The sequence below is a fragment of the Streptomyces sp. NPDC030798 genome, assembly GCF_055572275.1.
Genome location: NZ_JBVIDR010000004.1, coordinates 93320 through 150990, shown reverse-complemented (window position 1 = coordinate 150990; position 57671 = coordinate 93320). Strand labels below are relative to the sequence as shown.

The following is a 57671-nucleotide window of genomic DNA, read 5'->3' as shown; positions in this document are numbered from 1 at the left end:
CCAGTCGAAAGCACCGAAAACCGCCTCCGCAGGGGGATGCGGGTGTTCGGGGAGCAGGTCGCCGCCCCACAGCTCCGCGGCGTTCCGGGCGCGGATCTCCCCGTCGCGCCAGGCGCCCTCGGGCAGCTGATGGCCGGCGATCTTCATGTCGTCCCCCCCTCGCCGCTCAGTAGGCCGGCATCGTGCGCGGGCCGAGGTCGTCGCGGGCCGGCGGGGGCGCGAGCCGTACCGTGGCGCCGAGGACGCTCACGCCCTTGGGGGCGACGACGACCGGCTCCAGGGTGACGGCGACGACCTCGGGATGGTCGTCCACCAGCCGGGACACCCGCAGCAGCAACTCCTCCAGCGCCGGGGTGTCCACGGGCGTGGACCCGCGCCAGCCGAACAGCAGCGGCGCCGTCCGGATGGACCGCACCAGCGAGGCCGCCTCCCGGTCGGTGACCGGGACCAGCCGGTGCGCCGTGTCCTCCAGCAGTTGCGAGGCGGCCCCGGCGAGGCCGAAGGACAGCACGGCCCCGGCCGCCGGGTCGATCACCGCCCGTACGACCGTGTCGACCCCGCGCGGCGCCATGCCCTGCACCACCGGCCGCAGTTCCTCCGGCGGCCCGAACAGCTCGCTCAACTCGGCGTACGCCCGGCGCAGTTGCTCCTCGTCGGCGAGGTCCAGCCGTACGCCGCCCAGGTCGGCTCGGTGCCTGAGGTGCGGGGCGGTGGCCTTGAGGGCGACCGGGTAGCCGAGGGTGTGGGCGGCCTCGGCGGCGGCGTCGGGGGTGGGCGCGGGGAGGGCCCGCCGCGCCTGGATGCCGTACTTGCCGAGCAGCTCGCAGGTCTCCGCGTCCGAGATCGTGAGCCCTTCCCCGCGCGCGAGCAGCTCCCCGATCAGCCGCGCGGCCCCCTTCTCGTCGATGTCGTCGTACTCCGGCACCTTCCCGGGATCGACGGCCTCCCGGCGCCACTGCGCGTACTTCACGGCTTCGGCGAGGGCCCGGACGGCGCGCTCGGCGGCGGGGTAGGCGGGGATGAGGTAGGTGCCTTCGGGTGGGGCCACGACCGCGGTGGGCGGCTGTTCCACAGGGTGGGCAGCACCTTGTCCGCCAGGTGCCCTGTCGGCCGCCTGCGGTGCTGTGCTCGCCGCCGCCGACAGCGCCCGGGCCAGTCCCCCGAGCTCCACATGCACCACCAGCACCGGCTTGCCCGGCACGGCGGCCGCCGCCGAGCGCAGCGCCTCCGCCAGTTCCGCGTCCCCCGGCGACCCTTCCCCGATCGCCGGGATCGCCGTAACGACGACCGCGTCGTTCGTCTCCTCCGCCAGCGCCGCGCGCAGCGCCCGGTGGAAGTCCTCCGCCGTCGCCCCCGTCGTCAGGTCCAGCGGACGGGACGGCCGCAGCCCCTCCGCGAGGCAGCGGTCGTACGTCAGCATCCCCAGCGACTCGGAGTTGCCGAGGATCGCCACCCGAGGCCCCGCCGGCAGCGGCTGCCGGGCGAGCAGGAGGCCCGCGTCGACGAGTTCGGTGATGGTGTCGACCCGGATCACCCCGGCCTGCCGGAGCAGCGCGGACACGGTCGCGTGGGGCAGCCGCGTCGCCCGTACGGTGTGCCCCTGGGGTGCCGATCCGGCGCCCTGCACCACCACCAGCGGCTTGGCGGCGGCCGTGCGGCGCGCCAGCCGGGTGAACTTGCGCGGGTTGCCGATGGACTCGAGGTACATGAGGACGACGTCGGTCTCCGGGTCGTCGTACCAGTACTGGATGACGTCGTTGCCGGAGACGTCGGCCCGGTTCCCGGAGGAGACGAAGGTGGACACGCCCGTGACGCCGGTGACCCCTCCCCCGCGCCGGTGCAGCCGGGACAGCAGGGCGATGCCGATGGCCCCGGACTGGGCGAAGATCCCGATGCGGCCGGGGCGGGGCATCTCCGGGGCCAGGGAGGCGTTGAGCCGGACGCCGGGCGCGGTGTTGATGACGCCGAAGGCGTTCGGGCCGATGATCCGCATGCCGTACGCGCGTGCCTGCCGCACGAGGGCCCGCTGCCGCTCGCGCCCCTCGGGCCCGCTCTCGGCGTACCCGGCGGACAGCACGACGAGCCCCTGGACCCCGTGCTCGCCGCACTCCGCGACCACCGCGGGCACGTGCTCGGCCGGTACGGCGACGACGGCGAGGTCCACCGGGCCGTCGATGTCGCGCACCGAGCGGTGCGCCGGCACCCCGTCGACCTCCGTCAGACCCTCGGGGAAGGCCCTGTTCACGGCGTGCAGCCCGCCGGGGTAGCCGGCGTCCCGGATGTTGCCGAGGACGCTGCGGCCGACTCCGCCGCTCGCGCGGCCGACACCGACGACCGCGACCGAGCCGGGGACCAGCAGTCGCCGTACCGAACGGGCCTCGGCGCGCTGCTCCCGCGCGCGCTGGACGGCGAGCGAGCGGTCGGTGGGCTCGAGGTCGAACTCCAGGCGGACGACTCCGTCCTCGAAGCTGCGCTTCTGGGTGTACCCGGCGTCCGTGAACACCTTGATCATCTTGGTGTTGGCGGGCAGCACCTCGGCGGCGAAACGGCGGATGCCCCGCTCGCGCGCGACGGCCGCGATGTGTTCCAGGAGGGCGGAGGCGACTCCGCGGCCCTGGTGGGCGTCCTGGACGAGGAAGGCGACCTCCGCCTCGTCGGCCGGAGCGGAGGCGGGCATGCCGTCGGCGCCGATGCGGTCGTAGCGTACGGTGGCGATGAACTCGCCGCCGATCGTGGCCGCGAGCCCCACCCGGTCCACAAAGTCGTGGTGCGTGAAGCGGTGGACGTCCTTGGCGGACAGGCGCGGGTACGGCGCGAAGAAGCGGTAGTACTTCGACTCGTCCGAGACCTGCTCGTAGAAGCTGACCAGGCGGTCGGCGTCATCAACGGTGATGGGCCGGATGCGCGCGGTGCCCCCGTCGCGCAGCACCACGTCCGCCTCCCAGTGGGCGGGGTACTCGTGCCGGTCCTGCCGGTCCGCCGGGCTCTGCATGGGGCCCAGAGTACGGCTAGCGTCCGACAACGGCGCAGGGCAGTCTGTGGAGGACGGCGTCGGGCCGAGGCCGCGGTCCGACGACACACCGGGGCGGGACGAGAGGACCGCTCCGGGCACGCTTCACGGTATGGGAAACTGGTCTAGACAACCCTGAACACCGAAGGGCAGCAACACATGGCTGAGCGCCGCGTCAACGTCGGCTGGGCCGAGGGCCTCCACGCCCGCCCCGCCTCCATCTTCGTCCGAGCCGCCACGGCCGCAGGCGTCCCGGTGACGATCGCCAAGGCCGGGGGCAACCCCGTCAACGCGGCCTCCATGCTGGCTGTCCTGGGCCTGGGTGCCCAGGGTGGCGAGGAGATCGTCCTCGCCTCCGACGCCGAGGGCGCGGACGCCGCCCTGGACCGGCTGGCCAAGCTGGTCTCCGAGGGCCTCGAGGAACTGCCCGAGACGGTCTGAGAGCCGGTTCGAAGCAGCGCGAAGGACAGGAGCCGCGTCGCCCTTTCGGGGGCGGCGCGGCTCCGCCGTTCTCTCGGTAATTCCGGGTGCCCGGAAATCCGGGCAGCAGAAATACCCCTCCCCGAATTACTCTTCTTTGTATACGGCGCCCGTGTTAATGGCGCCGGCCCAAGATGTTTACAGCATGTTGCGAAGTTCTCACACGGTCCGCCCGGTCCCGGCCGCCGGAAAAGCGCAACCGGTGCGCGGCCGTCGCGCGCTCGCCGTGCAGCGCCGTGAGCGCCCGCGCACGCTCCCCGTCGCCGCGCGCCACCGCGTCCACGATCGCCCCGTGCTCCGCCCAGGACTCCACCGGACTCGGCGGCGCCTCCACCGCGTACATCCAGGCGATCTTGTGCCGCAACTGGGTGAGCATCGAGGTCAGCGAGGGACTGCCGCAGGCCTGGGCGAGCGTCTCGTGGAACCAGCCGCCCAGCGAGCGCAGATCCTCGCTGCCGCCCCGGCGGGCCCGCTCCTGGCCCAGCCTGACCAGGCCGCGCAGCACCTTCAGATGGGCCTCGGTGCGCCGCTGTGCGGCCCGGGAGGCGCCGAGCGGCTCCAGCAGCATGCGCATCTCCAGCAGGTCGGCGGCCTCCTGCTCGGTCGGCTCGGCCACGCACGCGCCCGCGTGCCGCCGGGTCACCACGAAGCCCTCCGCCTCCAGGGTGCGCAGGGCCTCGCGGACGGGGACGCGCGAGACGCCGTAGCGGCGGGCGAGGACTTCCTCGGTGAGGCGGCTGCCGCGCTCGTGGACACCGGCCACGATGTCGTCCCGGATCGCCGTGCACACCGAGTGCGCCGGAATACGCATGACCGACCTCCGCCTTAATCCCCGTGAAACGTCGACGATGGACGCGTGTTCCGTGACTCTATTGCAATGAGCCGGAATTTCCGACGGCGGGCCGGAATCCATGGATATTTTTTGGACAGCGGATGCGGCAGGCGGCGCGAAAAACGGCGAAAGCCCCGGCTCGGTGAGCCGGGGCTTTCGATGTCGCGGGGCGCGGCGTCAGACGTCCACGCCGTGCTTGCGGAGGTAGGCGACGGGGTCGACGTCCGAGCCGTAGTCCGGGGACGTACGGGCCTCGAAGTGCAGATGCGGGCCGGTGACGTTGCCGGTCGCGCCGGACAGGCCGATCTGCTGGCCCGGGGTGACCTTCTGGCCCACGGTGACGCCGATCGACGACAGGTGGCCGTACTGCGTGTACATGCCGTCGGCCATCCGGATCACGATCTGGTTGCCGTACGCGCCGCCCCAGCCGGTGGAGACGACCGTCCCGGAGCCGACCGCGTGGACCGGGGTCCCGCTGGCGGCGTGGAAGTCGATGCCGGTGTGCGAGCCGGAGGACCACAGGGAACTGCTGGCCATGTAGCCCGTGGAGACGTACGAGTGCGCGATCGGGGCGACGAAGGCGTTCAGGCGCTTGCGCTCGGCCTCCCGGGCGGCGCGCGCCTTGGCCTGGCGCGCCTGCTCGGCCCGCTCGGCGGCCGCCTTGGCCGCGGCCTCCTCGGCCGCCTTCTGCTCGGCGGCTTCCCGCTGGACGGCGGCCTGCGCGTCGATCTGGGCCGCGACGTCGTCGCTCACGGTGATGACCGGGGTGAGGCCGGTCTGCTCGACGGGGCTCTCCGCGGCGAGCGCCGGGGTGGCCGCGAGGGTGCCGAGGACACCGGTGGTGGTGAGGGCCGCGACACCGGCCGCCTGAGCGGTGGTGCGCTTGACCCGGCCGGGCCTGCGGTGCTTCCCGGTGGCGCACATGAACGCCATGTAGTGGCTCGTCCTTTCCTTCCCTCTCGCCTACCGGGTTAGCTGACGGGTTCGGAGCAGGAAGGTCTCCTACGGACCCCCTCGCTCGCGCGCGGGCGTCCGATTCACCCCAGGGACTGCGTTGGGTCCCCGGCTCCCCTGGCTCGCGCCGTACGGGGACTCGGCGATGGCTGTCCGGTGCCGCGGGTGCGGCGCACTGCCTGACGAACAGCCCGGAAGACGCTAAGCGGCCCGGCTTTCGATCCTCAAACGGAACCGGGGTTTTGTAGCGCATCCCACAGGCCAGACAGGCAGCCTCCGCCCCAATCCGGACATCTTGGAGGTGCCGTTCACCGGCCGCCTCCACCCGCTGCCGGGCAACGCAAGGGGCCCTGACGGTCCGTCGGACGTCAGGGCCCCACGCGCGTGCGGCTCTCCTCGGGTGCTACTCGGCGGCCACCACGGTGACTTCGCCGATGCCGAGCGCCTCGACGGGTGCCTTGATCTGGGCCGCGTCGCCGACGAGGACGGTCACCAGGCGGTCCACCGGGAAGGCGTTGATGACCGCCGCGGTGGCCTCCACCGTGCCCGTGGCGGCGAGCTGCTGATACAGCGTCGCCTGGAAGTCGTCGGGCAGGTGCTGCTCGACCTGTTCGGCCAGGGTGCTCGCGACGGCCGCCGCGGTCTCGTACTTCAGCGGCGCCACCCCGACGAGGTTCTGCACGGCGACGTCCCGCTCGGCGTCCGTCAGGCCGTCCGCCGCCAGCGTGCGCAGCACCGTCCACAGGTCCTCGAGCGCGGGGCCGGTGTTCGGGGTGTCCACGGAGCCGCTGATGGCGAGCATCGCGGCGCCGGTGCCCTCCGGGGAGGAGCGCAGGACCTGCCCGAAGGAGCGCACGCCGTAGGTGTAGCCCTTCTCCTCGCGCAGGACGCGGTCCAGGCGGGAGGTGAGGGTGCCGCCGAGGCAGTAGGTGCCGAGCACCTGCGCGGGCCACACACGGTCGTGCCGGTCGGGACCGATGCGACCGATGAGCAGCTGCGTCTGCACCGCGCCGGGCCGGTCGACGATGACCACGCGCCCGGTGTCGTCGGCGGTCACCGGCGGCACCGGCCGCGGCCGGCCCGGGGTGCCGGTCCAGGCGCCCAGGGTGTCGCCGAGCAGCGCGTCCAGGTCGGTGCCGGTGAGGTCGCCGACGACGACCACGGTGGCGGTGGCGGGCCGCACATGGCGGTCGTAGAAGGCCCGTACGGCGGCCGCGTCGATCTTCTCGACCGTCTCCTCGGTGCCCTGGCGCGGGCGCGACATGCGCGCGGTCGCCGGGAACAGCTCCTTGGAGAGTTCCTTGGCGGCCCGGCGGGAGGGGTTGGCCAGCTCGTGCGGGATCTCGTCCAGGCGGTTGCGGACCAGCCGCTCGACCTCGCTCTCGGCGAAGGCGGGCGCGCGCAGCGCGTCGGCGAGCAGGCCGAGGCCCTTGGCCAGGCGCGAGGCGGGCACCTCCAGGCTGAGGCGGACGCCGGGGTGGTCGGCGTGCGCGTCGAGCGTGGCGCCGGCCCGCTCCAGCTCGGCGGCGAACTCCTCGGCGGAGTGCTTGTCGGTGCCCTCGGAGAAGGCCCGCGCCATGATCGTGGCGACGCCGTCCAGGCCGGCCGGCTCGGCGTCCAGGGGGGCGTCCAGCAGCACCTCGACGGCGACGACCTGCTGGCCGGGGCGGTGGCAGCGCAGCACGGTCAGACCGTTGTCCAGCGTGCCGCGCTCGGGGGCCGGGAACGCCCACGGCCTGGCCTCGCCGGGCTGCGGCTGGGGGTGGAAGTCCATGGTGGCGAGCTCGGTCACTTGGCCGTCTCCTCGTTCTCGTTACCGGCCTCTACGGTCGCTTCCTGCTCGGGGTCCTCGGGCACGTCGGCGTCCTGCGCGGTCTCCGGGGACTTCGGCTCGTAGACGAGGACCGCGCGGTTGTCGGGGCGCAGGCGGGCCTGGGCGACCGCCTGGACCTCCTCCGGGGTCACCTCCAGGACGCGCTGGACGGCGGTGAGGGCGAGCTGGGGGTCGCCGAACAGCACGGCGTACCGGCACAGTTCGTCGGCGCGGCCGGCGACCGTGCCGAGCCGGTCCAGCCATTCGCGCTCCAACTGGGCCTGGGCGCGCTCCATCTCCTCGGGCGTGGGGCCCTCCTCGGCGAACCGGGCCAGCTCCTCGTCGATCGCGGTCTCGATGACCGGCACCTCGACGTCCCCGGAGGTCTTCACGTCCAGCCAGCCGAGCGAGGGCGCGCCGGCCAGCCGCAGCAGGCCGAAGCCGGCCGTGACGGCCGTACGGTCGCGGCGCACCAGCCGGTTGTACAGCCGGGAGGACTCGCCGCCGCCGAGGACCGTCAGGGCCAGGTCGGCCGCGTCGCACGCGCGCGTGCCGTCGTGCGGCAGCCGGTAGGCGGCCATCAGGGCGCGCGCCGGGACCTCCTCGACGACGACCTCGCGCAGCTGCTCGCCGATGGTCTCCGGCAGCGAGCCGTCGCGGGGCGTGGGCTTGCCGTCGTGGGACGGGATCGAACCGAAGTACTTCTCGACCCAGGCGAGGGTCTGGGCCGGGTCGATGTCGCCGACCACGGAGAGCACCGCGTTGTTGGGCGCGTAGTAGGTGCGGAAGAACTGGCGGGCGTCCTCCAGGGTGGCCGCGTCCAGGTCCGTCATCGAGCCGATCGGCGTGTGGTGGTAGGGGTGGCCCTCCGGGTAGGCGAGGGCGGTCAGCTTCTCGAAGGCGGTGCCGTAGGGCACGTTGTCGTAGCGCTGGCGGCGCTCGTTCTTCACCACGTCCCGCTGGTTCTCCATGGACTCGTCGTCCAGGGCGGCCAGCAGCGAGCCCATCCGGTCGGCCTCCAGCCAGAGGGCGAGCTCCAGCTGGTGGGCGGGCATGGTCTCGAAGTAGTTGGTGCGTTCGAAGCTGGTCGTGCCGTTGAGCGAGCCGCCGGCGCCCTGCACCAGCTCGAAGTGGCCGTTGCCCTTCACCTGGCCCGAGCCCTGGAACATCAAGTGCTCGAAAAGGTGAGCCAGACCGGTACGCCCCTTGACTTCGTGGCGGGAGCCGACGTCGTACCAGAGGCAGACCGCCGCCACCGGGGTCAGGTGGTCCTCGGAGAGCACCACGCGCAGACCGTTGGCCAGGCGGTGCTCGGTCGCTGTCAGGCCCCCGGAGCCTGCCTCGGCTGTGGTCGTGTGACCCATGGGCATGTACGTCCCTTCGCGAGCGCACGCGGTCGAGAGAAACCGCGGTCTTCCTGCCGTTCCTGCCACTGTATGCACAGCGTGCGGGGGCTCGGCGAAGTTCCCGCCGGACGTACGCCCACAGCGGATCGCGTAGCCTGCGTCAGGCGTACCCCGAGGACGTCCTCCGGCGACCGGGGCGGCCCGCGGACACCGGGTCGCGGCCAGGTTGTCAGTGCCGCGGTCCACAATGGTCCGCGACAGATCCGTCAACCGCTTCAGCGAGAGCGAGCCCGAGGGTGCGCGCCCCCTCGGCGAGCGACCAGATCAGAAGGAGCCGGCAGCGATGGCCCGCCGCAGCACGAAGACCCCGCCGCCCGACGATCCGTACGAGGAGAGGATCCTCGACATCGACGTCGTGGACGAGATGCGTGGCTCCTACCTCGAGTACGCGTACTCGGTCATCTACTCGCGCGCCCTGCCGGACGCCCGCGACGGCCTCAAGCCGGTGCACCGCCGGATCGTCTACCAGATGAACGAGATGGGCCTGCGTCCCGACCGCAGCTATGTGAAGTGCGCCCGGGTCGTCGGCGAGGTCATGGGCAAGCTGCACCCGCACGGCGACGCGTCGATCTACGACGCGCTGGTGCGCATGGCCCAGCCCTTCTCCATGCGCGTGCCGCTCGTCGACGGCCACGGCAACTTCGGCTCGCTGGGCAACGACGACCCGCCGGCCGCCATGCGGTACACCGAGTGCCGGATGGCCGAGGCGACGAGCCTGATGACCGAGTCCATCGAAGAGGACACGGTCGACTTCGCGCCCAACTACGACGGCCAGGAGCAGGAGCCGGTGGCGCTGCCCGCCGCGTTCCCGAACCTGCTGGTGAACGGCTCCTCGGGCATCGCGGTCGGTATGGCGACGAACATGCCGCCGCACAATTTGCGCGAGGTCGTCGCCGCCGCCCGCCATCTGATCCGGTACCCGAACGCGGACCTGGACGCGCTGATGAAGCACGTCCCGGGTCCGGACCTGCCCACCGGCGGCCGGATCGTCGGCCTCGACGGCATCCGCGACGCGTACGCGACGGGTCGCGGCACGTTCAAGATGCGCGCCACGGTCGCGATCGAGACGGTGACCGCCCGCCGCAAGGGCCTCATCGTCACCGAACTGCCGTTCACGGTCGGTCCGGAGAAGGTGATCGCCAAGATCAAGGACCTGGTCAACGCGAAGAAGATCCAGGGCATCGCCGACGTCAAGGACCTCACCGACCGCGAGCACGGCCTGCGCCTGGTCGTCGAGATCAAGAACGGCTTCGTGCCGGAGGCGATCCTGGAGCAGCTCTACAAGCTGACGCCCATGGAGGAGTCCTTCGGCATCAACAACGTGGCCCTGGTCGACGGCCAGCCGCTCACGCTGGGCCTGAAGGAGCTGCTGGAGGTCTACCTCGACCACCGCTTCGACGTGGTCCGGCGCCGCAGCGAGTTCCGCCGCGGCAAGAGGCGGGACCGGCTGCACCTGGTGGAGGGCCTGCTCACCGCGCTGGTCGACATCGACGAGGTCATCCGGCTGATCCGGTCCAGCGAGAACTCCGCGCAGGCCAAGGAGCACCTGATGCGGCGGTTCTCGCTGAGCGAGATCCAGACGCAGTACATCCTCGACACGCCGCTGCGCCGGCTCACCAAGTACGACCGCATCGAGCTGGAGGCGGAGAAGGACAGGCTCACCGCGGAGATCGCGGAGCTGACCCGGATCCTGGAGTCCGACGCGGAGCTGCGCAAGCTGGTCTCGGCGGAACTGGCGGCGGTCGCGAAGAAGTTCGGCACCGACCGGCGCACCGTCCTGCTGGAGTCCGGGGGCGCCCCGGTGGCCGCCGTGCCGCTGCAGGTGGCGGACGACCCGTGCCGGGTGCTGCTGTCCTCGACGGGGCTGCTGGCCCGTACGGCGACCGACGAGCCGCTGCCGCAGGAGGCGGGCGGCAAGCGCGTCAAGCACGACGTGATCGTCTCGGCGGTCCCGGCGACCGCGCGGGGCGTGATCGGCGCGGTGACCTCGGCCGGCCGGCTGCTCAGGATCAACGTGGTCGATCTGCCGCAGCTGCCGGAGACGGCCGCCGCTCCCAACCTCTCCGGAGGGGCGCCGCTGGCGGAGTTCGTCTCCCTGGAGGACGACGAGACGGTGGTCTGCCTGACCACGCTGGACGAATCGTCCCCCGGCCTGGCGCTCGGCACCGAGCAGGGCGTCGTCAAGCGCGTGGTGCCCGACTACCCGTCCAACAAGGAGGAGTTGGAGGTCATCACCCTCAAGGAGGGCGACCGGATCGTCGGCGCGGTGGAGCTGCGCACCGGCGAGGAGGACCTGGTGTTCATCACGGACGACGCGCAGCTGCTGCGCTTCCAGGCCTCGATCGTCCGCCCGCAGGGCCGTCCGGCGGGCGGCATGGCGGGCATCAAGCTCGCCGAGGGCGCGAAGGTCATCTCCTTCACGGCGGTCGACCCTGCCGTCGACGCGGTCGTCTTCACGGTGGCCGGCTCGCGCGGCACGCTGGACGACTCCGTGCAGACGACGGCCAAGGTGACACCGTTCGACCAGTACCCGCGCAAGGGCCGCGCCACCGGCGGCGTGCGCTGCCAGCGGTTCCTGAAGGGCGAGGACTGCCTGTCGCTGGCCTGGGCGGGTCCCGTCCCGGCCCGGGCGGCGCAGAAGAACGGCACCCCGGTGGAGCTCCCGGAGCCCGACCCGCGCCGCGACGGCTCGGGCACGTCACTGCCGAAGACGGTGGCGGTGGTCGCGGGACCGGTGCTCTAGGGCTGGTACGAACCCGGGGCGCCGGGGCAGCACCGGTCCCTCAGGGCCGGTACGCCCCGGCGCTCCAGGCCTCGTCCGCCTCGGGTTCCTCCTCCGTGCCCTGGACGTAGCGCAGGACGCCCCACATGCCGTGCTCGTCGGCGTGCGGGGCGTCGTTCCCGCACGCCCGGAGCTCCTCGGCGAGGCCGTCCGCGTCAATGCCGGAGCCGATCAGCACGAGCTGGGTGCGGCGGGGGCCGGCGGGCGGCCAGGGCTCGGGGTAGAAGCGCAGGAACCGGCCGACGGCATGGACGGCGTACCGGTTGCGGGTGTCGTACGGCCCGAAGTCGACGTACCCCTTGATCCGGTACAGCCCCTCGGGCCGGCTGTCCAGGAACCGCATCAGCCGGCGGGGGTCCAGGGGCAGCTCGGCGGTGAAGGAGAGGCTGTCGTAGCCGGTGTGCAGGTGCCCGGCGTGCTCCCTCTCGTCGCCGTGCTCGTGCAGGTCGTCGAAGGACAGCTGTCCGAGGCGCTCCTCGCTCGGCCGGCAGTCGAAGAGGAATCCGGGGTCGATGCGGCCGTAGGTGGCGGGGACGACGGCCGCGCGGTCGGTGAGCGAGCGGACGAGCGCGAGGACGCGCCCGGCGTCGGCCGCCCGGTCGAGCTTGTTGACCACGACCAGGTCGGCGAGCGCCAGATGGCGGTCGATCTCGGGGTGCCGGGCGCGGGTGTCGTCGATCTCGGCGGCGTCGACGACCTCGACGAGGCCGCCGTAGACGATCCCCGGATGCTCGCTGGCCAGCACCATCCGCACCAGCTCCTGCGGCTCGGCGAGCCCGCTGGCCTCGATGACGATGACGTCGATGCCGGCCTCGGGCGCGGCGAGCCGGTCCAGGTACAGGTCCAGTTCGCTCGTGTCCACGGCGCAGCACAGACAGCCGTTGCCGAGGGAGACCGTCGAGTCGCCGAGAGCTCCGGCGACGGCCATCGCGTCGATCTCGATGGCCCCGAAGTCGTTGACGACGGCTCCGATGCGGCTGCCTCTGCTGTGGTGCAGGAGGTGGTTGAGGAGCGTGGTCTTCCCGGAGCCGAGGAATCCGGCCAGGACGACGACCGGGATCTGGTGCGGGGTACGGGTGTTGCCCAAGGGGCGGCCCTCTCGTGCGCGGCTGACTGCGGGCACCAGGATAGGAACCCGGTGATCCTCCGGCCGACCGCCCTGCGCACTACGCCGGTACCGGCGCCGGCGCCTCGGGTCCGACGTACCGGGCCGCCGGGCGGATGATCTTCGAGTCCTGCGCCTGCTCCAGGATGTTGGCGCTCCAGCCCACCACGCGCGCCGCCGCGAAGGTGGGGGTGAACATCTCGCGGGGCAGGCCGCAGAGTTCCATGACCACGCCCGCGTAGTACTCGACGTTGGTGTGCAGTTCACGGCCGGGCTTGAGCTCCGCGAGGATCGCCTCGACCTGGCGTTCCACCTGCACGGCGAGGTCGACGCGCGGGCCGCCGAAGCTCTGCGCGATCTCGCGCAGCATGCGTGAACGGGGGTCCTCGGTGCGGTAGACGGCGTGCCCGAAGCCCATGATGCGGTCGCCGGCGAGCACCCGCTCACGGATCCAGGCGTCGGTCCGGTCGGGGGTTCCGATCGCGTCCAGGGTGTCGAGGGCGCGGCTGGGCGCCCCGCCGTGCAGCGGTCCGGACAGGGCGCCGACGGCCCCGGTCAGGCAGGCGGCGACGTCGGCGCCGGTGGACGCCACGACCCGTGCGGTGAAGGTTGACGCATTGAATCCGTGGTCAATGGTTGAGATCAGGTACTGCTCGACCGCACGGGCCCGCCGCGGATCGGGTTCCTCCCCGGTCAGCATGTACAGGTAGTTGGCCGCGTAGGAGAGGTCCTCGCGCGGCTCCACCGGGTCGAGTCCCCGCCCGAGCCGGTGCAGGGCGGTGAGCAGGGTCGGTACGGCGGCGCAGGCGGCGACCGTGTCCGCGCGGCGCCGGCCGGCGTCGATGTCGTACACCGGCCGGAAGCCCTTCGCCGCGCCCAGCAGCGAGAGCGCGGTGCGCAGCCCGGCCAGCGGGCCGGAGTCGCGGCTCGCCGCGGCGACGGCGGGCAGGACCGCGCGGACCTCCTCGGGCAGCCGGCGCAGCGCCGCCGTCTCGGCGGCGAAGGCGGCGCTGCGGTCCGGGCCGGGGAGCGTGCCGTGGACGAGGAGGTGCCAGACGTCCTCGAAGCCGCGGGTCCGCGCGAGTTCGACGGCCGAGTACTGGCGGTAGTGGTAGAAGCCCTCGAGCCCGCGGACGTCTCCTATCTCGGTGTCGGTGACGACGACTCCCGCGAGGCCACGCGGTACGTCGACGAGGGGTGCGGTCCTGTTGCTGACCATGACGAGCTCCTCGCTGGACTTGATCCAACCTGTTGTAACTTGATCCGACTGTCGATGATGGACTCAAGTCATGTCAATATTGATTGATCAATGTAGGCTCATCAACATGTCCGGAGGCCGCTACGGTGACCCCATGCGCGCCCACGAACCCGCTTCCGACACGCCCGGACACCGGCTGACCACCAAGGAGACCGCCGAGATTCTCGGCGTGAAGCCGGAGACGGTGTACGCCTACGTGAGCCGCGGCCTGCTGACCAGCCGACGGGACCCCGGCGGCCGCGCCAGCACCTTCGACGCGACGGAGGTCGCCGCCCTCGCCCGGCGCAACCGGCGGGAGGCCGCCGGGACTCCTGGCTCCGGCGGGGACCTGTCCGTGCGGACCCGGCTCACGCTGATCGACGACGACCGGTACTACTTCCGGGGCGTCGACGCCACCGAGCTGGCCACCCGCCACTCCTACGAGGAGGTCGCGGAGTGGCTGTGGACCGGCCGCCTCGCCCCGGGCGTGACCTTCACCGCGCCGGAGGCCGCCGTCGCGGTCGCCCGGCGGGCCGTGGACGCCCTGCCCGAGCACACCACCCCCACCGACCGGCTGCGGGTGGCCGCGATCGCCGCGGCGGCCGAGGACCCGCTGCGCTTCGACCTGTCCGAGGAGGCCGTGCTCGGCACGGGGCGCACCCTCGTCCCCACGCTCGTCGCCGCGCTCCCTCCGGCCCGGCCCACCCGCGAGGACGGCGGCCCGCTGGCCCACCGCCTGTGGGCCCGGCTGACCGGGCGCCCCGCCGACGAGGCCTCGCTGCGGGTCCTGGACACCGCCCTCGCCCTGCTCGTCGACCACGACCTGGCCGCCTCCACGCTCGCCGTCCGGGTCGCCGCCTCCGCCCGCGCGCACGCCTACGCGGCCGTCTCGGCCGGGCTCGGCGTCCTGGAGGGCCCGCTGCACGGCGCCGCGAGCGGCCTCGCCCACCGGATGCTGCTCGAGGTGCTCGACCAGGGCACCGCGGTCCCGGTGATCGCGGACGAGTTGCGCGCGGGACGCCGCATCCCCGGCCTCGGCCACCGGCTCTACACCGGCGAGGACCCCCGCGCGCGCGTGCTGTTCGGCCTCCTGGAGCAGGTGCCACGCGCGGAGCCCGCACTGCTCGCGGCCCGCGACATCGTGGCCACCACGGCCCGGCACGCCCCCTTGCACGCCAACGTCGACCTGGCCCTGGCCGTGTTCACCGCCTCCAGCGGCATGCCCGCCACTGCCGGCGAGACGATCTTCGCCGTCGCCCGGACGGCTGGCTGGATCGCCCACGCCCTGGAGGAGTACGGCGAGCGCCCGCTGCGCATGCGCCCCAGCGGTCACTACGTCGGTCCACGTCCGCCCCGGCCCCTCCCCGAGTAGGACACGGGCACGGCCGGAAGTCGCCCCCGGGAGAGTCAGGTTAGGCTCACCTCTGTGAGTAGGTGCGCGACCGTCTCCCGGAGCCTCGACGAGCCCGTTTCCGGTACGGCTGCCACGGCGACGACGTGGCTGCTGCTGGAACAGCCCGGCCCCTGGGGTGCCAGGGCGCTCACTTCCAGTCATCTCGACCCCGCCCTCGGTCGGGCTCTGGAGGCCGCCGCCGAGGGCACCGGCGTCCGCGTCGCGCTCATCCGGCGCCCCGGGCGCCACGCCGACCCCGGACGGCCCGAGCTCCGGCAGGTGTACGCGGCCCACACGGTTCCCGGCGCCGTGTGGCTGCACAGCGCCGCCGTCCGCGATCCGCGCCGGCTGCTCGGCCTCGACTTCGCCGCTCTCGGCGCGGGCGACCACCGGTCCTTCGGCGCGGCGCTCGACGGCCGGCCGCACACGGGCGACCCGCTCGCGCTCGTGTGCACCAACGGCAAGCGCGACCGCTGCTGCGCCCTCCTGGGCCGGCCCCTCGCCACCGAGCTGGCCGCGTCCGGGGTGCGCGGCGTCTGGGAGGTCACCCATCTGGGCGGCCATCGCTTCTCGCCGACGGTCCTTGTCCTGCCGTACGGCTACGCGTACGGCCGCGCCGAGGCACACACCGTCAAGGAGGCCCTGCACGGAGTCCAGGAGGGACGTGTGGTGGTCGAGGGCTGCCGCGGGTGCTCGGCCTGGGAACGACCCGGCCAGGCGGCCGAGCTGGCTGTGCGCGAGGCGGCCGGCGAGTACCGGGCGGGCGTGCTGAGCGTCGTACGGACCGAGGGCCGCGCGTCCCGCTGGGAGGTGACCGTCGCGCATGCCGACGGGCGCCGCTGGCGCGTCACGGTGGCGCAGGGCGCCTCGCTGCCACCACGCCCGGAGAGCTGCGGCGCGACGGTGCTCGGGGCTCCGGCGCGGATGGACGTGGTCGCCCTCCGCGCACTCGGGACGCCCGCGCTGGCGAGCTGAGCGGAACCGCGCTCACCCCGGTTTCTTCAAGAACCGGTCAAGAGATCCACGCCACACCCCTACGGCGACGACCGACGGCCCACGTACCGTCGTGGGTATGAGCCCCACTCCCCCCGCACGCCGTCTGCACCTGGGTATGCCGCGGCGGATGTTCTCGCAGGTGCTGCTCATGCAGGTGGCGATCGCCGCGGGGGTGGCGGTGCTCGCGACCGGGCTGTTCCTGGCGCCGCTGAGCAAACAGCTGGACCAGGAGGCGGAGCGCCGCGCGCTGGCGATCGCGCAGACGACGGCACAGGACCCGCAGATCGCCGAGGGGGTCCTGACCACCCCGCCGACTCGGAACGGCCCGGTGCAGAAGGAGGCCGAGCGGATCCGGCACGCCACGAACGCCGAGTACATCGTGGTGCTGAACCGGCAGGGCATCCGCTGGTCGCACCCCACCCTCGGCGAGATCGGCCACGTCGTCTCCACCAGCCCCCGTGACGCCCTGCGGGGCAAGGAGGTCATGGAGATAGACAAGGGCACCCTGGGCCGCTCCGCACGCGGCAAGGTGCCGCTCTACGACGCCCGTCACCGGATCGTCGGCGCGGTGTCGGTCGGTATCGCCTACGACAGTGTGCGCGCCCGGCTGATCAGCGCGATCCCGGGGCTGTTCGCCTACGCGGGCGGTGCGCTCGCGGTGGGCGCGCTGGCCGCCTGGCTGATCTCCCGCCGGGTGCAGCGGCAGACGCGGGACCTGGCGTTCTCCGACATCTCGGCGCTGCTCGCCGAGCGCGAGGCGATGCTGCACGGCATCCGTGAGGGCGTGGTGGCCCTCGACCGCGCAGGCCGCATCCGGCTGCTGAACGACGAGGCGCGGCGGCTGCTGGGCATCGGCGACGAGGCGGTCGGCCGGCCGCCGGACGAGGCGCTCGGCGAGGGCCGTACGACGGACGTCCTGGCCGGCCGGGTGACCGGTACCGACCTGCTGACCGTGCGCGGCCACCGCGTGCTGGTCGCCAACCGCATGCCCACGGACGACGGCGGCGCCGTGGCCACCCTGCGCGACCGCACGGAGCTGGAGCAACTGGGCCGCGAACTCGACTCCACCCGGGGCCTGATCGACGCCCTGCGCGCCCAGGACCACGAACACGCCAACCGCATGCACACCCTGCTCGGCCTGCTGGAGCTGGAGATGTACGACGACGCCGTGGAGTTCGTCGGCGAGGTCGTCGGGGACCACCGGGTCACCGCCGAGCAGGTCACCGAGAAGATCCAGGACCCGTTGCTGGCCGCCCTGCTGGTCGGCAAGGCGACCGTGGCGGCGGAACGCGGAGTCGCCCTGTGGGTGTCGGAGCGCACGCGGCTGCCGGACCGGCTGGTCGACCCCCGGGGTCTGGTCACGGTCGTGGGCAACCTGGTGGACAACGCGCTGGACGCGGTCGGCGGCACCCCGCACGCGCGCGTGGAGGTCGAGTTGCGCACCGAGGGCCGTACGGTCGTACTGCGAGTCCGCGACACCGGGCCCGGAATCCCCGAGGACCAACGGGAGTTGATCTTCACGGACGGCTGGTCCACCAAGGAGCCTCCCGCGCACGGCAAACGGGGCCTGGGGCTGTCCCTGGTGCGGCGGCTGGCCGAACGGCAGGGCGGCAGCGCGTCGGTCGGCGCGGCGGACGGCGGGGGCGCAGAGTTCACCGTCGTCCTGCCCGAGGCGCTGGCGGAGGCGGAGCCGGAGCCGGTGGTGCCCGAGGCGTCCGTGGACACCGCCGCCGTCGCCGAGGAGGAGGCACGATGATCGAGGTGCTGGTCGTGGACGACGACGCCCGGGTCGCCCGGGTCAACGCCGCCTACGTGGCGAAGGTGCCCGGCTTCCATGTGGCCGGCGAGGCGCACAACGCGGCCGAGGCGCTGCGCCGGATGGAGACGCTGCCACGGCTCGACCTGGTGCTCATGGACCACTACCTGCCCGACGACACCGGGCTCGCGGTCGTGCGGGAAATGCGCCGGCGCGGCCACCGGACCGACGTGATCATGGTGACGGCGGCGCGGGACGTGTCGACCGTGCAGGAGGCCATGCGGCACGGCGCCCTGCAGTACCTGGTGAAGCCGTTCGCCTTCGCCGGGCTGCGGGCGAAACTGGAGGCGTACGCCGAGCTGCGCCGTACGCTCGACGGCGGCGGCGAGGCCGAACAGGCCGAGGTGGACCGCATCTTCGGCGCCCTGTCGGCGGCGTCGGAACCGGGGCTGCCCAAGGGGCACTCCCCCACCACCGCCGAACTGGTGCGCCAGGCCCTGATGAGCGCCGAGGGACCGCTGTCCGCTCAGGAGATCGCCGAGCGGACGGGCGTGAGCCGGCAGACCGCCCAGCGCTACCTGAAGCTGCTGGAACGCACCGGGCGGGCGCGGCTGACCCTCAAGTACGGCGACGCGGGCCGCCCGGAACACCGTTACGTGTGGGCGACCCGCGTCTGACCGGGGCTGTGCTTCTGCTTGGCGGCCTCCTACTTGGCGGCCTTCACGAACTCGGTCGTGTACGTCTTGCTCAGGTCGACCTTGGCGTTCTTGATGTTCGGGTTGAACGCCTTGAGGACCTTCTCGACGGTCTCCGGGCCGCTCGCGGGCATCACGCCGTCCTTGGTGAACATCGGCAGCGTGCTCTTGATCGCCTGGGCGTAGAGCGTCTTGCTGCCCTGGGAGTAGTCGGCGGGCATCTTGGCGGCGATCTCGGAGGCGCTGTGGGTGGACATCCACTTGAGCGTCTTGACGAATGCATTGGCCAACTTCTGGACGGTGTCCTTGTGTCCGTTCACCCAGTCCGTCTGCATGTACAGACTGGACGACGGGTAAGGGCCACCGAACGCCTCCTGCGAGCCCTCGGGCGTCCGCATGTCGAGGAGGACCTTCCCGGCCTTCTTGTCCAGGATCGTGGCGACGGTCGGATCCGTCGTCATACCGGCGTCGATCGAGCCCTGCTGCAGCGCGGAGATGAAGGTCGGGCCGGCGCCGACGGCGACGGGGGTGACATCGCTGACCTTCAGACCGTTCTTGACCGCGAGGTACTTGGTGAGGAAGTCGGTCGAGGAACCGAGGCCGGTGATACCGAGCTTCTTGCCCTTGAAGTCCTTCGGCGAGGTGATGTCCTTCGCCTGCTTGGCGGAGACGACCTCCACCTCGCCGGGCGCCTGCGAGAACTGCACGACGGACTCCACCGACTTGCCCTTGGTCTGCAGGTCGAGGGTGTGGTCGTAGAAGCCGACGGCGCCCTGGACCTGGCCGGAGACGAGCGCTGTCTCGGCCTGGACACCGGCGGGCTCACTGAGCAGTTCCACGTCGAGGCCCTCGGCGTCGAAGTAGCCGAGCCGCTGGGTCAGCATCGCCGGCAGATAGATGACCTTGTCCAGGCCACCGACCATGATCTTGACCTTCGTGCCCTTGCCGTCGCCCTTGCTGCCGGCGGCGGCCGAAGTGCTGCTCGCCGCGTCATTGGCGCAGGCGGTGAGCGAGGAGAGGGCGAGCAGGCCGGCGGCGGCCACGGAGGCGTATCTGGCGGTCTTGCGCATGGCGGTTCACGTCCTTGTGAGAGGGCGGTACGGGGAAGGTGGGGGTCGTGGAGCGCCGGGCCTCACGGCGGCGCTCGGTGGGCCGGGCTCAGCCGGAGTTGGCCGGCTTCCACCGGAAGATGCGGCGCTCGGCGAAGGTCAGCAGGCCCTCGGCGCCGAGCGCGACGACCGCGAGGATGACCATCGCGGCGTAGACACCGGCGGCGTTGAAGGTGCCCTGGGACGCGGCGACGAGCAGGCCGATGCCCTTGGTGGCGCCGATGTACTCGCCGACGATGGCGCCGATGAGGGCGAAGCCGAAGCTGACGTGGAGGCTGGTGAAGATCCAGGAGGTCGCCGACGGGATGACCACCTGAAGCGTCACCCGGCGATTGCTCGCGCCGAGGATCCGGGCGTTGGCGACCAGGTTGCGATCGACCTCGCGGGCGCCCTGGAAGGCGTTGAAGAACACCGGGAAGAAGACCAGCACCACGGCCGACGCCACCTTGGAGGCGGGGCCCAGGCCGAACCAGATCAGGAAGATCGGGGCCAGCACGATCCTGGGGATGGAGTTGAGCACCTTGACGTAGGGACCGAGGACGTCGGCGAGGAAGGCGATCCGCCCCAGGGCGATGCCGAAGAGCACACCGGCGACGACACCGAGGATCCAGCCGAGCAGCGCTTCCTGCAGCGTGGCCCAGATCTGCTCGCCCAACGAGCCCTGTGCCGTTCCGTGCATCACCCAGGTCCAGATCTGGTCCCAGATCTGCGAGGGCATCGAGAAGTTGAACGGGTCGATGATCTTGGCCCGGGACAGCCCTTCCCACAGGCCGAGCACGGCTATCAGAAGCAGCACCCGCGCCGCGGAGACGACCAGCTTGCGTCTGCGGGCGGCCTGGGCGCGGGTCTGCGCGCGGTTCGTCTTGGTGACGGGCTCCGTCATGGTCGGTGCGATCCGGGCCTCGGGCATGACGTCAGGCGACATGAGCGGCACCCCTCTCACGGGTGATGCGGACCTCTTCGCCGAGGGACTCCCAGATCTCGCGGTAGATCTCGATGAACCGCGGCTCCAGGCGCACCGACTCGACCTTGCGCGGCCGGGGCAGGTCGATGTCGAAGACCTGCTTCACGGTGGCGGGGCCGGCGGTCATCACGACGACCTTGTCGGCCAGCGCGATGGACTCCTCCAGGTCGTGGGTGACGAAGACGACGGAGGCGCCGGTGCCCTCCCACAGCTCCAGCAGCTCGTCCGACATCAGCGCCCGGGTCTGCACGTCGAGCGCCGAGAACGGCTCGTCCATGAGGAGGATCTCGGGGTCGTTGACGAACGTGGCGGCGAGGGCGACGCGCTTGCGCTGGCCACCGGAGAGCTGGTGCGGGTAGCGGTCCTCGAAGGCGGCGAGACCGACGCGGGCCAGCCACTCGCGGGCCTTCTCCTTGGCCTCGGCCTTGGGCATGCCCCGGAAGCGCGGGCCGGCCATGACGTTGGACAGGACCGTCCGCCAGGGAAAGGTGGCGTCCTGCTGGAAGACGAAACCGACCTTGTCACCGACGCCGGCGACCGGCTCCCCGGCCACCAGCACCTCGCCCTCGGTGGGCTCCTCCAGGCCGCTGACCAGCGTCAGCGTGGTGGACTTCCCGCAGCCGGTCGGCCCGACGACGGCGACGAACTCGCCGCGTCCCACGGTGAGGTCCAGATCACGTACGGCCGTGTGCAGACCCCCCGACGGGGTCCTGAAGGTCTTGCTCGCGCCCCGTAGCTCGATGGCGGGGCTGGTGTCTGCGCTCATGGGCCGGGACGGTAGGTGTGGCCCCGGCCACGGCAGGAGTCTTGTGAGCACATGCCGTTCTTTTGCTCGCAAGCACCTGTTGTGCTCATTTAGCTCGCGTTAGAACTGCGGAGCCGAAACACGGGCTCAACGCTCGTCGGCCTTGAAGGAGAGGCCTGATGATTGACGTCCTGGTCGTGGACGACGACTTCCGCGTCGCAGAGATAAACGCCAAGTACGTGGGAAAGGTTCCCGGCTTCCGGGTGGCTGCCCGCGCGCACAGCGCCGCGCAGGCCCTGGCCGCCGTGGAACGCGGCGCCATCGACCTGGTGCTGCTCGACCACTACCTGCCGGACCAGACCGGCCTTGACCTCGTGCACCGCATGCGGGAGCAGGGCCACGGCACCGACGTCATCATGATCACAGCGGCCGGTGATGTGGCGACCGTCCAGAAGGCCATGCGCCTGGGCGCCCTGCACTACCTGGTCAAGCCCTTCACCTTCACGGCCCTGCGTACCCGCCTGGACTCCTACGCCGCGCTGCGCCGCACCGTCGACCGGGTGGGCGGCCGGGGGCTGACCGGCCAGGAGCAGGTCGACCGGATCTTCGGCGCGCTGCGCACCACCCCGGCACCGTCCTCGCCGGGCCTGCCCAGCGGCCACTCCGAGCCCACCACCGACCTGATCTGCGGCGTCCTGCACCGCGCCGACCACCCGCTGTCGGCCCACGAGGTGGCGGCACGGACCGGCCTGAGCCGCTCCACCGCCCAGCGCTACCTCCGCCACCTGGAACAGGCGGGCCGCCTCCGCCTGTCCCTGAAGTACGGCGACACCGGCCGCCCGGAGCACCGCTACGCCTGGGTGGCGCCCTAGGCGCGGCACGCACGCCGCCCCGCGGGCGCCGCCGCCCGGCTAGACGGCTCCGGCCCCGGTCAGGGACCGCACCTCGGTCTCGGCGTACTTGGCCTCGTCGGCGACCTCCTCCGAGGTGACCGTGCCCAGCCAGCCGGCGAGGAAGCCCAGTGGAATGGAGACGAGGCCCGGGTTCTGCAGCGGGAAGTACTGGAAGTCGACGCCCGGGAAGAGCGAACCCGGGCTGCCGGACACCACCGGGGAGAGCAGCACCAGGCCGAGCGCCGGGACGAGCCCGCCGTAGACGGCCCAGACCGCACCGCGCGTGGTGAAGGCGCGCCAGAACAGCGAGTACAGCAGCACCGGCAGGTTCGCCGACGCGGCCACGGCGAAGGCGAGGCCCACCAGGAAGGCCACGTTCAGATCGCGGGCCAGCAGCCCCAGCGCGATCGCGGCCGCGCCGATGCCGGCCGCTGCGACGCGCGCCACCGCCACCTCGCTGCGCCCCCTGCCGCGCGAGCGCCGCAGCGAGGCGTACAGGTCGTGGGCGACGGACGCCGAGGAGGCGAGCGTAATGCCGGCGACGACCGCGAGGATCGTGGCGAAGGCGACGGCGGCGACCACCGCGAAGAGAACCGTTCCCCCTGTGGAACCGGCGCCGCCGCCCAGGTCCAGCGCCAGCAGCGGCACGGCCGTGTTCCCGGCAGCGTTGGACCGGCGCAGCGCCTCGGGGCCCACCACGGCGGCAGCCCCGAACCCGAGGACGATCGTCATCAGGTAGAAACCGCCGATGAGCCCGATCGACCAGACCGCCGACCGGCGTGCGGCCCGGGCGGTCGGCACCGTGTAGAAGCGGGACAGGATGTGCGGCAGCCCCGCCGTGCCCAGCACCAGCGCCAGACCCAGGCTCATGAAGTCGAGGCGGGCGGTCCAGCTCCCGCCGTACTTCAGTCCCGGCGCGAGAAACGCCTCCCCGTGGCCGCTGCGCTCGGCGGCCGTGATCAGCAGCCGGTCGACGTCCCCGTGGAACCGCACCATGACCAGCACCGTCAGCGCGACCGTCCCGCCGAGCAGCAGGACCGCCTTGACGATCTGGATCCAGGTGGTGGCCCGCATCCCGCCCAGCGTCACATAGATCACCATCAGGGCGCCCACCCCGATGACCGTCCAGGCCTGCGCAGCACCGCTCGTCCGCCCCAGCAGCAGCGCCACCAGGCTGCCCGCGCCCACCATCTGCGCCACCAGGTACAGCAACGACACGGTGACCGAGGACGTCCCCGCGGCGATGCGCACCGGCCGCTCGCTCATCCGCGCGGCCACCACGTCCGCCAGGGTGAACCGCCCGCAGTTGCGCACCAGTTCGGCCACCAGGAACAGCACGACCAGCCAGGCCACGAGAAAGCCCACCACGTACAGCAGCCCGTCGTAGCCGTAGAGCGCGATGAGCCCGGTGACGCCGAGGAAGGAGGCGGCCGACACGTAGTCACCCGCGACGGCAAAACCATTCTCCATCGGGGAGAACAGCCGCCCTCCGGCGTAGAACTCCTCCGCCGAGCCCCGCCGCCTGCGGCTCACCCACGTCGTGATGCCCAGGGTGACGGCCACGAATCCACTGAACAGCAGCAAGGCCAGCGTCTGGTGAGCACCGGTCACGCAGCGCCTCCCCGGGCTTCGCGCGTCAGTTCCTGGGTGTCCCAGCGCAGTTCCAGTGCGGCCCGGTCCCGGCGCAGCCGCGCATGCCGGGCGTAGGCCCAGGTGAGAAGGAAGGTGGTGAGGAACTGCCCGAGCCCCGCCAGCATCGCCACGTTCACCGCGCCCACCACGGGCCGGGCCATGAGCGTCGGCGCGGCCGTGGCGGCGACCACGTACGCCACGTACCAGGCGAGGAAGGCGGCGACGCCCGGCACCACGAACCTCCGGTACCGGTTGCGCACCTCCTGGAAGGCCGCGCTGCGCTGCACCTCGAGGTACACGTCACGCGCGCGCACGCCCGCCGCGTCCCGCTCCTCGCGCGCGGCCGGTACGCCCCCTGCCGGCAGGCCCGCGCCGGCCGGGCCGCCCCATCCGGAGGCCAACGCGTCGTACCAGGGATCCTCATACCTCACGTCGCGGGAGGCCGCGCCGTGCTCTTCCTGGTGGCCGGCCGGACTCTCGGGACCGTCCCCGGGCTCCCGGGAACGACCATCGCTTGACTGCATGCCCAAGGATGGACAGACCGGGAAGATCCCTGACTCTTCTTCCCCGCGCTCTTCACCCCATCAGGTGACTCACTCCGCGGGTGGCAGGGCCAGGCCCTTCCCGTAGGCGTACCGCACCGCCTGCGCCCGGTCCTTGAGTCCCGTCTTGGCGAAGAGGTTGTTGATGTGGGTCTTCACGGTCGCCGTGGAGACATGCAGCCTGCGGGCGATCTCCTGGTTGGTCAGTCCCTCGGCGATCAGCACCAGGACCTCGGTCTCCCGTGCGGTCAGCCCGTCCGGCGGCTCGGCGGGAGCCGGTCTGGGCTCGGGCTCCGACAGCCTCTCCAGCAGCCGGCGCTGGACGCTCGGCGACAGCCCCGCATCGCCCGAGAGAACGCTCTCCACGGCACGCACGATCTCCTCGCCGCCCGCGTCCTTGGTGAGGTAGCCGCGGGCTCCCGCGTGCAGCGCGGGGAACAGCGACTCGTCGTCCGCGTACGTGGTGAGCACCACCACCTGGGTCCCCGGGTACGCGGCCCGGATCCGCCGGGTGGCCTCCACCCCGTCGCAGCGCGGCATCCGCAGATCCATCAGAACCACGTCCGGCGCGAGTTCCCCGACCAGCCGCACCGCCTCCTCGCCGTCCCCGGCGGAGCCCACGACCTCCACACCGGGCAGCAGCCCGAGCAGCATCACGATCCCTTCCCGCACCACGGTCTGGTCGTCGGCGACCACCACCCGCGCGGGCTTCCTCTCCCCCTCCGCCTCGGTCATACCGGCACCTTCAGCGTCACCACGAACCCCTCCTCGTCCGGCCGGGCGTCCAGCGAGCCGCCCAGCAGTTCGGCGCGCTCGCGCATCCCGAGCAGACCGTACCCGCCGCCGGATCCCGTGAGTTCGCCCGGCCGACCGCCCGAGTCCCGCACACCCAGCGTCACTTCGCGCTCTCCGTAGTCGAGGCGGATCCGGACCTTGGCACCCTGGGCGTGCTTGCGGACGTTGGTCAGGGCCTCCTGCGCCACCCGACGTACGGCCTGCGACGCCTCGGCCGGCAGGGGCCTGCGCTCACCCGTGACGGTGACCTCTGCACCGTCGGCCGCGCTGACGAGTTCGGTCAGGAACTCCTCCAGCGGCGTCAGCTCACCGCGCAGCGCGGACAGCGCCTGCCGGGTCTCCGCGAGGCCGTCGCGGGCCATGCCCCGGGCGGCCACCACTCGCTCCAGGATCTGGTCCCGCTCGGCGCCGCGCTCGATCAGCAGCCGGGCCGCCTCCAGGTGCACCAGCTGTGCCGAGAGGCTGTGCGCCAGCACGTCGTGGATCTCCCGGGCGATTCTCGCCCGCTCGGCCAGCGCCGCCGACTCCGCCTCGGCGGCCCGCGCGGCCCGCTCCTGGGCGAGCAGCCGCTGGGCACTGCCCCGGGCCTCCGCGTCCAGCCGCAGGACGTAGCCGGCGAGGGCCATGCCCGCCACCGTCGCGGCCGTGGTCAGCCACACGTCCTTGTTGAAGGCCGAGTACGAGGACAGGGCCACCGAGGTCACGGGCAGGGCGGCTCCGAGGGGCAGCCGCTCGAGGGCGGAGATCCCGCAGCCGCACCAGAGGACCAGCGCCGGCACTCTGAACCCGGTGGCCTGGGCGAGGACCGCTAGGCCCAGCAGTGCGCCGATGAGCGCCAGGGAGGGCACCAGCCGATGCTCGTAGGTCGTGCGGAAGAAGGCCCAGGCGGCCGCGCCGGCCAGCAGGACTCCCCCCGCGGCCGCGAGTGTGCCCCAGACTCCGGCGTGCCTCTCGGCGAGGGTGCTCCACAGAAGCATGGCGAGCACCAGCACCCTGACGGCCCAGGCGAGCAGACGCCGCGGCCGGGAGATCCCCGCACGGCCGAGCGCCTCGCGCGACGGCCAGCGCGTCCAGGCGTTGTCCTTCACACGCGCTCCTTCCACGCCGACCGCACCCCGTCACGGTACGCCGGGGCGGGGCTGCTCACGGAGCCCAGGGACTGCGCCCGCCAGGCCAGGACACCGGCACGGACCAGCAGGGTGGCGGCGAGGCCCAGGAGCAGGGCCGAGCTGTGCTGATGCACCCCGCACACGGCGCCGAGAGCGAAGACGCCGATCCGCAGGACGATGCCGACGAGCCATACGGCGGCGCTCGCCTTCGTGCTCTTGGCCCACACGACACCGTCCGGTGCCGTCCAGACGCGGCTGGTCCAGGCCCAGCCGGCGCCCAGCCCCAGCCCGAGGAGTATCTCCGTGGCGACCAGCAGGGCGGATCCGGTGGGGTGGTGGGGGTCGAGTATGCGGGACTGGCCGATCGCCACCACGGCGAGGACGGCGGGCACCAGCCACCAGCGCCGGCCGGTGTCGATGGCGCGGGCCCGGAACTGGCGCACGATCACGATGACGACCAGCGCCATGATCAGCAGCGTATGGACGAGCCCGGACATCGCAGCCTCCGTGAGCGAGAAGGTGGTGTCGGAGCGAGCGCTGCCGACGCCTTCGAAGTTACGGAAACTCGCTGGTCAGGAGATCGGAGCTGGGGTGGATCACGGGTGGAATCCGGTGGCCTGCCGGTCTCCACCCCCGGGTGGAGACCCCTGCCGGACGAGGCCGGAGGCGGCGTCCGCGGCGGTGGTGGAGCCGGCGGTGACCTGCGGCCGCGGTCGCTGCGGTGACCACGGCGGGCGGAACGGCCCCGCGGTGTCGGCCGCACCGCCGGCCCGGCGGCGGCCCTCCTCGCCCGGCCGGCGCCGGAACACGCCCTCACGTCGGCCGACCGGCCCGCTCACAGCGCGAGCAGTACGGTCGGCCGAGCCGGCCGCGGCGGCTACGCGTCGATGCGCGACCGGTCGAGGGTCGCCGCCGAGCTGGAGATGAACTCCTTGCGCGGCGCCACGTCGTTGCCCATGAGCAGGTCGAAGACCTGCTCGGCGGCCTCCAGGTCGGACAGGTTGATCCGGCGCAGGGTGCGGTGGCGCGGATCCATGGTGGTCTCGGCCAGCTGGTCGGCGTCCATCTCGCCCAGACCCTTGTACCGCTGGATCGAGTCCTTGTAGCGGATGCCCTTGCTCTGGAACTCCATGAGCTTGTCGCGCAGCTCCCGGTCCGAGTACGTGTAGACGTACTTGTCCTGGCCCTTCTTCGGCTGGATCAGCTCGATGCGGTGCAGCGGCGGCACCGCGGCGAAGACGCGCCCGGCTTCGACCATGGGCCGCATGTAGCGCTGGAACAGCGTCAGCAGCAGGCAGCGGATGTGGGAGCCGTCCACATCGGCGTCGGTCATCATGATGATCTTGCCGTAGCGGGCCTGGTCGATGTCGAAGGTGCGGCCCGAGCCCGCTCCTATGACCTGGATGATCGCGCCGCACTCGGCGTTCTTGAGCATGTCGGTCACGGACGAGCGCTGCACGTTGAGGATCTTGCCCCGGATCGGCAGCAGCGCCTGGAACTCGGAGTTGCGCGCCAGCTTCGCCGTGCCCAGCGCGGAGTCGCCCTCGACGATGAACAGCTCGCTGCGGTCGACGTCGTCGCTGCGGCAGTCGGCCAGCTTGGCCGGCAGGGAGGAGGACTCCAGGGCCGTCTTGCGCCGCTGGGCGTCCTTGTGCTGGCGGGCCGCGACGCGCGTACGGGCGGCGGCGACCACCTTCTCCATGACGACGCGCGCCTGCGCCGCGGCGTCGCGCTTGGTGCTGGTCAGAAACGCCTTGAGTTCCTTGCTGACCACGTTGAACACGATGCGGCGGGCCGCCGAGGTGCCGAGCACCTCCTTCGTCTGGCCTTCGAACTGCGGCTCGGCCAGGCGCACGGTGACGACTGCGGTCAGGCCCTCGAGGGCGTCGTCCTTCGCGATGTCGTCCTCGGCCACGCGGAGCAGCTTCTTGGCGCGCACGGCCTCGAGCAGGGTCTTGGTGACCGCCTGTTCGAAGCCGGCGACGTGGGAGCCGCCCTTGGGCGTGGCGATGATGTTGACGAAGGAGCGCAGGGTGGTGTCGTAGCCGGTGCCCCAGCGCAGGGCGACGTCCACCCCCAGCTCACGCGTGACCTCGGTGGGGGTCATCTGACCGTGCTCGTCGAGGACCGGGACGGTCTCCTTGAAGGTGCCCTGTCCCGAGAAGCGGAGGATGTCGCAGACCGGCTTGTCGTTCGCCAGGTACTCGCAGAACTCGCTGATGCCGCCGTCGAAGCGGAAGGACTCCTCCCCCTTGCTGCCGCCCTCGCCGAGTCCGAATTCGTCACGGACGACGATGGTCAGGCCGGGCACCAGGAAGGCGGTCTGCCGGGCGCGCTGGTGCAGCGTCTCCAGGTTGAGCTTGGCGTCCTTCAGGAAGATCTGCCGGTCGGCCCAGTACCGCACGCGCGTGCCGGTGCGGGTCTTGGGGATCTTCCTGGCCTTGGCCAGCCCGCTCTTCGCCTCGAACTTCGCCTCCGGGCCCTCGCCCCGGAAGGCGCCCGGCACACCGCGCCGGAAGCTGATGGCGTGGGTGTGGCCGCCGCGGTCCACCTCGACGTCGAGACGGGCGGAGAGCGCGTTGACCACGGAGGCGCCCACGCCGTGCAGGCCGCCGGAGGCGGCGTAGGAGCCGCCGCCGAACTTGCCGCCGGCGTGCAGCTTGGTCATGACGACCTCGACGCCGGACAGGCCGGTCTTGGGCTCCACGTCCACGGGGATGCCGCGGCCGTTGTCCCGCACCTCGACGGAGCCGTCGTCGTGGAGGATCACGTCGATGTGGTCGCAGTAGCCGCCGAGGGCCTCGTCCACGGAGTTGTCGATGATCTCCCAGAGGCAGTGCATCAGACCGCGGCTGTCGGTCGAGCCGATGTACATGCCCGGGCGCTTGCGCACGGCTTCGAGGCCCTCGAGGACGAGCAGGTGCCGCGCGGTGTAGTTGGAACCGTCCCGGTCTGCTCCTGCCAGCAGCGCTGTGGACGGCACGGACGTATCGGCGGTCACGCGGTTCGCTCCTCGCTGAATTTCAGGTGACCCCCTCGCGGACGAGGGGGCGGCTTCGGTCGCCGCTCAGAGGGTACCGAGGCCTGGTAGAGCCGGTGTAACGCCACCCTCGGCGGGCAACTCAGACTAGTCCACGCTCGCATAGATGTTCGATCCCTCGTTGGAGTGAAGTACATATCACGTTCCCTTGGAGGCATGAACCATTTAGGCTCCGGGCACGTCCTCCTGAACAAACCGGCAACCCAGCCGGGAGGACCGAGACACAAGACAGCGCGAAACCGTAAGTACACAAAAGACGCACTACGGCACATTCGCCGCCAACCGGCAGCAGGCAGCCGACCCGGAAAGATTTTTTCGAGGAGAAGCCCCGAGCGGGAACGTTTTCGGGCTGGTTGGATGTTGACCCTGGTACGACAGCTCGTCGAGCTAGAGAAGAGGCGACGTGACTACTGTTCTGACCCCCGCGAGCCCGTTGACGGCCGCCGATCGCTGCGACCGCTGCGGCGCCCAGGCATACCTGCGCGTCGTCCTGCTCAGCGGCGGAGAACTGCTCTTCTGCGCCCACCACGGTCGCAAGTTCGAGCCGGAACTCAAGAAGATCGCCGCTGAGATACAGGACGAGACGGAGCGGCTGACGTCCGTTCCGAACACCGCTTCCGACGAAGAGCGCTGAATCTCGCACCCACGACGAGCCAGCCCCGGCACAGGCCGGTGAACGGGCGGCCGTTCCCCTGGAGGAGCGGCCGCCCGTGCTCATACCCCGACGCAGAGCCTCAGGAGCTCGCGCCGGGCCCTTACAGACGCTGCGCGCCCCGCCCCAGGCTGCGAAGAACGTCGGACACGCGCGTGTACACGCCTGGGCTGCCAGGGCGCCCGCAGCCGCTCCCCCAGGAGACGAGGCCGATCAGCCGCCCGGAGGCCACCAGAGGGCCTCCGCTGTCGCCCTGACAGGCGTCGGGGCCGCCCGCGGCCTCTCCGGCGCACAGCATCGAGCCGGCCTGGTAGGTGCCGTCAGGGCCGCCCGGGTAGGCCAGGGTGCACTGATCATCACTCAGTACGCGCAGGCGTGCGGCGTGGAGATGGCGCGCATAGGCGCCTTCGCCGGTGGTGTCCCCCCAGCCGGAGACCAGGGCCTGCGTACCCGGCGTGTACGCCGGGTCTCCCGCGGGTGCCATGGGCACGACAGCGCTCTGCGGCAGCGGCGCCTCGAGGGTGAGCACGGCGTAGTCCCCGGTGTTGGCCTCGGCGTCGTACTGCGGATTGATCCGGACGTCCCGTACGGCGATCTCCTCGCCCTCGTCCGAGAGCAGGTCCGTACGCCCCGCTATGACCCGCAGGTCGGGCATGAGGTTGGGCGGCGCGCCGAGGACGTCCTCGGCCATGCAGTGGGCCGCGGTGAGCACGGTGGTCCGGGTGACGGCCACCCCTCCGCAGAACTGGCCCGCCCGCGTACCCCCGAACCGGTCACGGCTGGACAGCGCCACGGTCCACGGGGCCTGGGAGACGTCTATCGGAAAACCCCCGACGACCACGCTTCCGGCCGCCGCAGGGGCCGCGCTCGCCAGGGGTATGACGGTCAGGGTGGCCGCCATGACCAGCGGCCGGATCAGTGCCCGGGCAATGGAACGGCGCATACAGGCTCCTCACTCTGGGGTCCTCCTGGGACACCCAGAGTCATGCACCGCCCGCCCGCGCGCAGCACGAAGGCCCGGCTCCCGCGGGGGAACCGGGCCTTCGCCGTGGTACGAGCGGGACCTAGTCGAGGTAGTCGCGCAGCACCTGCGAACGCGACGGGTGGCGCAGCTTCGACATGGTCTTGGACTCGATCTGGCGGATCCGCTCACGCGTCACGCCGTACACCTTGCCGATCTCGTCGAGGGTCTTCGGCTGACCGTCGGTGAGACCGAAACGCATGGAGACGACGCCTGCCTCGCGCTCGGACAGGGTGTCCAGGACGGAGTGCAGCTGCTCCTGCAGAAGCGTGAAGCTGACGGCGTCGGCGGGAACGACGGCCTCGGAGTCCTCGATGAGGTCACCGAACTCGCTGTCGCCGTCCTCGCCCAGCGGGGTGTGCAGGGAGATGGGCTCGCGGCCGTACTTCTGGACCTCGATGACCTTCTCCGGGGTCATGTCGAGTTCCTTGGCCAGCTCCTCCGGGGTGGGCTCGCGGCCCAGGTCCTGGAGCATCTGGCGCTGCACGCGCGCGAGCTTGTTGATGACCTCGACCATGTGCACCGGGATGCGGATGGTGCGGGCCTGGTCGGCCATCGCGCGGGTGATGGCCTGACGGATCCACCAGGTGGCGTACGTGGAGAACTTGTAGCCCTTGGTGTAGTCGAACTTCTCGACGGCGCGGATCAGACCGAGGTTGCCCTCCTGGATCAGGTCCAGGAAGAGCATGCCGCGGCCGGTGTAGCGCTTGGCCAGGGAGACCACCAGACGGAGGTTGGCCTCCAGGAGGTGGTTCTTGGCGCGGCGGCCGTCCTCGGCGATGATCTCCAGCTCGCGCTTGAGCTTCGGGGCGAGCTTGTCGGCGTTCGCCAGCTTGTCCTCGGCGAACAGGCCCGCCTCGATGCGCTTGGCCAGCTCGACCTCCTGCTCGGCGTTGAGCAGGGGGACCTTGCCGATCTGCTTGAGATAGTCCTTCACCGGGTCGGCGGTGGCGCCGGCCGCGGCGACCTGCTGGGCGGGAGCGTCGTCCTCGTCCTCGTCGGACAGGACGAAGCCCGCGCTCTCGGCGCCCTCGGGCTCGTCGGTGACCTTGGTGTCCTCGAGGACCTCATCCTCGGTCAGCTCGACGTCGTCCTTCTTGGCCGTGGTCTTCTTCGCGGGCGCCTTCTTGGCCACGGTCTTCTTCGCCGCTGCCTTCTTGGCGGTCGTCTTCTTGGCTACGGCCTTCTTGGCGGGTGCGGCTTCCTCGGCGGGATCGTCGGCGACCGGGGCGGGGGGCACGGCCGGCGCAGCCGTGGTGGCGGTGGCCTTCCTGGTGGTCACCGTCTTCGCCGCGACCGTCTTGGTGGCGGTGCGCTTCGCCGGGCTCTTGGCAGCGACGCTCTTTCGGGTGCGCTTGGGCTCTGCTGCACTGACCATCAGCGTCACACCCTCTTCCTCAAGGATCTGGTTGAGGCTGCGCAGTACGTTCTTCCACTGAGTGGCCGGAATCTGGTCAGCTTCGAAGGCCCGACGCACATCGTCGCCGGCGATCTGCCCCTCAGCCTTTCCCCGCTCAATGAGCGCCATGACAGAGACGGACTCGGCGATCTCCGGCGGGAGCGTACGGGATGTGCTGGCCGACACGAACAACCTCTCGGAACGTTGGAAAACGGCTTCCGGCCCCGTCCACAGCGGACGGTGGCCGACCACCGGCCTGGGGATGGGCCGACGGAGCGGGCGGGGGCCGGGGAAGATGCACAGCGCCGTGTATGGCGTCCGTATTCCCTCCGCGGCTGTCACCTCTTAGGTCATCGCACGGCTCCCGGGAGCGTTACGCCCAATCTGCGTGGCCCGAGTCACACCCCGTAAGCGGTCAAAAGCTGTCAGATGTGGACAGATGAGATCATCGGTGCGCCGAACGGAACCGCTCCGCCGGCCGCGGCAGCCCGTCGCACCGCCGGGCCCCGCCGGACTCCGAGGGGTCCGGCGGGGCCCGGCGACGGCCGGTCAGCGAGGACCGGCGCCGCCATGAGGACCACGAGAACGCGGCACACTGGCGACCGCACCGCCTTGTGCGGTCAGTGCTCGCGCGGGGCGGGAACCACGCGCTCCACCTCGGGGTGGACGGTGAGCAGTTGGCGCATGGCCGCCTCCGCGGCCGTGCCGTCCCCGGTGCCGAGGGCGTCGACGATGCGCGCGTGCTGCGCGAGGGAGCCCTCGTTCGGCCGTTCACAGCCGGTGACCGGGCCGCCGGAGACCTGAAGTGCCGCCGAGACGATCCCGGACAGGTGCTCCAGCATGCGGTTGCCCGCGATCTGGATGAGCAGGGCGTGGAACTCGGTGTCGGCACGCGAGAAGGTCAGCGCGTCGCCCTGCGCCATGGAGTGGCTCATGATCTCCACCATGTCGGACAGGCGCTGCTGCACGTCCTCGCGCCCGTGCCCGGCGGCGAGGCGGGCGGCGAGCGGCTCGATCGTCCAGCGTAGCTCGCTCAGCTCGCGGCGCTGATCGTCGCGCTGCGGCCCGAAGGCCCGCCATTCGATGATGTCCGGGTCCAGGAGGTTCCAGTCGCTGACGGGACGCACGCGCGTGCCGACGTTCGGGCGGGCGCTGACGAGGCCTTTGGCCTCCAGCACGCGGAGGGACTCACGGACGACGGTGCGGGAGACCTCGAAGCGCTGGCCGATCTCCTCCGGCACCAGCGGGCGGTCCGCCCCGAGGTCGCCCGAGACGATCATCTGACCCAGCTGCTGGACGAGTTGGCCGTGCAGTCCGCGTCCGCGGCTGCCTGCGGCGCGCCGGCCCACGCGGCCCAGCTCGGGGTCCGCCCCTTCCCAGGCCGGCGCTCCGACACGGTCGGCCACCGGGGCCTCGGTGTAGGGGTAGCGGTCGAGTTCGCCCGGGCCGGCCAGACCTGAGTCGGCGGAGCGGGCGGCGGTCATCATGGTGTGCGCAAGGGTACTCACGGATCCTTTGTCGGCGTCGCCTCCAACTGCCTTGAGGGCTTTGGTGAAAAGCACACGAAAGGGTGATCGCTCACGCCATCGCAATTGACGCCTTATCGGAAAGAAACGGGCGCTCTCCGGGGAGTTGTGCACATTGCGGGACCGGAAACGTACGCACGTCTGTCACCGGACTCTGGTACGCAGCGTCATGTACAGGTACGCGCACAGCAGCGTGGCCAGGGACAACGTCATTGCGCCGCCGACGGGTTGGGCGACGACGCGGGCCAGGGCGGCCACGTACCGCTCCCCTCCGAAGGGCCACTGCAGCAGGAAGACCTCCCGCACCCGTACCGGGAAGCCGGCCGCCGTCCGCGGACCCGGCCCCTGCAGCACCCTGTGCACCACGGGGACGACGAGGACGGGCACGGCGAGAACGGCGGCCAGACCCGCCGTCGTGGAGCGGAACAGGCCGGCCGCCAGGACCCCGGCCCAGGCGCACCCGACCAGTAGCCCGAACCAACTCGCCGTGAGCGAGAGCCAGTCCGCGGGAACTTCCGTGAGCTCCCGGCCGTAGAGGAGATAGAGCACTTCGGCGTCGCAACCCATGGTGAGGAAGGCCAGCATCAGGGCGGTGGCCCCGGAGACGAGGAGCTTGGCGGTGAGCAGCCCCAGCCGGCGGGGCACGGCGCCACGGTCCGTCGCCAGCGTGGGGTGGCGGAACTCGTCTCCGAACGCCAGCGCGCCGAGCAGCCCCGCGGCGAGCGCCGCCGGCGGCAGCGGCAGCTCCCGCGGCCACGCGGCGAACAACCGCGCCTGCGGGGTGTGACCGATGGCGGCCAGGAGTACGGCGATGAGCGCGGACACCACCAGGGCGACCCCGCAGACGAGAAAGCCGGTGCCGATCCCGGCGGCGCGCCGCACCTCGTAGCGCAGCGGGCGAAGGGGGCTGGGAGCGGGACGGACGGTGATGGGCGGCGGGAGAGAGGACGGAGCGTCGAGCGCAGTGGCCACCTGGGTACGCGCAGGCGTGGGCCGGTCGGCCTGGCGCGAGCGGCTGCCGGGGGCCGGAGCGCCGGGGGTACGGGCGCCGGGGACGGTCACACCGGACGCGGGAGCGCCGCCGAGGGGAGCGCTGCCGTCGGCGGCGGCCGGAGCGTCGGCCCGGGCTCCGGCCGCGGGAGTGCTGCCGTCCGTGGTGTCCGGTCCGCCGGCCCGCGCGCGCGCTTCGGCCGCGGCCTCCGGGTCGGGCTGGGATGTGGTTTCGTCGGGGGCGGTCACGGGGTCGGCGCCGGAAGCAGGCCCGTCCGACGCACCGTCCACGTCGGAGGCCGGACCAAGGGAGGCGGTGGCCGCTTCGGCGGCGGCGCCCGGGAGCGTGTGGTCGGGTTCCGCGGCGACCTCGGCCTGTGCTGTGCCGTCGGCCGCGGTGGCTTTGACGATCGTCGTGTGCCCCGGCGTGGAACCGTGGACCTGGGTTTCGTCGGCCCGTGGCCACTCGCCGGCGGCGCCCTGCTGCGGTTCGGCGTCCGGCGCCGCAACGGTGGATACGGCGCGCTCCTGTTCCCCGCGCGGGATCTCGGAGGCCGCCTGCGCACACCCGGCGGCGGCCTTCTCCGGCGCCGCACCGGGTACGGCATGTGCCCGCGCCTGCGGCGAGTGGTCCAAGGCGGCCTGTGCACCGCCTACCGCCAGGGGCTTCTCGGCGGCACGCACCTTGTCACCGGCCCCCATGTCACCCACCTCGTCGGCCAGTTGGTGAACGAGGATGCCGTGCCGGAAGGCGGTCTCGCCGATGTCGGCGGTCGTACTGCCGTACACGGACAGGCGGTTGCCGCCCTCGCGGACGACCTCGACCGACCGCCGGTCGCTGCGGGCCTCCTTGGTGAGCAGGGCGGCGAGGCGGGCGGCGTGCGGGCTGCGTACGGCCACGCGGGGACGCAGCCGGGTGCGGGCGAACTCCTTGCCCGCCTGGTCCGCGACGAGTCTGCCGCCGTCGAGCGTGACGACCCGGTCGGCCACGCGTGCGGCCTCCTTGGGGTCGGCCGTCGTGAACAGCACCGTGCCGCCCTGGGCCGCGTGAGCGCGCAGCATGCCGTGCAGCCAGCGCGCCTCCCGGGTGGAGAGCCCCTCGGTGGGCTCGTCCAGCACGAGCGTGTGGGGCTCGGGCAGCAGGGCGCAGGCCAGCCCGAGTCTGCGGTCCATGCCGTGGGACAGGGTGCCGAGGCGTTCCTCGCGGAGGCTGACGAGGCCGACCACCTCCAGGACCTCGTCCGCGCGCCGGACGGGAACCCCCGCCGCCGCGCACAGCATGCGCAGGTGGCCGCGGACCGAGCGGGCCGGATGACCGGACACGTCACCGAGCAGCACACCGACTTCGTGAGACGGATGGGGGATCCGGTGCAGGGGCCTGTCCCTGAAGTAGGTGATGCCGCGACCCTGCTGGAGTTCGAGCATGAGTCGCAGCGCCGTCGTCTTGCCGGCGCCCGCAGCTCCGTGGAGCGCGGTGACATGGCCGGCGCGCGCCTCGAAGGTGACGTCGTCGACGGCCGGCGGGTGCGCCTTGCGGGGGTTGCTGGTCAGTCCGAAGGCCTGGATCACCTGCAGCAAGATAGCGCGGGATGTCCGGTTTTTCGGGTATCCCCCTATCTGTTCTTCGGTGGCGCGCAAGTCGAGGGCGGACTCGTGTCCTCCGTTCGAGGGACAGGCCGCCCCCGGCACATCCCACGCACCCGCCCACTCGGCCCGGCACCAGGCGGCGCAGGCGTCAGACCTCGGGACGGAGCATCGGCGGGTTGAGCAGGGTGGCTCCGCCGGCCCGGAAGAGCTGGGCCGGGCGGCCGCCCTGGCGGGTGGTCGTCCCACCCGTCGGAACCAGGAAGCCGGGCGTTCCGGTGACCTTGCGGTGGAAGTTGCGCGGGTCGAGCGCCACGCCCCACACCGCCTCGTACACCCGGCGCAGCTCGCCGACGGTGAACTCGGGCGGACAGAAGGCGGTGGCCAACGACGAGTACTCGATCTTGGAGCGGGCCCGCTCCACCCCGTCGGCGAGGATCTGGGCGTGGTCGAAGGCGAGCGGTGCCACGGGCTCGCCGTCCCGGCCGTATCCGCCCTGCTGGAGCAGTTCCTCGACCGGCGCCCAGCGCGCGTTGCTCGCGTCGCCGCCCGCCCGGGGAGGGGGCAGGTCCGGGGCGAGAGCGAGGTGCGCGACGCTGACGACCCGCATCCGGGGGTCCCGCTTCGGATCGCCGTAGGTGGCGAGCTGCTCCAAGTGGGCGCCGTTGTCCTGGACCGGGACCGAGGGGTCGTGCGCACGCAGCCCGGTCTCCTCCGCCAGCTCGCGCGCCGCCGCCTGGGACAGGTCCTCGTCGGCCCGTACGAAGCCGCCGGGCAGCGCCCAGCGCCCCTGGAACGGCGGCTCGCCCCTGCGTACCGCCAGCGCGCACAGGGCATGGCGGCGCACGGTCAGCACGACCAGGTCCACGGTGACGGCGAAGGGCGGAAAGGCTGACGGGTCGTAGGGCATGCCGCGATCATAGTCGTCTTCCTGACGATAAACACTCCCTTCCCGGGCCGCGCAGAGGGCGGATCCGGTTCGTTCCGGTATGGGGCTCAGGGCGGTCTCCCGTTCGTCGTGCCGTCGCGTCGTGCGAGGTCACACTCCCAATTGCAGGCCGTCCTCCGCCTCCTCGACCATCGCGAGTCCCAGTCGGCCGACCCGGACGGCGAAGGGGGCGCCCGCGACGCGGAGCCCGGTCAGGCAGATCTCGCCGAGGGGCGCGCTCCGCACCGGGCACAGGGTGACGGTGCGGGCGGGGGCGTCGGGCCGGATGCCGGCGAGCGCGGTGAGGAGCAGGACCACGGAGGCCGCGGCGGTGGCCGCCGGGCGGCAGGCCGCCGGGTGCGGGAGAGGAGCACTCCCGGCGGTGCGCTGCTCGCCGGCGAACATCTCCGGCAGCCGGTGCCCGAAGTGTTCCGCAGCGGCCAGCAGCCCCTTGAGCAGGCCGCTCGCCTCCTTCTCGTATCCGGCGGCGGCCAGTCCGGCGACGGCGACCGCGGTCTCGTGGACCCGCACGGCTCCGGTCCGGTGTCCGAACGGATTGCGTCCCGCCTCCTTGGCGCCGAGGCCGCGCAGGCCCCAGCCCGAGTCCATCGCGGGGCTGCCGAGCAGCCGGGCGAGGAGGTCCGTCCGCACTTTGTCGAGCAGGCCGGGGGCGAGGCTGCCGGAACCGAGCAGTCCGGTGTCGAGGAGGTGCACGATGGCGGAGCCGAGGTGCGGGACGGGACGGCCGTCCGGTGCCAGGGCCGCCGCCGGGCGGCCACCGCCGCGGTCCTCGATCCAGAAGTCCGACAGGAACGCGTGCCGCGCGGCCCGGGCCCACTGCCGCAATGCCGTACCCCCGGGTCTGCCGTACGCGTCGAGGAGATCGGCTCCGAGGACCGCCGCGCGATGGGCATGGGCCTGGGTCTCGCAGCGGACGGGGCCGCCCGGCTGCGGGTCGGGGAGGCGGATGCCGTCGCCGACGGTGGTCATCAGCCAGTTCAGGCAGCGCTCGGCCGCGGGCAGCAGTTCCTGTGTCTCCGAGGAGCGTGGCCTCCGTGCCGGTACAGGCGGGCGGAAGGAGCGGGCCGGTGTCGCGTCTCGGACCGGGGATCATTCCGGCCCGGGGGCCGGGGCCCGGGAGTTGGGTGCGGGCGAGGGTGCGCAGCGTACCGGCGGCGAGCCGGGTGCCGAGGGGCAGCGCCATGCGGGCGGCGGCGAGTGCGTCGGCCGGTGCCAGGCCGCAGCGCCAGGGTGCGCCCGCCGCCAGATGGACGTCGGCGGGGTGGGCCGGGTCGCGGAGCAGCAGGGACTGGAGATCGTCGAGGGTGACCCGCAGCAGGGTGGCCACCCGCGGGTCGTCGCCTGCCGCCCGGGCGGGTGCGAGGGGGCTGGTCGCGGCCTGGCCCACGGCACGCAGCGGTGCCGCTCCGTCCGCCCGAACGCGGAGTTCCAGGCCTGCGGATCCGCCCGGTGGCAGGTCCAGTTCCCAGCGCAGCAGTCCGGCGGTGGCCAGTGCGTCGGCGGGCGGCGGGTGCGCGGTGACGCAGGCGCCGCCGACCGCCGAGGTCCAGCGCAGGCCCGATCCGTGGACATCGGCCGGGAGCTCGGGGCCGGCCGTGCCCGCCGCGATGGCACCGAGGTCGGCGAGGTCCGTGCCGAGGGCGATCTCCACCGGGAGGCGCAGGGGTCGCGGGGCCGCGTTGTGGAGGGTGAGGCGCTCGGTTCCGTCGGCGTCCCGGATCCGCTCGACGACGACATCGGGGTCGGGGCCTGCCGCCGTGGTGACGCGCAGTGTCCCGACGAACCGGGCCCGGTCGGCCCCCGTCATCCTGGCCTGCACCGGGAGCGGTTCGCGCCCGGCCACGCGGACCTGGCACCGCGAGAGCAGCCGCCGCCCACCCCGGTAGAACCCCTCCAGCCCCCGGCCGGTCAACTGCCCCTGCTCCCCGGAGACGGCGAGATGCGGCAGGGCGACGCAGATCAGGACGATGTGCGTGGGGGGCAGGTCGGAGGCGGGTTGGGGCGTCGGCCAGGGCGTGCCCAGAGTGGTGCCGGGCGACACCGCGCCGATGGGGCGGCGCGGCCTGCTTGTGGAGGGCCGGGCCGAGGGTCGGGCCCGAGCGTCGGCGGCCGGGGGTGCCGGTGGCGCGCTGAGGGCCGCCGGCGGACTGGCAGTGCCACCGGCCTTGACGGCGGTCGTGCCCGCCTCGGCCCGCTGGAACAGCGCGCGTCCGGCCCCGGGGAGGCGTTCGTCGTCGGTGGTGGAGGACCGAGTCGGCTGCTGGTGCATGTGGTGGCTTCTTCCGCGCTCGGTGGGCCTCGGACGCGCAGGGCGCGGGCGGAGGCGCCGGAGCCGCGTCCGAGGTGCGGCCCCTGCACGCGCTCCGCCACTCAGGTGAACGGAGATCCACTCGTCCGGGTCACGCCCCGCCCGCCGGATGCCCACTGAAGGGCGGCCTCGCCAGGTGCGGGCGGGGCAGGGCCGGCGCCGGTCGCCGCCCCCCCGGGGCGCTGGTCATCGGTCCCCCTCGGTCTCCCGCCGGCCGGTCGCCGCCGCAGCGCCGCCGCTCATGCCGTCGCCCGCGCGCGTCCGCATGCCGCCTTTCGGCGCGCTGCCGGGACGCGTGGTTCCGGTCGCCGACGACTGAGGGTGGGATCCGGCCGCGCGGCGCCGGCTGTCGTCGCCTCGCCCCGGACGGGAGCCGGTGTCGCCGTCCTGCGCAGCCCGCGTCCGGCGTCGGCGTCGGCCACCGGTCCCCGAAGGACGACCGGCAGGGTGTGCCTCGGGCAGGGCCGCTGCTCCGGGATCTTCGTCAGCTGTCTTCGAGGGCTGGCCCAAGGCCTCTTCCTCCGCCGAGTCCGCCTTCTCCGCCGAGTCCTCCGTCTCCGCTGTCTCCGCCGAGTTCGCCATCTCCGCCGTTTCGGCCGTCTCGGCCGTCTCCGCCGGGGCGCGTACCTCGCGTTCCGCGCGCAGGCAGCGGCGGATCGACTCGGGGTCGAGCCCTTCGTTGCAGGCCTGGTGCAGCAGGCGGGCGAAGAGGTAGTCGGGGTCTGCGCCCAGGGCCATGGCGAAGGCCTCACGGGCCTCCAGTTCGTCGCCGGTGGACCAGGCGACCCAGCCCGCGAGGGTCAGTGGGGCGGCGGCGTGCTCGCTGTAGGGCCCGACGCAGCGACGGGCCAGCGCGCGCCAGAGCCGTAGCGCCGGAGCGGCCTCGTCGCCCTCCATCCAGGCCGCCGCGCGGTCGCGGGTCGTGCGGTCCTGGAGCCCGAGGATCAGCGTGGCCGCCTCGTCGTGGCCGAGCAGTTCGTCGTCGCGGAGGTCCGCCGGGTGGGTGCCGGCCACGGGCGGCGCCGCGGCGAACCTGCGGATGATCCGCCCGGCGAGCTCGACGGTCTCCTCGGCCACACTCACGCGGGCCGTGCCGTCCAGGATGCGGGGCACCAGTGTCATACCGGCCGCGTCCAGAGCGACCTCCTGCTCGAGGGCCGCACCGGTCTCCCAGGGCAGCAGCCTGGCCCGCAACTCGCGCAGCGTGCCGCGCACCTGGATACCGGCGTAGGTGGCCGCGGCGGCCAGGACCGAGGTGCCGGGCAGGCCCATGGGCGTACCGGCGTCGGGGCAGCAGCCCTCGGACCGGCAGCTGTAGGACCAGAATCGGCCCTCCGAGATGCACAGTGACTCGATCACCGGAATGTCGAGGTCGCTGCATTTCGCTCGCACCGCTTCGGCGAGCGGTGCGAGCCGGAGCATGACGTCCCGGCCCGTGTCGCCCCGGGCGGGTTCCTGACAGAAGAAGGCGACCAGACGCTCGGGCCGGGCGCCGCGTCGCTCGCTGGTGGCCACGAAGCCCTGGGTCAGCTGCCGGGCGGCCTCGCCCCAGTCCTCGCTGCTCGCCGGGATGCCCAGCCGGGCCCGTCCGCCGAACCTGCCGCGGCCTCCCCGGTCGTGCAGGGCGACCAGCACGATGCTGTCCTCGGGCCGGTAACCGAGCAGGTAGGGCAGGGCGTCGGCCAGTTCGGCAGGGGTGCGCAGGGTGACCTGGGTGTCGTGCGCGGACGGCTCGTCCAGGGGCTCTCGTCCGGCGATGTCGCCGTTTTCGAAGGATCCGGTCGTTTCGCTGTGGTTCGTCATGCGCAGACGATCTCGCGGACCCCAGGATTCCGCTTGAGCCTGTGGACAACTCGAATCAGGGACACGACAAGGCAGGCAGCCGTCGCCGGCGGTTCGTCCACAGCCGGGCCTCGTAGGCGTCCGCTCGCCGCCGGGGTCCCGGCCGGTTGTCAGTGGCGTCCTGTTGTATGGGATGCATGGAGCACACGAGCAACACGGACCTCCGGGCGCAGGCCGACGCCGTCCTCGCCCGGCTCGTCGGGGACGCCACGGGCACGGCCCGGCTGCGCGAGGACCAGTGGCGGGCGATCGAGGCGCTGGTCGCCGACCGGCGCCGGGCCCTGGTCGTGCAGCGCACGGGCTGGGGCAAGTCCGCGGTGTACTTCGTGGCGACCTCGCTGCTGCGGGCCAGAGGCAGCGGACCCACGGTGATCGTCTCCCCGCTGCTCGCGCTCATGCGCAACCAGGTGGAGGCAGCGGCCCGGGCCGGCATCCACGCCCGGACCATCAACTCGGCCAACACCGAGGAGTGGGAGGACGTCCAGGCCGGGATCGCGGCCGGCGAGGTCGACGTGCTGCTCGTCAGCCCCGAGCGGCTGAACAATCCCGATTTCCGTGACCAGGTCCTGCCCAAGCTCTCCGCGGCGACCGGACTGCTCGTCGTGGACGAGGCCCACTGCATCTCCGACTGGGGCCACGACTTCCGCCCGGACTACCGGCGGCTGCGCACCATGCTCGGCGATCTCCCGCCGGGCGTCCCGGTGCTGGCCACCACCGCCACCGCGAACGCCCGCGTGACCGCCGACGTCGCCGAGCAGCTCGGCACCGGCGGCACCTCGGACGCCCTGGTGCTGCGCGGGCCGCTGGACCGGGAGAGCCTGAGCCTCGGCGTGCTGCGGCTGCCGGACGCGGCGCACCGGATGGCCTGGCTCGCGGACCACCTCGACGAGTTGCCGGGCTCGGGCATCGTGTACACGCTGACCGTGGCCGCGGCCGAGGAGGTCACGGCGTTCCTGCGGCAGCGCGGGCACGCGGTCGCCTCGTACACGGGCAGGACGGAGAACGCGGACCGCCAGCAGGCCGAGGACGATCTGCTCGGCAACCGGGTCAAGGCGCTGATCGCCACTTCCGCGCTCGGCATGGGCTTCGACAAGCCGGACCTCGGGTTCGTCGTGCACCTCGGCTCGCCCTCGTCGCCCATCGCCTACTACCAGCAGGTCGGACGGGCCGGGCGCGGCGTCGAGCACGCCGAGGTGCTGCTGCTGCCGGGCGCGGAGGACGAGGCGATCTGGGCGTACTTCGCCTCCCTCGCCTTCCCCTCCGAGGACCTGGTGCGCCGCACCCTGGACGTTCTCGCCCGGGCCGAGGGTCCCGTGTCGCTGCCGGCGCTGGAGCCGCTGGTGGAGCTGCGCCGCTCCCGGCTGGAGACGATGCTGAAGGTCCTCGACGTGGACGGAGCGGTGCGGCGCGTCAAGGGCGGTTGGGTAGCGACGGGGCAGCCGTGGTCGTACGACGCCGAGCGCTACGACTGGGTGGCCCGCCAGCGCAAGGCGGAACAAGAGGCCATGCGCGCCTACGCGTCCACCGATCAGTGCCGGATGGAGTTCCTCCAGCGCCAGTTGGACGACGAGGGCGCCAAGCCCTGCGGCCGCTGCGACAACTGCGCGGGCCCGCGCTTCACCGTCGGCGCCTCCACGGCGGCCCTGGACGCGGCGCGTGCCGACCTCGGCCGTGCCGGGGTCGAGGTGGAGCCGCGCCGCATGTGGCCGACGGGTCTCCCGGCCATCGGAATCGACCTGAAGGGACGCATCCCGGCGGGTGAACAGGCCTCCCCCGGAAGGGCTCTGGGCCGACTGTCGGACATCGGCTGGGGCAACCGGCTGCGCCCCCTGCTGGCTCCCCAGGCACCGGACGCGCCTGTGCCGGACGACGTGGCGCGAGCCGTGGTGGAGGTGCTGGCCGACTGGGCGAAGGGACCCGGCGGCTGGGCTTCCGGTGCGGCCGCCGGGGCCCGGCCCGTGGGTGTGGTCACCGTGGCCTCGCGCACCCGGCCGGCCCTGATCGGCTCCCTGGGTGCCCGCATCGCCGAGATCGGGCGGCTGCCGCTGCTCGGATCCGTGGAGTACGCCGGTGACGTGCCTCGGGTGCCGCGCAGCAACAGCGCCCAGCGCCTCAAGGCCCTGACCGGGGCGCTGACGGTGCCGCCCGCCCTCACCGCCGCGCTCGCGGAGGCGGGCGGCCCGGTCCTGCTAGTGGACGACTTCACGGAGACCGGCTGGACGCTCGCCGTCGCGGCACGCCTGCTCAGACGGGCCGGCGCCGGCGGAGTGCTGCCTCTGGTACTGGCCGTGCAGGGCTGACCGCCCGCTGTAATCCTCCGTGCCGACCACGGCGCACGCACGTGCCGTGGTCGAACGCCCCAGGGATCAGCGGCTCCTCCTGTGGGTAGGGATATAAGCCACGCACCACCAGATAACCGTCGGTGGCCCCAATTGCTCGTTGCCGCATCCAAGTTCGACAGGAAGAATTGAAGTCCGCTCCCCGCACGGCTCGCTCTGATCGGTTGGGCTTTGCTGTGGTGCGCGCTCCCCCGAATCCGACCTCGCCCTCAGTGTGGGCGCGTAGCCGAAGGGAGGAACGTGACCTTCGGATTCGCCTCGACCTCGGCGGCCTCGCTGTCGCCGTCCGCGTCCGCCGCGTCCGCCAGTCGCCTGCTCGAGCCCGCGGAGTGGGCTGCTGCCGGAATTCCCCTGCTGCGCAACCCTCGTGAGGTCGTCAGCGGGTTGCACGCCCGGCATCGTCCCCAGCCGTCCACGGCGATCGTGGCCGTGCTGGATCCCGAGGAACGGCTGTGCGCCAGCGCCTCGTTCGTCCGCCGTCCGGCCCCTGCCGACGGCTGGATGTTCCGCAACGCGCTGCTCGCCCAACTGCGCCGGGTGATCCCGCACGATCTGCGCCGCCGCACCCCGGTACGCACCGCCGTGCTGCTCTACTGCCGTGACGGCGAAGCACGTTGGACGGAGGAGGACGGCGCCTGGATGTGGGGGCTGCGCGACGCCTGCACGCTGCACGGGCTGCGCTGCGGGGCATACATCACGCTGACCGGAGACGGCTGGCAGGTGCTCGGCGAGGGCCGCGGCGGGCGCCGCCCGAACGCCCACTCGGAGCCGGAGCCCTTCGCTCTGTCGGAAGCGCTTCCCCTGCCGCCGCGCACCGGCGGCCCGGTCTCCGAGGTCCTGCGCCGCGCGGCCGCCCGCTGAGGCGGTCGTCGGCACCCGGGACCACGGGGCAGGGCCGTCCGGGAAGCGCCGCCGCCGGCTTGCCCCGGCGGCGAGCGCTCAGGCACGCGCCCGTCCGGGCTCGCACCAGGGCTCCTGCGCGGAGCGGCGCCGGCCGAGCGCCCCTAGCGTGCCGGACAACGTCGGCACACGCGCTCCTGCGTCCCTGACGACACAGGCCGATCACAGGCTCGCCCCGACGACGGCTACGACGGCTTCGTCCCGGTCCGCTCGGGCTCGGCCGGGCACGGCTCCAGGCACCGGCCGACGGCCGTCCCGGCGGTGGACGGCCAGGGCCGGTCATCCGGGCATGCCGAACGCCGCACCGTGCGACGTGCTCCGGGCCACCTCTTCGTCACGCCGATGCCCCGAGGGGCCGGGCGTGACTCAGACGCCCGCGCCCAGCACCGAGTTGATCTGCTGCGGGTCGCCGCAGACGATCAGCAGGGCACCGGCCCGGGAGTGGGCCAGCGGGAGGACGGTGGCGGCAGCGGTGGAAGGGCCGCCGTTGACTGCCACTACGACGACGGGCCGGGACGCGGCACGGGAGGCCAGGACGGCGTCCGTGTAGAAGACGTCGTCGCCGGCGTCGTGCTGCGCCCAGTAGGCCGCTTCACCGAAGGACAGTTCGTGCTCGGCCCACGGGTGCTGGGCACCGGTGGTGATCACCAGCACCTCTCCGGGGGCGCGGCCCGACTCCAGGAGCAGGTCCACCGCCTCCTCGGCGGCGTCGAGCGCACCCTCGGCCGAGGCCGGGATCAGCTGGATCTGCGGAGTCGCCGCCGTGGCGGCGGGAGCGGCCGGACCGGACGGGCCCGGCTTGGCCGGAGCCACGTCACGCGGCGTGCGCTGCACCGGCGGCGTGGGCCGCGGAGGGCCGGGACGACCGGGGCGGGACGGAGCCGCGGGGCGGGGGCCGGGTACGGGGCGGGGGGTCGGCGCGGTACGGCCGCTGGCCGGCGTGGCGCGGGGACCCTGGGCACTCTCGTGAATCTGAGGCTCCTCGGGAATGAGAGGCATGAGCTGATATTTATCAAACGTTGGTGCGGCACGGATGACCGGGTGGCACATCAGTGCGAGCGGAACCGTCAGAAATCGAAGCCGAGCTGACCCTCGATTTCCGGAACGCTTCCGTCCGCCCAGCTGCGGACCTTCTTGAGATGCCGCCACTGGGGCAGCGCATCAAGATACGCCCACGACAGGCGGTGGTACGGGGTGGGGCCCCGCTCCTCCAGAGCGGCCTTGTGCACGGGCGACGGATACCCGGCGTTGTCCGCAAATCCGAAGTCTGCATGGTCGATACCCAGTTCGGCCATCATTTTGTCGCGCTGAACCTTGGCGATCACCGACGCCGCCGCGACGGCCACGCACGACCGGTCGCCCTTGATCACCGTGCGGACCTTCCACGGGGCACCGAGATAGTCGTGCTTCCCGTCGAGGATCACGGCGTCGGGACGGATCGGCAGGGCGTCCAGGGCACGGACGGCGGCGAGCCGCAGCGCGGCGGTCATCCCCCGGTCGTCGATCTCCTCGGGGGAAGCATGCCCCAGGGCATAGGCCGTCACCCAGGACTGCAGTATCCCGGCCAGTTCCGTACGCCGCTTGATGGTCAGCAGCTTGGAGTCGGTCAGGCCCTCGGGCGGCCGGCGCAGTCCGGTGATCGCCGCGCAGACGGTGACGGGGCCGGCCCAGGCGCCCCGCCCCACCTCGTCGACACCGGCAATGACCTTCGCTCCGGTCGTGGCGCGCAGGGAGCGCTCGACGGTGTGAGTGGGTGGTTCGTACGGCATGGCGCCCTTAGGTTACGCCGCCGGGATCGTCGTGCGACACCCCGGTTCGCCGGCCGGAGTCGAGATCGCCGGCGGCCGGGCTCAGGCTCCGTGCGGCCGCAGCAGCGGAAGCATCAACTGGTCGATCATCTCCTCGAGATCCTGGTCGTTCCATTCGCTTGCGCACATCTTCGATCGGTACATCATCATGGCCGGAACAGCATCGAAGACATACCCGTTCGCCGCGTCGGAGCGGACGTCACCCCGCTCTATTCCGCGAGTGATGACCTCACGCAGCAGCTTGATGGTCGGCTCCACCACCCCTTCGAAGATCACACCATGGAAGCGTTCGACCTGGGCGGGATCGCACTCGTGAATCACGGCACGCAGCGCGAAGCCGGGTCGCGAGAACATGGCGTCCCGGGCACGCCGACACAGGAACAGCAGATCCTCGCGCACGCTGCCGAGGTCCGGCACCTCCTCGATGCGGGGCAGTCCGGCCTCGAGGGCGTCGGCGACCAGGTCCTCCTTGGAGGGCCAGCGCCGGTAGACCGCGGCCTTTCCGGTCTGGGCGCCGGCGGCGACACCCTCCATCGTCAGGCCGTTCCAGCCGACCGTGCCGAGCTGATCCAGAGCGGCGTCCAGGATCGCGCGCTCGAGCACGGCACCGCGCCGCCGAGGGGAAGCCGTCCGAGCAGGGGCGGCCGTCCAGCGCGAGGTAACCATCTGTGTTTCTCCAGCATGCAAGGGAAGCGGGGATTCGGGGGCGGGGCCGCGTCGTGTCGCCACAGAGGGGGACGGCATCGACGACGCGGAATTAAGTGAACGCTTGCGTTCACTACTGGGGACTCACTACCTTTGACGCGACAGTGAACGCGAGCGTTCACTAACGCCTTTGTGGGGGACCCATCGTGACAACCTCTCAGCTGCTTCAGGAACAGAAACCGGGTGCGGCCCGCCGGGAGGGGCATCCCGGCATCGCTCTCACCGTCATCGCGGCCTGCCAACTCATGGTGGTCCTCGACGCGACGATTGTGAACATCGCACTCCCGCACATTCAAGACGCGCTCAAGTTCAGCACCACGGACCTCACGTGGGTGGTCAGCGCCTACACGCTCACCTTCGGCGGTCTGCTCCTCCTCGGCGCTCGGGCCGGGGACATCCTCGGCCGGCGCCGGGTGTTCATCACCGGCATCCTGCTGTTCACCTTCGCCTCGTTGTTGGGCGGACTCGCCCAGGAGCCCTGGCAACTGCTGGCCGCCCGCTCGCTGCAGGGTGTGGGAGGCGCGATCGCTTCGCCCACCTCTCTTGCGTTGATCACCACCACCTTCCCCGAGGGTCCCGAGCGCAACAGGGCGTTCGGTGTGTTCGCCGCCGTGTCGGCGGGCGGCGGTGCCATCGGCCTTCTCGCGGGCGGCATGCTGACCGACTGGCTCGACTGGCGGTGGGTCCTCTTCGTCAACGTGCCCATCGGGGTGCTGATCGCCGTCCTCACGCCGCTGTACATCAGCGAGTCGCAGCGGCACCCGGGGCGGTTCGACATCGCGGGCGCACTGACGTCGACGGCGGGCATGGCCTCGCTGGTGTACGGGTTCATCCGTGCCTCGGAGGACGGCTGGCGCGACGGGCTCACCCTCGGCTCGTTCGGCGCGGCGGTGGTACTCCTGCTGGCCTTCGTCCTCATCGAGCTGCGGGCGAAGGAACCGATCACCCCGCTCAGGATGTTCGCGGACCGCAACCGCTCCGGCACGTACGCGATCATGCTGAGCCTGGCAGCCGCCATGTTCGGGATGTTCTTCTACATCGTGCTGTTCGTGCAGAACGTACTCGGCTACAGCCCGATCAAGGCCGGCTTGGCCTTCCTGCCGGTGACGGCCGCGATCGCCGTCGGGGCGGGTCTGTCGCAGCGGTTCCTGCCCACGCTCGGCCCCAAGCCGTTCATGATGGCCGGCTCGACGCTCGTGGCGATCGGGCTCGTCTGGCAGACGTTCATCCGCCCTGACAGCTCCTACCTCGGCGGGGTACTGGGACCGATGCTGGTGTTCGGGTTCGGTATGGGCCTGAACTTCGTGACGGCCACCGTCACGGCGGTCTCGGGCGTCGCCCAGCACGAAGCGGGAGCGGCGTCCGGGCTGCTCAACGCCACGCAGCAGGTGGGCGGTTCGCTGGGCCTGTCGATCCTCACCACGGTCTTCGGGTCCGCCAGCACGGACGAGGCGAAGAAGCAGTTGCCGAAGTTCCTCGCCGAAGGGACGCCGGAGCAGAAGGCGCAGTTCGCCAAGACGCATCAGCTCCCCGCTCCGTGGGGGCACGAGGTGCTCGCGCACGGCATCTCTGCGGCCTTCGTCCCGGCCGCGGCGATGGCCGGGCTCGCATTCGTCGCCGCCTGGCTGGTGATCAAGGTCCGCAAGAGCGACCTCGAAGCCCTCGCCGGAACGGCCGGCCCGGGCATCGGCTGACCCGCCCGGCCCGGCGCAGAGCCGCGGCCGGCCGGACCGCTGCCGGGGGACAGCCGGCACAGAGCACGGTCCGGCCGGCCGCACCACCCTCGCGGCCATGACCGTGCGGACCACTCGCAGGACCAGCACCAGCGTCAGCGACCCAAGCCCGACGACCAGCACGGCGCGCACCCCCTTCACCCCGTGTCTCCCACCCGTCCTCACCGGTCCACCGACCGGCTCGAACGAGCAGCGGACATCAGGGAAACGGGCGGCGGTCACACAGAGTTCCTGCCGAGCACGAAGAGTTGCCGGACAGAGGAGTGCCGGGGCGTTCAGAGCACCGTGGGCACCCAGTCCGGCAGCGCCTCGGTTCGCTCTGCCCACTCCGCAGGGGGCGCCCCCGCCTTGCCCGACGCGAGCACGCCGCCCACGATCGCGCAGGTGGTGTCCACGTCCCCGCCCACCTGGGCGGTCGTCCAGAAGGCCGTCTCGAAGTCGGTCAGGGCCCGGGCGGCGGACCAGAGGGCGAACGGCACGGTGTCGTGGGCGGACGTACGGCGTCCGCAGCCCAGCACGGCGGCGACGGTAGCCGCGTCGCCGTAGTCGAGCATGTCCCGGGCCCGGCGGAGCCCCGCGCCGACGGCGCTCTTCGGCACGAGTGCGATGACCCCGTCGAGGAGTGCCTCGGGGCTCGGCGGGCCGTCCGGCGAGGCGACCAGGGCGGCGGCCGCCGCGACGGCCATGGCGCCGACCACGGCCTCCCGGTGCTGGTGCGTGGGGTATGCGGAGATCTCCGCCTGGTGCGTCGCCTGCTCCGGATCGTCCGCGTACCAGGCGCCCAGGGGTGCGATGCGCATGGCCGCGCCGTTGCCCCAGGAGCCCTGTCCGTTGAAGAGGCCGGCGGCCAGCTCACGCCAGTCCCGACCCTCCCGGACGAGGCGGAGGAGACGGTTGACGGCGGGGCCGTAACCCCGGTCGAAGTCGTGGTGCTCGGCGAAGGAGCGGGCCAGCGCGTCCTGGTCGAGGCGCCGGTGGGTGGCCAGGACGGCCACCACGGAACAGGCCATCTCCGTGTCGTCCGTCCACTGCCAGGGGCCCGCCGGCAGCTCGCGGCGCTTGAGCAGGGGGTAGTTCACCGGAACGAAGAACTGCGAGCCCAGTGCGTCCCCCACCGCCAGTCCGCGCAGGCTGGCGAGAGCGCGGTCCAGGCGCCAGGGAGAAGAGGAGTCAGCGGTCATCGCTCTGCCACTCTATCCGGTGACCCAGTGCGGCACCGGATCCCGCCAGCGCTCGAAGGGCCGGTCCAGGGTGTACTTGCCGTTCTCCCCGAGAACGAGCATCCGCATCTCGGCGTTCCCGGGGTTCGACAGCGACTCGAATTCCGCCACCGTCCAGTGGAACCAGCGCATGCAGAACAGCCGCATCGCCAGTCCGTGCGTCACCAGGAGAACGTTCGGCGGATGGTCGGGGGCCTCGAAGCTGCGGAACAGGCTCTCCAGGAATCCGCCGACCCGGTCGTAGACATCGGCACCGGACTCCCCCTGCGGGAAGCGGAAGAAGAAGTGGCCGTAGGCGTCCCGGTACGCCTTCTGCAGGCGCACGTCGTCGCGGTCCTGCCAGTTTCCCCAGTCCTGCTCCCGCAGCCTCGGCTCCTCCCGCACCCGTATGAGGTCCGGGTCGAGGTGGAAGGCGCGCAGGGTCTCGTGCGTGCGGCGGTACGGGGAGACGTACACGCTCACCCGTTCCCGGCCGAAGAGTTCCCGCAAGGTCTCACCGGTCTCCTCGGCCTGCTGCCGGCCGCGTTCGGTGAGTGCGAGAGCGTGGTCGGGCTCCCGCTCGTACACGGAGTCATCAACATTGCCCGTTGACTCGCCGTGCCGGACAAGGACGATGCGCCGTGGTCGTGCCATGCCAAAACCCTAGATCGAACAGGGGGCGGTGGAGCACTCCTACGGGCCCCATACGGCGTAGGTCACACGAATCCTGCGCCTCGGGGCGTTGTAGGACCCCGATCCGTGCGTTTGCTTTTCAAATCGTCCCGGTGTCGTCCACGAGCCCGGACGCCGTCCATGAGCTCGCTCAGACAGTCCAGGACGGCTCCAGTTCCACAATGTCACCCGAGAGGGCCGCGACGTCCGCTTCGGTCTGGGCGCGCAGAGCCAGGCGTTCCACCCGCTCGGTGCGGTACTTGCCGTGCTCGGCCGCCGAGCGCCACATGGACAGCACCAGGAACTCCTGCTCGGGTGCCTCGGCGAACATGCCCCGGATCATGCCCGGGGAACCGGCCATCGCGGGGTTCCAGACCTTCTCCTGCATGAGGGTGAAGTGCTCGACGCGCTCCTCGTGGATCTGGCAGAGGGCCACCCGGATCAGGTCGGCGTCCGTGAAACGGGGCTCGAAGCCGGTCTTCACGTCGAAGCGGTACTCGAACAGCTTGACCCGGGAATTCTTGAACGTGCCGGACTGGGCTGCCGCGAGCCGGTCGTGGGAGCGGGCCATGAACGAGTCGTAGAAGGCACGGCTCTCCCAGAAGGCGAAGATGTGCGCCACACCGGGCCGCTGCCGGCTCCAGCCTCCGCCCTGTCCCCGGAATCCCGGCTCCCCCAGAAGCCCCGCCCATTTCCGCTGCCCCCGCTCGAAGCCGCGGCGGTCCACCACGGTGCAGCGAATCCACTTGACCAGCACCGCGCCATCGTAAGGCCAGCGGACGTGGCGTCGGTCACGCTCTGGCGGAGATCACCCGCGCATGCGCCCCCGCGCGCGTGGCACGATGAGGAACGAGCCTCGGCTCCTAGGGAGTTGGGGAAAGGATCTTTCAAGGGGGGAAGGGGAGCCCGGTGACCGGCTTCAGCAAGGGAATCGGCAAGGTGGAGGTCTCCCTCAGGTGGGACCCCAGTCCGGCGGGCCGGCCGCCCACCGACCTCGACATCGTCGCGGCGACCTTCGGATCCGGGGACCCCTACGGAATTCCGGCCTATCTGGTGCACTTCGACAGCCGCTCGCCGGACGGCACGATCTTCCTCAACCGCGACAGCACGGACGGCAAGGGGTTCGGCTGGGACGAGGTCATGACGCTCGAACTCGACCGGCTCGACGGCCGGTACGCGCGCGTGGTGGTCGGTGTCGTCATCCAGCAGCGGCCCGGGCCCAAGACGTTCGCCGACGTGCTCGGTCCGGCCATGCGCATCCGCGAGGGCTACACCGTGCTCGCCGAAGGCGACTTCGCAGCGATTCCCGGGGCCACTGCGGCCACGATCGCCGAGTTCGTGCGGGACGCGTCCGGCGGGTGGACCTTCCACGCCGGCGTCCACGGCTTCGACGAGGATCCGGCTGCGTTTACCCGGGTCATGGGCCGGCGCGGCGGGCCGGGCCCTCAGGCCGTCTAGGCAGTCACGGGCGCGGATGCCCGCATGTTCCCGGGTGGCCGCGTCGGGCAGAACGGTAAGGGGCGCCGGCAATGGCCGACGCCCCTTACCTCAGATACCGCGTGTCACATCAGCTGCAGCCGCTGGTCGAGCCGCAGCCCTCGCAGATGTAGCAGGAACCGGCCCGCTGCATCTTCGTACCGCAGGAGAAGCACAGCGGAGCGTCCGCCTGGATGCCCAGCTGCATCTCCACCAGCTCGGCGCTGGTGTGCGCCTGCTTCGGGGTGGGCTTGGCCTCCTCGACCTCGACCTTCGGCGTGGCGACGGCCTTCAGCTCCTGGGCGCGCGGCGCCGACTGAGCCAGACCCTCGACGTCGACCTCGTCGTCGGCCGGCTCGTAGGAACCGGTCTCCAGGTGCCGCTGGCGCTCCTCGGCGGAGTGGATGCCGAGTGCGGAGCGGGTCTCGAAGGGCAGGAAGTCCAGCGCCAGGCGGCGGAAGATGTAGTCGACGATCGACTGCGCCATCCGCACGTCCGGGTCGTCCGTCATACCGGCCGGCTCGAAGCGCATGTTGGTGAACTTCGAGACGTACGTCTCCAGCGGCACGCCGTACTGCAGGCCGACGGAGACGGCGATGGAGAAGGCGTCCATCATGCCGGCGAGGGTCGAGCCCTGCTTGGACATCTTCAGGAAGACCTCGCCGAGACCGTCGTCCGGGTAGGAGTTGGCGGTCATGTAGCCCTCGGCGCCGCCGACCGTGAAGGACGTGGTGATGCCGGGCCGGCCCTTGGGGAGGCGCTTGCGGACCGGGCGGTACTCGACGACCTTCTCGACCTTGGTCTCGACGACCGTGGGCTCCTCGGCCTTCTTCTCGTCCGCGGAGTCCTTCTTCTTGGCGGACAGCGGCTGGCCGACCTTGCAGTTGTCGCGGTAGATCGCGAGCGCCTTGACGCCGAGCTTCCAGGCCTCGTAGTAGATCTCCTCGACCTCCTCGACGGTCGCCGTCTCCGGCATGTTGACCGTCTTGGAGATGGCACCGGAGATCCACGGCTGGATCGCGGCCATCATGCGGACGTGGCCCATGGGGGAGATGGCCCGCTCACCCATGGCGCAGTCGAACACCTCGTAGTGCTCGTGCTTGAGGCCGGGGGCGTCGATCACGTTGCCGTGCTCGGCGATGTGGGCGACGATCGCCTCGATCTGCTCCTCCTGGTAGCCCAGGCGGCGCAGGGCCTGCGGGACGGTGCCGTTGACGATCTGCATCGAGCCGCCGCCGACCAGCTTCTTGAACTTCACGAGCGCGAGGTCGGGCTCGACGCCGGTGGTGTCGCAGGACATCGCCAGACCGATGGTGCCGGTCGGGGCGAGGACGGACGCCTGGGAGTTACGGAAGCCGTTCTTCTCACCGAGACGGACGACGTCCTGCCAGGCCTCCGTGGCGGCGGCCCACACCGGGGTGTCCAGGTCGTCCATGCGGACGGCCGTGCCGTTGGCGTCGGCGTGCTGCTTCATGACGCGGTTGTGGGCGTCGGCGTTGCGGGCGTAGCCGTCGTACGGGCCGACGACGGCGGCAAGTTCGGCGGAGCGGCGGTAGGCCGTACCCGTCATCAGGGAGGTGATGGCGCCGGCCAGGGCGCGGCCGCCGTCGGAGTCGTAGGCGTGGCCCGTGGCCATCAGCAGGGCGCCGAGGTTGGCGTAGCCGATGCCGAGCTGGCGGAACGCGCGGGTGTTCTCGCCGATCTTCTGGGTCGGGAAGTCCGCGAAGCAGATCGAGATGTCCATCGCGGTGATGACCAGCTCGACGACCTTCTGGAAGCGCTCGGTCTCGAAGGACTGGCTGCCCTTGCCGTCGTCCTTGAGGAACTTCATCAGGTTCAGCGAGGCGAGGTTGCAGGACGTGTTGTCCAGGTGCATGTACTCGCTGCACGGGTTCGACGCGGTGATCCGGCCGGACTCGGGGCAGGTGTGCCAGTTGTTGATGGTGTCGTCGTACTGGATGCCCGGGTCGGCGCACGCCCAGGCGGCCTCCGCGATCTTGCGGAAGAGCGCCTTGGCGTCGACCTCCTCGATGACCTCGCCGGTCATGCGGGCGCGCAGGCCGAACCGGCCGCCCGCCTCGACGGCCTTCATGAACTCGTCGTTGACGCGGACCGAGTTGTTGGCGTTCTGGTACTGGACGGACGTGATGTCGTCGCCGCCCAGGTCCATGTCGAAGCCCGCGTCGCGCAGGACGCGGATCTTCTCCTCCTCCTTGACCTTGGTCTCGATGAAGTCCTCGATGTCGGGGTGGTCGACGTCGAGCACGACCATCTTGGCGGCGCGGCGGGTGGCACCACCGGACTTGATGGTGCCGGCGGAGGCGTCGGCGCCGCGCATGAAGGAGACGGGACCGGAGGCGTTGCCGCCGGAGGAGAGCAGCTCCTTGGAGGAGCGGATGCGGGAGAGGTTCAGGCCGGCGCCGGAGCCGCCCTTGAAGATCATGCCCTCTTCCTTGTACCAGTCGAGGATCGACTCCATGGAGTCGTCGACGGACAGGATGAAGCAGGCGGAGACCTGCTGGGGCTGCGGGGTGCCGACGTTGAACCAGACGGGGCTGTTGAAGCTGAAGATCTGGTGCAGGAGGGCGTACGCCAGCTCGTGCTCGAAGATCTCGGCGTCGGCGGGCGAGGCGAAGTACTTGTGGTCCTCGCCGGCCTTCCGGTACGTCTTCACGATGCGGTCGATGAGCTGCTTCAGGCTCACCTCGCGCTGCGGGGTGCCGACGGCACCGCGGAAGTACTTGCTGGTGACGATGTTGACCGCGTTCACCGACCAGAAGTCGGGGAACTCGACGCCACGCTGCTCGAAGTTGACCGAGCCGTCGCGCCAGTTGGTCATGACGACGTCACGGCGCTCCCACGCGACCTCGTCGTACGGGTGCACGCCGGGGGTGGTGTGGATGCGCTCGATACGCAGCCCCTTGGTGGCCTTGGCACCCTTGGCTCGGGAACCTCGTGCCGGACCGCTCGCCGTCTCTGTCATGCCGCCTCCCTGTACGGGCAAAAACGCCCTGAAGTGCCACGATGTTCCCGTGGCACGGTGGTGTGTCGTGTGTTGCGGGCACCCTCACGCTGCCGCCCGCAACTGGTCCTGGGTCGCCGCCCCCGGCCGGAACCCGGGTCTCCGTCCGGTTTCCGGCCCGCCGGTCTCAGTCGGCGGCGTGGGCGGGCACGGGAACCTGTGTGGTCCCTCCGGGCCCGCGTTCGTCTTCCTGGCTCCCCGCTCCCGCGTCTTCATCGTCCGCGGCGGGGCCTGGCGTCGCCTGCCTCAGCTCCGCGATGGCCGCCTCGAAGTCCTCGAGCGAGTCGAACGCCCGATAGACGGAGGCGAATCGCAGATAGGCGACGAGGTCGAGCTCCTGCAACGGGCCGAGTATGGCCAGACCCACGTCGTGGGTGGTCAGCTCGGCGCTTCCGGTGGCCCGCACCGCTTCCTCGACCCGCTGGCCGAGGAGAGCGAGGGCGTCCTCGGTGACAGGCCGTCCCTGGCATGCCTTGCGCACACCATTGATGATCTTGGTACGGCTGAACGGCTCGGTGACTCCGGACCGCTTGACCACCATGAGCGAGCACGTCTCCACGGTCGTGAAGCGACGGGAGCAGTCGGGGCACTGGCGGCGCCTGCGGATCGAGGTGCCGTCGTCGGTCGTACGACTGTCGACCACACGGCTGTCGGGGTGCCTGCAGAAGGGGCAGTGCATGATCTCCAACCCTCCTCACAGCAGACTCAATAGCCTCGCTGGGCCTCATGGGCCCCTCGAAGCAGCCCCAAGCATAGGCGATCGCGAAGGTCCGGAAGACCCCGGGGGCACCGCGAAAACACAACTTGTGGGCTGCTGTAGCCATCCAAGCACTACATGTGGGGATTGGCTCATACATCGAGGCGGCAACGCGTGTCGTCACCGTGGGCCACGTCCCGGCTACCCGCGGACGCCCCACGCGAACACGCGGGCGCACGAACGTATCCCTGCCGCACTTACGGAGATACCGTGGTCGCCGCACGGAGGGCGCGTAGCACTCCGGCGCAGATGCCACCCGGGCCCCGGTTGACAGGGTTCCGGATGGCAGACTGAGGAGGTCACCCACGAGGTGATCCATCCCGGCGGTGAAGAGTACAACAATGGGCGCTTTTGTCCGCCACGGGCCGCGTCAGCCATACACCCGGACACACGGTCACGTCAGGTGAATCGCACTTTTTCACTCGAACGTGTGTTTGGCGCAACCTTTCGAAAGCAACTACCGTTGTCCAGCAGGGAGACCATCGAGAGGGGCCGAGACGTGACCACCACCGCAGACAGTGCCACCATCACTGCCCAGGACCGCCTCCAGGGCCGAGTCGAGCCGGTGCATGCGATGAACGAAGCCACGAATCCCGAGGGGCACAAGCGCTCCCTGCCGGGCCGACCTCCAGGCATCCGGGCGGACAGCTCCGGGCTCACCGACCGGCAGCGCCGGGTGATCGAGGTCATCAGGGACTCGGTGCAGCGGCGCGGTTACCCGCCGTCGATGCGTGAGATCGGCCAGGCCGTCGGCCTCTCCAGCACGTCCTCGGTCGCGCACCAGCTGATGGCACTGGAGCGCAAGGGCTTCCTGCGCCGCGACCCGCACCGCCCGCGCGCGTACGAGGTGCGCGGCTCCGACCAGGCCGTGACCGTGCAGCCCACGGACACCGCCGGCAAGCCGGCCGCGTCGTACGTCCCCCTGGTCGGCCGTATCGCCGCCGGTGGACCGATCCTCGCGGAGGAGTCGGTCGAGGATGTGTTCCCCCTCCCCCGGCAGCTCGTGGGCGACGGTGAGCTGTTCGTCCTCAAGGTCGTCGGTGACTCGATGATCGAGGCCGCGATCTGTGACGGCGACTGGGTCACCGTCCGCCGTCAGCCCGTCGCCGAGAACGGCGACATCGTGGCGGCCATGCTCGACGGCGAGGCCACCGTCAAGCGCTTCAAGCGCGAGGACGGCCACGTCTGGCTCCTCCCGCACAACGCCGCCTACGAGCCGATCCCCGGTGACGACGCGACCATCCTGGGCAAGGTCGTCGCCGTGCTGCGGCGCGTGTGACGCCGCGGCGGACGGGCCGGATGCGGCCCGCTCCCTGACCGGGCCCCGGGACCCCTGCGCCGGTCCCGGGGCCCTGCGCTGTCCCTCGAGTGCGGGAGCGGGGGGGGGGGGCCGACCACGCTCCCCCCCCCCCTCCCCTCTCCCCTCTCCCCTTTCCTCCTTCTAACAACTCTTCCCCCGCGGCCCGGGGATTTCAGAGGAAAGAGGTGGCCCAAATCTTCT

Annotated in this window: 44 protein-coding genes, 1 pseudogene and 1 riboswitch (1 of these 46 cut by a window edge); of the genes and pseudogenes, 13 read left to right on the top strand and 32 right to left on the bottom strand. The window is 71.8% G+C overall.

Annotated elements, in window-relative coordinates; all coding sequences use genetic code 11:
• Both ACZ404_RS11360 and ACZ404_RS11355 read right to left on the bottom strand, forming a co-directional pair.
• Positions 1–147, bottom strand: partial view of a hypothetical protein gene (locus ACZ404_RS11360; protein ID WP_468438408.1) — the 5' portion only. It extends 27 nt beyond the left edge of the window; only the first 147 of its 174 coding nucleotides appear in the window; the start codon lies at positions 145–147; the stop codon falls past the left edge of the window.
• A gap of 19 nt (positions 148–166) precedes the next feature.
• The gene (locus tag ACZ404_RS11355; RefSeq protein WP_468438406.1) at positions 167–2992 is read right to left on the bottom strand and encodes a bifunctional acetate--CoA ligase family protein/GNAT family N-acetyltransferase; all 2826 of its coding nucleotides are present in this window, start codon (positions 2990–2992) and stop codon (positions 167–169) included.
• Positions 2993–3169: 177 nt separating this feature from the next.
• Between ACZ404_RS11355 and ACZ404_RS11350 the strand changes: the two genes are divergently transcribed.
• Positions 3170–3451, top strand: a complete 282-nt coding sequence (locus ACZ404_RS11350; protein ID WP_014675499.1) for an HPr family phosphocarrier protein — start codon at positions 3170–3172, stop codon at positions 3449–3451.
• A gap of 154 nt (positions 3452–3605) precedes the next feature.
• Here ACZ404_RS11350 and ACZ404_RS11345 read toward each other — a convergent pair whose 3' ends face one another.
• The 4 genes from ACZ404_RS11345 to ACZ404_RS11330 all read right to left on the bottom strand — a co-directional run bounded on the left by ACZ404_RS11345 (position 3606) and on the right by ACZ404_RS11330 (position 8459).
• The gene (locus ACZ404_RS11345; protein WP_468438403.1) at positions 3606–4301 is read right to left on the bottom strand and encodes a GntR family transcriptional regulator; all 696 of its coding nucleotides are present in this window, start codon (positions 4299–4301) and stop codon (positions 3606–3608) included.
• A gap of 198 nt (positions 4302–4499) precedes the next feature.
• Positions 4500–5255, bottom strand: a complete 756-nt coding sequence (locus ACZ404_RS11340; protein ID WP_468438401.1) for a M23 family metallopeptidase — start codon at positions 5253–5255, stop codon at positions 4500–4502.
• Positions 5256–5267: 12 nt separating this feature from the next.
• A riboswitch (cyclic di-AMP (ydaO/yuaA leader) is annotated at positions 5268–5431 on the bottom strand.
• Positions 5432–5679: 248 nt separating this feature from the next.
• Positions 5680–7068 carry a M16 family metallopeptidase gene (locus ACZ404_RS11335; protein WP_468438398.1) on the bottom strand — a complete coding sequence of 463 codons (1389 nt, stop codon included), beginning with the start codon at positions 7066–7068 and terminating at the stop codon, positions 5680–5682.
• Complete coding sequence (locus tag ACZ404_RS11330; RefSeq protein WP_468438396.1) at positions 7065–8459, bottom strand: M16 family metallopeptidase; 1395 nt, start codon at positions 8457–8459, stop codon at positions 7065–7067. Before ACZ404_RS11330 ends, ACZ404_RS11335 begins: the two co-directional genes overlap by 4 nt.
• A gap of 319 nt (positions 8460–8778) precedes the next feature.
• Here ACZ404_RS11330 and ACZ404_RS11325 point away from each other — a divergent pair, with 319 nt between their 5' ends.
• Positions 8779–11238: a DNA gyrase/topoisomerase IV subunit A gene (locus ACZ404_RS11325; protein WP_468438394.1), complete on the top strand. Its 2460-nt coding sequence runs from the start codon at positions 8779–8781 to the stop codon at positions 11236–11238.
• 40 nt (positions 11239–11278) lie between these two features.
• Here ACZ404_RS11325 and ACZ404_RS11320 read toward each other — a convergent pair whose 3' ends face one another.
• Positions 11279–12364, bottom strand: a complete 1086-nt coding sequence (locus ACZ404_RS11320; protein WP_468438392.1) for a CobW family GTP-binding protein — start codon at positions 12362–12364, stop codon at positions 11279–11281.
• A 79-nt stretch (positions 12365–12443) separates the two neighbouring features.
• Positions 12444–13601 (bottom strand): citrate synthase/methylcitrate synthase, encoded by a 1158-nt coding sequence (locus ACZ404_RS11315; protein WP_468438390.1) that lies wholly within the window; start codon positions 13599–13601, stop codon positions 12444–12446.
• Positions 13602–13734: 133 nt separating this feature from the next.
• Between ACZ404_RS11315 and ACZ404_RS11310 the strand changes: the two genes are divergently transcribed.
• From ACZ404_RS11310 to ACZ404_RS11295, 4 genes are all read left to right on the top strand, one after another.
• Positions 13735–14991, top strand: coding sequence for a citrate synthase (locus ACZ404_RS11310; protein WP_468438387.1), 1257 nt, complete (start codon positions 13735–13737; stop codon positions 14989–14991).
• A 54-nt stretch (positions 14992–15045) separates the two neighbouring features.
• The gene (locus tag ACZ404_RS11305; RefSeq protein WP_468438385.1) at positions 15046–15987 is read left to right on the top strand and encodes a sucrase ferredoxin; all 942 of its coding nucleotides are present in this window, start codon (positions 15046–15048) and stop codon (positions 15985–15987) included.
• 97 nt (positions 15988–16084) lie between these two features.
• Entirely contained in the window at positions 16085–17764 is a 1680-nt protein-coding gene (locus ACZ404_RS11300) for an ATP-binding protein (protein WP_468438382.1), read from the top strand.
• Positions 17761–18441 (top strand): response regulator, encoded by a 681-nt coding sequence (locus ACZ404_RS11295; RefSeq protein WP_468438378.1) that lies wholly within the window; start codon positions 17761–17763, stop codon positions 18439–18441. The genes ACZ404_RS11300 and ACZ404_RS11295 overlap by 4 nt, the downstream gene beginning before the upstream one ends.
• Before the next feature lie 29 nt (positions 18442–18470).
• Here the strand turns inward: ACZ404_RS11295 and ACZ404_RS11290 are convergent, their stop codons facing one another.
• The 3 genes from ACZ404_RS11290 to ACZ404_RS11280 all read right to left on the bottom strand — a co-directional run bounded on the left by ACZ404_RS11290 (position 18471) and on the right by ACZ404_RS11280 (position 21298).
• Complete coding sequence (locus ACZ404_RS11290; RefSeq protein ID WP_468438375.1) at positions 18471–19529, bottom strand: ABC transporter substrate-binding protein; 1059 nt, start codon at positions 19527–19529, stop codon at positions 18471–18473.
• Positions 19530–19617: 88 nt separating this feature from the next.
• Entirely contained in the window at positions 19618–20493 is an 876-nt protein-coding gene (locus ACZ404_RS11285; RefSeq protein WP_468438373.1) for an ABC transporter permease, read from the bottom strand.
• Positions 20483–21298, bottom strand: a complete 816-nt coding sequence (locus ACZ404_RS11280) for an ABC transporter ATP-binding protein (protein ID WP_468438371.1) — start codon at positions 21296–21298, stop codon at positions 20483–20485. The genes ACZ404_RS11285 and ACZ404_RS11280 overlap by 11 nt, the downstream gene beginning before the upstream one ends.
• Before the next feature lie 158 nt (positions 21299–21456).
• Here ACZ404_RS11280 and ACZ404_RS11275 point away from each other — a divergent pair, with 158 nt between their 5' ends.
• Positions 21457–22149 carry a response regulator gene (locus ACZ404_RS11275; protein WP_468438368.1) on the top strand — a complete coding sequence of 231 codons (693 nt, stop codon included), beginning with the start codon at positions 21457–21459 and terminating at the stop codon, positions 22147–22149.
• Between the two features lie 39 nt (positions 22150–22188).
• On the opposite strand, the gene ACZ404_RS11270 is transcribed toward ACZ404_RS11275, so the two are convergent.
• The 6 genes from ACZ404_RS11270 to ACZ404_RS11245 form a co-directional block, all read right to left on the bottom strand.
• Positions 22189–23781 carry a solute symporter family protein gene (locus ACZ404_RS11270; RefSeq protein WP_468438366.1) on the bottom strand — a complete coding sequence of 531 codons (1593 nt, stop codon included), beginning with the start codon at positions 23779–23781 and terminating at the stop codon, positions 22189–22191.
• Positions 23778–24326: a DUF485 domain-containing protein gene (locus ACZ404_RS11265; protein WP_468438363.1), complete on the bottom strand. Its 549-nt coding sequence runs from the start codon at positions 24324–24326 to the stop codon at positions 23778–23780. The genes ACZ404_RS11270 and ACZ404_RS11265 overlap by 4 nt, the downstream gene beginning before the upstream one ends.
• 69 nt (positions 24327–24395) lie before the next feature.
• Positions 24396–25079 (bottom strand): response regulator transcription factor, encoded by a 684-nt coding sequence (locus ACZ404_RS11260; protein WP_468438360.1) that lies wholly within the window; start codon positions 25077–25079, stop codon positions 24396–24398.
• Positions 25076–26227 carry a sensor histidine kinase gene (locus ACZ404_RS11255; protein WP_468438357.1) on the bottom strand — a complete coding sequence of 384 codons (1152 nt, stop codon included), beginning with the start codon at positions 26225–26227 and terminating at the stop codon, positions 25076–25078. The genes ACZ404_RS11260 and ACZ404_RS11255 overlap by 4 nt, the downstream gene beginning before the upstream one ends.
• Entirely contained in the window at positions 26224–26745 is a 522-nt protein-coding gene (locus ACZ404_RS11250; RefSeq protein WP_468438354.1) for a DUF1453 domain-containing protein, read from the bottom strand. The genes ACZ404_RS11255 and ACZ404_RS11250 overlap by 4 nt, the downstream gene beginning before the upstream one ends.
• Positions 26746–27125: 380 nt before the next feature.
• Positions 27126–29249: a DNA gyrase/topoisomerase IV subunit B gene (locus ACZ404_RS11245; RefSeq protein WP_468438352.1), complete on the bottom strand. Its 2124-nt coding sequence runs from the start codon at positions 29247–29249 to the stop codon at positions 27126–27128.
• Positions 29250–29691: 442 nt separating this feature from the next.
• Between ACZ404_RS11245 and ACZ404_RS11240 the strand changes: the two genes are divergently transcribed.
• The gene (locus ACZ404_RS11240) at positions 29692–29922 is read left to right on the top strand and encodes a DUF7455 domain-containing protein (protein WP_014675476.1); all 231 of its coding nucleotides are present in this window, start codon (positions 29692–29694) and stop codon (positions 29920–29922) included.
• A 121-nt stretch (positions 29923–30043) separates the two neighbouring features.
• Here the strand turns inward: ACZ404_RS11240 and ACZ404_RS11235 are convergent, their stop codons facing one another.
• The 7 genes and pseudogenes from ACZ404_RS11235 to ACZ404_RS11205 all read right to left on the bottom strand — a co-directional run bounded on the left by ACZ404_RS11235 (position 30044) and on the right by ACZ404_RS11205 (position 41520).
• The gene (locus ACZ404_RS11235) at positions 30044–30883 is read right to left on the bottom strand and encodes a serine protease (protein ID WP_468438349.1); all 840 of its coding nucleotides are present in this window, start codon (positions 30881–30883) and stop codon (positions 30044–30046) included.
• Positions 30884–31004: 121 nt separating this feature from the next.
• Positions 31005–32546, bottom strand: a complete 1542-nt coding sequence (locus ACZ404_RS11230; protein WP_468438346.1) for an RNA polymerase sigma factor — start codon at positions 32544–32546, stop codon at positions 31005–31007.
• 434 nt (positions 32547–32980) lie between these two features.
• Complete coding sequence (locus ACZ404_RS11225; protein WP_468438344.1) at positions 32981–33868, bottom strand: FadR/GntR family transcriptional regulator; 888 nt, start codon at positions 33866–33868, stop codon at positions 32981–32983.
• A gap of 162 nt (positions 33869–34030) precedes the next feature.
• Positions 34031–36445: an ABC transporter ATP-binding protein gene (locus ACZ404_RS11220; RefSeq protein ID WP_468438342.1), complete on the bottom strand. Its 2415-nt coding sequence runs from the start codon at positions 36443–36445 to the stop codon at positions 34031–34033.
• Positions 36446–36611: 166 nt separating this feature from the next.
• Positions 36612–37370, bottom strand: coding sequence for an NUDIX hydrolase (locus ACZ404_RS11215; RefSeq protein ID WP_468438340.1), 759 nt, complete (start codon positions 37368–37370; stop codon positions 36612–36614).
• A 129-nt stretch (positions 37371–37499) separates the two neighbouring features.
• Positions 37500–39321: pseudogene (locus tag ACZ404_RS11210) on the bottom strand (glycogen debranching N-terminal domain-containing protein).
• A 582-nt stretch (positions 39322–39903) separates the two neighbouring features.
• Positions 39904–41520: a DUF4192 domain-containing protein gene (locus ACZ404_RS11205; RefSeq protein ID WP_468438337.1), complete on the bottom strand. Its 1617-nt coding sequence runs from the start codon at positions 41518–41520 to the stop codon at positions 39904–39906.
• Positions 41521–41696: 176 nt separating this feature from the next.
• On the opposite strand from ACZ404_RS11205, the gene ACZ404_RS11200 reads away from it, so the two are divergent.
• Both ACZ404_RS11200 and ACZ404_RS11195 read left to right on the top strand, forming a co-directional pair.
• Positions 41697–43859, top strand: coding sequence for a RecQ family ATP-dependent DNA helicase (locus tag ACZ404_RS11200; RefSeq protein ID WP_468438335.1), 2163 nt, complete (start codon positions 41697–41699; stop codon positions 43857–43859).
• 279 nt (positions 43860–44138) lie between these two features.
• A complete protein-coding gene (locus ACZ404_RS11195; protein ID WP_468438333.1) occupies positions 44139–44759 on the top strand; it encodes a hypothetical protein in 621 nt (206 codons plus the stop codon).
• Positions 44760–45164: 405 nt separating this feature from the next.
• Here the strand turns inward: ACZ404_RS11195 and ACZ404_RS11190 are convergent, their stop codons facing one another.
• From ACZ404_RS11190 to ACZ404_RS11180, 3 genes are all read right to left on the bottom strand, one after another.
• Positions 45165–45797, bottom strand: a complete 633-nt coding sequence (locus tag ACZ404_RS11190) for a hypothetical protein (protein ID WP_468438330.1) — start codon at positions 45795–45797, stop codon at positions 45165–45167.
• A gap of 68 nt (positions 45798–45865) precedes the next feature.
• The gene (locus ACZ404_RS11185) at positions 45866–46567 is read right to left on the bottom strand and encodes a ribonuclease HII (protein WP_468438328.1); all 702 of its coding nucleotides are present in this window, start codon (positions 46565–46567) and stop codon (positions 45866–45868) included.
• Positions 46568–46648: 81 nt separating this feature from the next.
• Positions 46649–47272, bottom strand: coding sequence for a TetR/AcrR family transcriptional regulator (locus ACZ404_RS11180; RefSeq protein WP_468438326.1), 624 nt, complete (start codon positions 47270–47272; stop codon positions 46649–46651).
• A 185-nt stretch (positions 47273–47457) separates the two neighbouring features.
• Here ACZ404_RS11180 and ACZ404_RS11175 point away from each other — a divergent pair, with 185 nt between their 5' ends.
• Complete coding sequence (locus tag ACZ404_RS11175) at positions 47458–49005, top strand: MFS transporter (protein ID WP_468438323.1); 1548 nt, start codon at positions 47458–47460, stop codon at positions 49003–49005.
• A 314-nt stretch (positions 49006–49319) separates the two neighbouring features.
• Here ACZ404_RS11175 and ACZ404_RS11170 read toward each other — a convergent pair whose 3' ends face one another.
• The 3 genes from ACZ404_RS11170 to ACZ404_RS11160 form a co-directional block, all read right to left on the bottom strand.
• Positions 49320–50225, bottom strand: a complete 906-nt coding sequence (locus ACZ404_RS11170; RefSeq protein ID WP_468438321.1) for an ADP-ribosylglycohydrolase family protein — start codon at positions 50223–50225, stop codon at positions 49320–49322.
• Between the two features lie 12 nt (positions 50226–50237).
• Positions 50238–50897: a histidine phosphatase family protein gene (locus tag ACZ404_RS11165; RefSeq protein ID WP_468438319.1), complete on the bottom strand. Its 660-nt coding sequence runs from the start codon at positions 50895–50897 to the stop codon at positions 50238–50240.
• A gap of 169 nt (positions 50898–51066) precedes the next feature.
• A complete protein-coding gene (locus ACZ404_RS11160) occupies positions 51067–51672 on the bottom strand; it encodes a YdbC family protein (RefSeq protein WP_468438317.1) in 606 nt (201 codons plus the stop codon).
• Between the two features lie 125 nt (positions 51673–51797).
• Here ACZ404_RS11160 and ACZ404_RS11155 point away from each other — a divergent pair, with 125 nt between their 5' ends.
• Positions 51798–52373 (top strand): TerD family protein, encoded by a 576-nt coding sequence (locus ACZ404_RS11155; RefSeq protein ID WP_468438986.1) that lies wholly within the window; start codon positions 51798–51800, stop codon positions 52371–52373.
• A 109-nt stretch (positions 52374–52482) separates the two neighbouring features.
• Here the strand turns inward: ACZ404_RS11155 and ACZ404_RS11150 are convergent, their stop codons facing one another.
• A complete protein-coding gene (locus tag ACZ404_RS11150) occupies positions 52483–55374 on the bottom strand; it encodes a vitamin B12-dependent ribonucleotide reductase (protein WP_468438315.1) in 2892 nt (963 codons plus the stop codon).
• A gap of 166 nt (positions 55375–55540) precedes the next feature.
• Entirely contained in the window at positions 55541–56092 is a 552-nt protein-coding gene (nrdR, locus tag ACZ404_RS11145; protein WP_468438313.1) for a transcriptional regulator NrdR, read from the bottom strand.
• Positions 56093–56669: 577 nt separating this feature from the next.
• Between nrdR and lexA the strand changes: the two genes are divergently transcribed.
• Positions 56670–57449: a transcriptional repressor LexA gene (gene lexA / locus ACZ404_RS11140; RefSeq protein WP_365246406.1), complete on the top strand. Its 780-nt coding sequence runs from the start codon at positions 56670–56672 to the stop codon at positions 57447–57449.
• The last annotated feature ends 222 nt before the right edge of the window (positions 57450–57671 follow it).

Bases quoted from the DNA above. Each gene is read 5' to 3' on its own strand.
- ACZ404_RS11355 (WP_468438406.1), bottom strand. From the start codon at position 2,992: ATGCAGAGCCCGGCGGACCGGCAGGACCGGCACGAGTACCCCGCCCAC.
- ACZ404_RS11350 (WP_014675499.1), top strand. From the start codon at position 3,170: ATGGCTGAGCGCCGCGTCAACGTCGGCTGGGCCGAGGGCCTCCACGCC.
- ACZ404_RS11345 (WP_468438403.1), bottom strand. From the start codon at position 4,301: ATGCGTATTCCGGCGCACTCGGTGTGCACGGCGATCCGGGACGACATC.
- ACZ404_RS11340 (WP_468438401.1), bottom strand. From the start codon at position 5,255: ATGGCGTTCATGTGCGCCACCGGGAAGCACCGCAGGCCCGGCCGGGTC.
- ACZ404_RS11330 (WP_468438396.1), bottom strand. From the start codon at position 8,459: ATGCCCATGGGTCACACGACCACAGCCGAGGCAGGCTCCGGGGGCCTG.
- ACZ404_RS11325 (WP_468438394.1), top strand. From the start codon at position 8,779: ATGGCCCGCCGCAGCACGAAGACCCCGCCGCCCGACGATCCGTACGAG.
- ACZ404_RS11315 (WP_468438390.1), bottom strand. From the start codon at position 13,601: ATGGTCAGCAACAGGACCGCACCCCTCGTCGACGTACCGCGTGGCCTC.
- ACZ404_RS11310 (WP_468438387.1), top strand. From the start codon at position 13,735: ATGCGCGCCCACGAACCCGCTTCCGACACGCCCGGACACCGGCTGACC.
- ACZ404_RS11300 (WP_468438382.1), top strand. From the start codon at position 16,085: ATGAGCCCCACTCCCCCCGCACGCCGTCTGCACCTGGGTATGCCGCGG.
- ACZ404_RS11295 (WP_468438378.1), top strand. From the start codon at position 17,761: ATGATCGAGGTGCTGGTCGTGGACGACGACGCCCGGGTCGCCCGGGTC.
- ACZ404_RS11290 (WP_468438375.1), bottom strand. From the start codon at position 19,529: ATGCGCAAGACCGCCAGATACGCCTCCGTGGCCGCCGCCGGCCTGCTC.
- ACZ404_RS11285 (WP_468438373.1), bottom strand. From the start codon at position 20,493: ATGTCGCCTGACGTCATGCCCGAGGCCCGGATCGCACCGACCATGACG.
- ACZ404_RS11280 (WP_468438371.1), bottom strand. From the start codon at position 21,298: ATGAGCGCAGACACCAGCCCCGCCATCGAGCTACGGGGCGCGAGCAAG.
- ACZ404_RS11275 (WP_468438368.1), top strand. From the start codon at position 21,457: ATGATTGACGTCCTGGTCGTGGACGACGACTTCCGCGTCGCAGAGATA.
- ACZ404_RS11265 (WP_468438363.1), bottom strand. From the start codon at position 24,326: ATGCAGTCAAGCGATGGTCGTTCCCGGGAGCCCGGGGACGGTCCCGAG.
- ACZ404_RS11260 (WP_468438360.1), bottom strand. From the start codon at position 25,079: ATGACCGAGGCGGAGGGGGAGAGGAAGCCCGCGCGGGTGGTGGTCGCC.
- ACZ404_RS11250 (WP_468438354.1), bottom strand. From the start codon at position 26,745: ATGTCCGGGCTCGTCCATACGCTGCTGATCATGGCGCTGGTCGTCATC.
- ACZ404_RS11235 (WP_468438349.1), bottom strand. From the start codon at position 30,883: ATGCGCCGTTCCATTGCCCGGGCACTGATCCGGCCGCTGGTCATGGCG.
- ACZ404_RS11215 (WP_468438340.1), bottom strand. From the start codon at position 37,370: ATGCCCTACGACCCGTCAGCCTTTCCGCCCTTCGCCGTCACCGTGGAC.
- ACZ404_RS11205 (WP_468438337.1), bottom strand. From the start codon at position 41,520: ATGACGAACCACAGCGAAACGACCGGATCCTTCGAAAACGGCGACATC.
- ACZ404_RS11200 (WP_468438335.1), top strand. From the start codon at position 41,697: ATGGAGCACACGAGCAACACGGACCTCCGGGCGCAGGCCGACGCCGTC.
- ACZ404_RS11190 (WP_468438330.1), bottom strand. From the start codon at position 45,797: ATGCCTCTCATTCCCGAGGAGCCTCAGATTCACGAGAGTGCCCAGGGT.
- ACZ404_RS11185 (WP_468438328.1), bottom strand. From the start codon at position 46,567: ATGCCGTACGAACCACCCACTCACACCGTCGAGCGCTCCCTGCGCGCC.
- ACZ404_RS11180 (WP_468438326.1), bottom strand. From the start codon at position 47,272: ATGGTTACCTCGCGCTGGACGGCCGCCCCTGCTCGGACGGCTTCCCCT.
- ACZ404_RS11170 (WP_468438321.1), bottom strand. From the start codon at position 50,225: ATGACCGCTGACTCCTCTTCTCCCTGGCGCCTGGACCGCGCTCTCGCC.
- ACZ404_RS11165 (WP_468438319.1), bottom strand. From the start codon at position 50,897: ATGGCACGACCACGGCGCATCGTCCTTGTCCGGCACGGCGAGTCAACG.
- ACZ404_RS11150 (WP_468438315.1), bottom strand. From the start codon at position 55,374: ATGACAGAGACGGCGAGCGGTCCGGCACGAGGTTCCCGAGCCAAGGGT.
- nrdR (WP_468438313.1), bottom strand. From the start codon at position 56,092: ATGCACTGCCCCTTCTGCAGGCACCCCGACAGCCGTGTGGTCGACAGT.